Origin of the sequence: Pseudomonas sp. R3-57, assembly GCF_051132065.1 — a bacterium.
GTDB lineage: Bacteria > Pseudomonadota > Gammaproteobacteria > Pseudomonadales > Pseudomonadaceae > Aquipseudomonas.
The window spans coordinates 1,140,538-1,197,258 of sequence record NZ_CP071655.1; the positions used below are offsets into that span (position 1 = coordinate 1,140,538).

Sequence of the window (56,721 nt, forward strand, 5' to 3'; positions counted from 1 at the left end):
GCAGACCCGTGCAGGCGCTCGCAAAGTGTTGACCTTCGCTCTGAGCAATATTCAGGCGGATTTCTACGCCAGCGACTTGAGCACCGATGCCCGCGGTTGCCCGGCGTTCAATCTGCACACGCCGCAAGGTAGCGAGCGAGTGCAGCTGAACCTGCTCGGCACCCATAACGTCGCCAATGCCATGGCCGCCGCCGCTGCCGCTCACGCCCTGGGCGTGTCGCTGTTCGGCATCGCCACCGGACTTGGCGCGGTGCAACCGGTCAAGGGCCGCACCGTCGCGCAACTGGCGAAAAACGGCATGCGCGTGATCGACGACACTTACAACGCAAACCCCACCTCGATGTGCGCCGCCGTTGATATACTCGCCGGCTTTTCCGGCCGCACCGTCCTGGTGCTCGGGGATATCGGCGAGTTGGGCGAGTGGGCGGAGCAGGGGCACCGCGACGTGGGCGAGTACGCCCGAGGCAAGGTTTCCGCGCTTTACGCTGTCGGGCCGAACATGGTCCACGCCGTGAACGCTTTCGGTGAACAGGCGCATCACTTCGGCACGCAGGCCGAACTGATCCAGGCCCTCGACGCCGAGCAGGACACAAACACCACCATTTTGATCAAGGGTTCGCGCAGTGCAGCGATGGAAAACATCGTTGCGGCTTTGTGCGGGTCCAGTCTGGAGAAACATTAATGCTGCTGCTGCTAGCGGAGTATCTGCAACAGTTCTACAAAGGCTTCGCGGTCTTTCAGTACCTGACCCTGCGCGGGATTCTCGGTGTGCTGACCGCGCTGGTCTTGTCGCTGTGCTATGGCCCGTGGATGATCCGTACCCTGCAGAACCGTCAGATCGGCCAGTCCGTGCGCAACGACGGCCCGCAATCGCACCTGTCCAAATCCGGTACGCCGACCATGGGCGGCGCGTTGATCCTGTCTTCGATTGGCGTCAGCACCTTGCTCTGGGCCGACCTCAGCAACCGTTATGTCTGGGTGGTGTTGCTGGTGACCCTGCTGTTCGGCGCCATCGGCTGGGTCGACGATTACCGCAAGGTCATCGAGAAGAACTCGCGTGGCCTGCCGAGCCGCTGGAAATATTTCTGGCAATCGGTGTTCGGTCTCGGTGCGGCGATCTTCCTTTATATGACCGCGTCCACCCCGGTGGAAACCACGCTGATCCTGCCGATGCTCAAGGACTACAGCATTCCGCTGGGCGCAGGTTTCATCGTGCTGACCTATTTCGTGATCGTCGGCTCGAGCAACGCGGTCAACCTGACTGACGGCCTCGACGGTCTGGCGATCATGCCGACGGTGATGGTCGGCGGCGGTCTGGGGATTTTCTGCTACCTGTCGGGTAACGTGAAATTCGCTGAATACCTGCTGATCCCTTACGTGCCGGGCGCGGGCGAACTGATCGTGTTCTGCGGTGCGCTGATCGGCGCCGGCCTCGGCTTCCTGTGGTTCAACACCTATCCGGCGCAAGTGTTCATGGGCGACGTTGGCGCCCTGGCACTCGGCGCGGCACTGGGCACCATTGCGGTAATCGTCCGTCAGGAAATCGTCCTGTTCATCATGGGCGGCGTGTTCGTGATGGAAACCCTGTCAGTGGTCATTCAGGTTGCGTCCTTTAAGCTCACCGGTCGCCGTGTGTTCCGCATGGCACCGATCCATCACCATTTTGAACTCAAGGGCTGGCCCGAGCCGCGCGTGATCGTCCGTTTCTGGATCATCACCGTGATTCTCGTGCTGATTGGCCTTGCCACCCTGAAGCTGAGGTAGAACGAGTGTCTCTGATCGCTTCTGACCACTTCCGCATCGTTGTCGGCCTCGGCAAGAGCGGCATGTCCCTGGTTCGCTTCCTGGCGAACCGGGGCGTGGCGTTTGCCGTCGCCGACACGCGGGACAATCCACCGGAACTGGCCACGCTCAAGCGTGACTATCCGCACGTGGAAGTGCGTTGTGGCGAGCTGGACGTGGAATTCCTCTGCCGTGCCGACGAGCTCTACGTGAGCCCCGGCCTGGCGCTGGCGACTCCGGCCCTGCAAGCCGCTGCGGCGCGTGGCGTGAAAATGTCCGGCGACATCGAGTTGTTCGCGCGTAACGCGCGTTCGCCGATCGTCGCGATCACCGGTTCCAATGCGAAAAGCACCGTCACCACACTGGTCGGCGAGATGGCCGCTGCGGCCGGCAAACGCGTCGCCGTCGGGGGCAACCTCGGCACGCCGGCGCTGGATCTGCTCAGCGACGACATCGAGCTGTACGTGATGGAGCTGTCGAGTTTCCAACTCGAAACCACCGACCAGCTCAACGCTGAAGTCGCCACCGTACTGAACATCAGCGAAGACCACATGGATCGCTACAGCGGTCTGCCGGCGTATCACCTGGCCAAGCACCGGATCTTCCGGGGCGCGAAGCAGTTCGTGGTCAACCGTCAGGATGCGCTGAGCCGTCCGTTGATCGGCGAGGGCCAGCCGTGCTGGACCTTCGGTCTGAACAAGCCGGACTTCAAGGCGTTCGGTCTGCGGGAAGAGGGCGGGGAGAAATACCTGGCGTTCGAATTCCAGAATCTGCTGCCGGTGCGTGAACTGAAAGTGCGCGGCGCGCATAACCAGTCCAACGCCCTTGCGGCGCTGGCGCTCGGTCATGCGGTCGGTCTGCCGTTCGACGCCATGCTGTCGGCCCTGCGCAACTTCACCGGCCTCGAACATCGTTGCCAGTGGGTGCGTGACCTGGATGGCGTTGCCTACTACAACGATTCCAAAGCCACCAACGTCGGCGCCGCACTGGCCGCGATTGAAGGTCTGGGCGCGGACATCGAAGGCAAGGTCATCCTGATCGCTGGCGGCGATGGCAAGGGTGCCGAGTTCAATGACCTGCGTGATCCGGTGGCGGCCAACTGCCGCGCCGTGGTCCTGATGGGCCGCGACTCGGACAAGATCGGCGAAGCGCTCGGCGATGCCGTGCCCTTGATCCGCGCGACCTCGCTGGTCGATGCCGTCGCGCAATGCCGCGCCGCCGCGCAACCGGGCGATGTGGTGCTGCTGTCGCCAGCCTGCGCCAGTTTCGACATGTTCAAAAATTACGAAGACCGTGGTCACCAGTTCGTCCGCGCTGTGGAGGAACTGGCATGAACCTGAGAAATATCATCAAACCGTACCCATCGCCGTTGATCACCGGGCGTGGCATCGACCTCGATTTCCCGATGCTCGCCGGGTGCCTGGCGCTGCTCGGGCTCGGTTTGATCATGATTGCTTCGGCGTCCACCGAAGTGGCGGCGGCGCAGTCGGGCAGTCCGCTGTATTACATGATTCGCCACCTTATTTATGTGGTGCTGGGCCTGGGCGCGTGCATCGTCACCATGATGATCCCGATCGCCACCTGGCAACGCCTCGGCTGGATGATGCTGATCGGCGCGTTCGGTTTGCTGGTGATGGTGATCATCCCCGGCATCGGCCGCGAAGTGAACGGTTCGATGCGCTGGATCGGTTTCAGCTTCTTCAACGTGCAGCCCTCGGAAATCGCCAAGGTGTTTGTGGTGATCTACCTCGCCGGTTATCTGGTGCGTCGCCAGAAAGAAGTGCGCGAGAGCTGGATGGGCTTTTTCAAGCCGTTCATCGTGCTGCTGCCGATGGCCGGTCTGCTGCTGATGGAACCGGACTTCGGCGCCACCGTAGTGATGATGGGCGCGGCGGCGGCGATGCTGTTTTTGGGCGGGGTCGGGTTGTTCCGCTTCTCGCTGATGGTGGTGCTGGCAGTCGGGGCCGTGGTCTTGCTGATTCAGATGCAGCCCTACCGGATGGCGCGTCTGACCAACTTCGCCGACCCGTGGGCTGACCAGTTCGGCGCCGGTTATCAGCTCTCGCAAGCATTGATCGCATTCGGTCGCGGTGAGTGGCTGGGCGTAGGCCTGGGCAACAGCGTGCAGAAACAGTTCTACCTGCCGGAAGCACACACCGACTTCGTGTTCTCGGTACTCGCCGAAGAACTCGGCGCGGTCGGTTCGCTGTGCACCGTCGCGCTGTTCGTATTCGTGTGTGTTCGCGGCATGTACATCGGCTTGTGGGCCGAGAAGGCCAAGCAGTTCTTCGCCGCTTATGTGGCTTACGGTCTGTCGTTCCTGTGGATTGGTCAGTTCCTTATCAACATCGGTGTGAACGTCGGCCTGCTGCCGACCAAGGGTCTGACCTTGCCGTTCCTCAGCTATGGCGGCAGTTCGCTGGTGATCTGCTGCGCCTGTCTGGGCTTGTTGCTGCGCATCGAATGGGAGAGTCGAACCCACCTGGGCAGCGAAGAGATGGAATTCCATGAAAGCGACTTCGCCGAGGAGCCGACTCATGGGCGCTAACGTATTGATCATGGCCGGCGGTACCGGCGGCCACGTGTTCCCGGCGCTGGCCTGTGCCCGCGAGTTTCAGGCGCGCGGCTACACCGTGCACTGGCTCGGCACGCCACGCGGCATCGAAAACGAACTGGTCCCGGCGGCCGGTCTTGAGTTGCACCGGATCAACGCCAGCGGCCTGCGCGGCAAGGGCAAGCTGTCGCTGCTCAAGGCACCGTTGATGTTGCTGAAATCGGTGTGGCAGGCGCGGGCGATCATGCGTCGCCTGAAGCCGGTGTGTGTGGTCGGCTTCGGTGGTTATGTGACCGGCCCCGGCGGCCTCGCCGCGAAACTGGCCGGGGTGCCGGTGATCGTTCACGAGCAGAACGCCGTGGCCGGCACCGCCAATCGGTTGCTGGTGCCGTTCGCCGCCCGAGTGTGTGAAGCGTTCCCCGACACCTTTACTCTGTCGGACAGCCGCCGTACCACCGGTAATCCGGTGCGCAGCGAGCTATTCCTCGATACCTCGCGTCCGGCGCTGGCCGGACGCAAAGCGCGTTTGCTGATCCTCGGCGGAAGCCTGGGCGCAGAACCGTTGAACAAATTGCTGCCTGAAGCCCTGGCCCAAGTCGCTGCCGACCTGCGCCCGGAAGTGTTTCATCAGGCCGGCAAGAATCACGATGCAGTGACTGCCGAGCGTTACCACGCCGTGGGTGTGGAAGCGCAGGTGCAGCCGTTCATCAAAGACATGGCTCAAGCCTATGGCTGGGCTGACCTGGTGGTATGCCGCGCAGGCGCGTTGACCATCAGTGAGCTGGCTGCCGCCGGTCTGCCCTCGATGCTGGTGCCTTTGCCCCACGCGATCGACGATCACCAGACCCGCAACGCCGATTATTTGGCCCGCGAAGGCGCTGCCTTCCTGATGCCGCAAAGAACGACTGGCGCCGCGGATCTTGCCGCGCGCCTGACAGAGGTCTTGATGCAACCGCAACGACTCGAAGCAATGGCCCAAGCGGCCCGCCGTCTGGCCAAACCCGATGCCACCCGTAGCGTGGTCGATACCTGTCTGGAGGTGGCCCATGGTTGAGAATCAGAAAGCCATGCCACAACCGGAAATGCGCCGCATCCGCCGTATCCACTTCGTCGGTATCGGCGGCGTGGGCATGTGCGGTATCGCCGAAGTGTTGTTGAACCTGGGCTATCAAGTCTCCGGTTCCGACCTGAAAGCCTCACCGGTCACCGAGCGCCTGGAATCCTTCGGCGCGCAGATTTTCATTGGTCACCGTGCCGAGAACGCTGCGGCCGCTGATGTGCTGGTAGTGTCGAGCGCGGTGAACACCTCCAACCCGGAAGTGGCGACTGCGCTTGAGCGTCGTATCCCGGTGGTGCCGCGTGCGGAAATGCTCGCCGAGCTGATGCGCTATCGCCACGGCATCGCCGTCGCCGGTACCCACGGCAAAACCACGACGACCAGCCTGATCGCTTCGGTGTTTGCTGCCGGTGGCCTCGATCCGACCTTCGTGATCGGTGGTCGTCTGAACGCGGCGGGCACCAATGCCCAGCTCGGCACCAGCCGTTACCTGATCGCCGAAGCCGACGAGAGCGATGCGAGCTTCCTGCATCTGCAACCGCTGGTGGCCGTGGTCACCAACATCGACGCCGACCATATGGCGACCTATGACGGCGACTTCAACAAACTGAAGAAAACCTTCGTCGAGTTCCTCCACAACCTGCCGTTCTATGGGCTGGCGGTGATGTGCCTGGACGATCCGGTGGTGCGCGAAATCCTGCCGCTGGTCAAACGTCCGACCGTGACCTACGGCTTCAGCGAAGACGCCGACGTGCGCGCGATCAATGTGCGCCAGCAAGGCATGCAGACCTTCTTCACCGTGCTGCGCCCGGATCGCGAGCCGCTGGAGGTGTCGGTGAACATGCCCGGCAACCACAACGTGCTCAACTCGCTGGCGACCATCTGCATCGCCACCGACGAGGGCGTCAGCGATGAAGCCATCGTTCAGGGCCTCTCGGGTTTCCAGGGCGTGGGTCGACGTTTCCAGGTCTACGGCGAACTGCCGGTCGACGGCGGCAACGTGATGCTGGTCGATGACTACGGCCATCACCCGACCGAAGTCGCGGCGGTGATCAAAGCCGTGCGCGGTGGCTGGCCGGAGCGCCGTCTGGTGATGGTCTACCAGCCACACCGTTACAGCCGCACCCGCGATCTGTACGACGACTTCGTCAATGTACTGGCCGACGCCAACGTGCTGCTGCTGATGGAAGTCTATCCGGCCGGCGAAGAGCCGATCCCCGGTGCCGACAGCCGCAAGCTGTGCAACAGCATCCGTCAGCGCGGCCAGCTCGACCCGATCTACATCGAGCGTGGCGTCGATCTGGCGCCGCTGGTCAAGCCGCTGCTGCGTGCCGGCGACATCCTGCTGTGCCAGGGCGCGGGTGATATCGGCGGTCTCGCGCCGAAGCTGTTGAAAAGTGAATTGTTCGCTGGCGCCGTGGCGGCGTCGGTCGAGGGGAAGTTGAAATGACTGCTGCCTACGCCAAGCTGTTTTCCACCATCGCGCCGAAAGACTTCGGCCGCGTCGCCGTGCTCTTCGGCGGCCTGAGTGCCGAGCGTGAGGTTTCGTTGAAATCCGGTAACGCCGTGCTCGAAGCGCTGCGAAGCGCCGGCGTGGACGCGTTCGGCATCGATGTCGGCGAAGACTTCCTGCAGCGTCTGCTCAACGAAAAGATCGACCGTGCGTTCATCATTCTCCACGGTCGTGGCGGTGAAGACGGCAGCATGCAGGGTTTGCTCGAGTGCGCGGGCATTCCCTACACCGGCAGTGGCATTCTGGCCTCGGCACTGGCCATGGACAAACTGCGCACCAAGCAGGTCTGGCACAGCCTCGGCATTCCGACGCCGCGTCACGCCGTGCTGTGCAGCGAAGCCGATTGTATTTCGGCGGCGACGGAACTGGGCTTCCCTTTGATCGTCAAACCGGCGCATGAAGGTTCAAGTATCGGGATGGCCAAAGTGAGTTCTGCGTCCGAGTTGATCGACGCATGGAAAGCGGCCAGTACCTACGATTCACAAGTGTTGGTCGAGCATTGGATTCAAGGTCCGGAGTTCACCATCGCCACTCTGCGTGACCAGGTGTTGCCTCCTATCGCCCTGGGTACACCGCACTCGTTCTACGACTACGACGCCAAGTACATCGCCAACGATACCCAGTACCGCATTCCGTGCGGGCTGGATGCCGCCAAGGAGCAGGAACTCATGGATCTCACGGCCAAGGCCTGTGAGGCGCTGGGTATTGCCGGTTGGGGCCGGGCGGATGTGATGCAGGATGCCGACGGGCAGTTCTGGTTCCTCGAAGTGAATACCGCACCGGGCATGACCGATCACAGTCTGGTGCCGATGGCGGCGCGTGCCGCCGGTCTGGATTTCCAGCAACTGGTACTGGCCATTCTGGCGGCCAGCGTTGAAGACGCCGGCAATAAAGAGGCGCGAGGTTAAGACCATGCAAGGCGCTCATCTGCGACATCAGCCCCCCGCACCCGGCCGCAAGCCGGTGCCGCGTGGCGCCAGCCGAATGGTGGCGAAAGAGCCGATGTCCGCGCGCCTGCCGAAAGCCAATTTCGGCTTTCTGAAAAGCCTGTTCTGGCCGGTGCTGCTGGTGGCGCTGGGCTTCGGTACGTACGAAGGCGCGCAGCGTCTGCTGCCGTACGCCGACCGGCCGATCAGCAAGATCGCGGTGCAGGGCGACCTGAGCTACATCAGCCAGCAGGCGGTGCAGCAGCGCATCGCGCCATTCGTGGCGTCGAGCTTCTTCACCATCGACCTGGCCGGGATGCGCACCGAGCTTGAGCAGATGCCGTGGATCGCCCACGCCGAAGTGCGCCGCGTGTGGCCGGATCAAGTGGTGATCCGCCTCGAAGAGCAACTGCCGGTCGCGCGTTGGGGCGACGAATCGTTACTGAACAACCAGGGCCAGGCGTTCACGCCCAAGGAGCTGGCGAACTACGAACACCTGCCGCAACTGTTCGGCCCACAACGGGCGCAGCAGCAAGTGATGCAGCAGTACCAGGTATTGAGCCAGATGTTGCGCCCGCTGGGTTTTTCGATTGCACGCCTGGAATTGCGTGAACGCGGCAGCTGGTTCCTGACCACCGGTGCCGGCAGTTCCGGCCCCGGCATCGAGTTGCTGCTGGGACGCGGCAATCTGGTGGAAAAGATGCGCCGCTTCATCGCCATCTATGACAAGACGCTGAAAGAGCAGATTACGAACATTGCGCGCATCGATCTGCGCTACGCCAACGGCCTCGCTGTTGGCTGGCGGGAACCCGTAGCGCCGACGACAGCCCAACCCGCTGTCGCAAAGAATTAAGAAGAGGCAGGACCCATGGCAAACGTGCAAAGCGGCAAAATGATCGTCGGTCTCGATATCGGCACCTCCAAGGTGGTGGCGCTGGTCGGCGAGGTTTCCGATGACGGCTCGCTGGAAATCGTCGGGATCGGTACCCATCCGTCCCGTGGCCTGAAGAAAGGCGTGGTGGTCAACATCGAGTCCACCGTGCAGTCGATTCAGCGCGCGATCGAAGAAGCCCAGCTGATGGCCGGCTGCCGCATTCACTCGGCATTTGTCGGCGTGGCCGGCAATCACATCCGCAGCCTGAATTCCCACGGCATCGTCGCGATCCGTGATCGCGAAGTCAGCTCGGCGGACCTCGAGCGTGTACTGGATGCCGCTCAGGCCGTGGCGATCCCGGCTGACCAGCGCGTGCTGCACACCCTGCCGCAGGATTACGTGATCGATAACCAGGAAGGCGTGCGCGAGCCACTGGGCATGTCCGGCGTGCGTCTGGAGGCCAAGGTTCATGTGGTCACTTGCGCCGTCAACGCCGCGCAGAACATTGAAAAATGCGTGCGTCGCTGCGGTCTGGAAATCGACGACATCATCCTCGAGCAACTGGCCTCGGCCTACTCGGTATTGACCGACGACGAGAAAGAACTGGGCGTGTGCCTGGTCGACATCGGCGGCGGCACCACTGACATTGCGATCTTCACCGAAGGCGCGATCCGGCATACCGCGGTGATCCCGATTGCCGGTGATCAGGTGACCAACGACATCGCCATGGCGTTGCGCACCCCGACCCAGTACGCCGAAGAGATCAAGATCCGTTACGCCTGCGCCCTGGCCAAACTGGCCGGTGCCGGCGAAACCATCAAGGTGCCAAGCGTAGGCGACCGTCCACCGCGCGAACTGTCGCGTCAGGCCCTGGCCGAAGTGGTCGAGCCGCGTTACGACGAACTGTTCACGCTGATCCAGGCCGAGCTGCGCCGCAGCGGCTACGAAGACCTGATCCCGGCCGGCATCGTCCTGACTGGCGGCACCTCGAAGATGGAAGGCGCCACTGAACTGGCCGAGGAAATCTTCCACATGCCGGTACGCCTCGGTGTACCACATGGCGTCAAAGGCCTGGATGACGTGGTGCGCAACCCGATCTATTCCACTGGCGTTGGTTTGTTGATGTACGGCCTGCAAAAGCAGTCCGACGGGGTTTCGTTCTCGGGTATCGGCAGCCGCGACAGCTACAGCAACGAAGAGCCGCAGGCGCCGTTGCTGGACCGCTTGAAGAAGTGGGTTCAGGGCAACTTTTAAAAGCAGCTTGAAGCGACAAGCTTCAAGCGGCAAGCAACTGCAGTAGATACACCGCAACAAACAGCAGTAGGCGAAAAAACTAGAGAATGTAAGGAGAGGGAAAATGTTCGAACTCGTAGACAACATCCCCGCAAGCCCGGTAATCAAGGTTATCGGTGTCGGCGGTGGCGGCGGCAACGCTGTCAATCACATGGTCAAGAGCAACATCGAAGGCGTTGAGTTCATCTGCGCCAACACCGATGCTCAGGCGCTGAAAAACATCGGCGCGCGGACCATTCTGCAACTGGGCACCGGCGTGACCAAAGGTCTGGGCGCGGGCGCCAACCCTGAAGTCGGTCGTCAGGCCGCTCTGGAAGACCGTGAGCGCATTGCCGAAGTGCTGCAGGGCACCAACATGGTGTTCATCACCACTGGCATGGGCGGCGGTACCGGTACCGGTGCAGCGCCGATCATTGCCGAAGTGGCCAAGGAAATGGGCATCCTGACCGTTGCGGTCGTGACCCGTCCGTTCCCGTTCGAAGGTCGCAAGCGTATGCAGATCGCCGATGAAGGCATCCGCATGCTCTCGGAAAGCGTTGACTCGCTGATCACCATTCCGAACGAAAAACTGCTGACCATCCTCGGTAAAGACGCAAGCCTCTTGTCGGCTTTCGCCAAGGCAGACGATGTACTGGCCGGTGCCGTTCGCGGTATCTCCGACATCATCAAGCGTCCGGGCATGATCAACGTCGACTTCGCCGACGTACGTACCGTGATGAGCGAAATGGGCATGGCGATGATGGGCACTGGCTGCGCCAGCGGTCCGAACCGTGCACGTGAAGCGACTGAAGCGGCAATCCGCAACCCGCTGCTCGAAGACGTCAACCTGCAGGGCGCACGCGGCATCCTGGTGAACATCACCGCCGGTCCTGACCTGTCGCTGGGTGAGTACTCCGACGTGGGTAGCATCATCGAAGCCTTCGCTTCCGAGCACGCGATGGTCAAGGTCGGTACCGTTATCGATCCGGACATGCGCGACGAGCTGCACGTCACCGTGGTTGCCACCGGTCTGGGCGCGAAAATCGAGAAACCTGTGAAGGTCATCGACAACACTGTGCACACCTCGATGGCTTCGGCGCAGGTGCAACAACCGGCTCCGGCCCGTCAGGAAGCGCCAGCGGTGAACTACCGTGATCTGGACCGTCCAACCGTCATGCGCAACCAGGCTCAGGCCGGTGCTGCGGCTGCCGCGAAGATGAATCCGCAAGATGACCTGGACTACCTGGACATCCCGGCATTCCTGCGTCGTCAGGCCGATTGATGGAATGTATCAGGCCTATGAAGGTGATTGGTGTTCAGCAAAGGCATGGTCTGCTATCATCGCCAGCCTTTGTTGATACCAGTTCGCAATTTGCGCTGAAGCGGCCCAAGCCATGATTAAACAACGCACACTGAAAAATATTATCCGTGCCACAGGTGTAGGCCTGCACTCCGGTGAGAAGGTCTATCTGACCCTCAAGCCTGCGCCTGTCGACACTGGCATTGTGTTTTGTCGCGCTGACCTCGACCCTGTGGTGCAGATTCCTGCCCGCGCGGAAAACGTCGGTGAAACCACTATGTCGACGACGCTGATCAATGGCGACGTCAAAGTGGACACGGTAGAGCACTTGCTCTCGGCCATGGCTGGCCTGGGCATCGATAACGCCTACGTCGAGCTCTCCGCGTCCGAAGTCCCGATCATGGATGGCAGCGCTGGACCCTTCGTATTCCTGATTCAATCGGCAGGCCTGGAAGAACAGGACGCCGCCAAGAAATTCATCCGCATCCTGCGTGAAGTGACAGTGGAAGACGGCGACAAGCGCGCCACTTTCGTGCCTTTCGAAGGGTTCAAGGTGAGCTTCGAGATCGATTTCGATCACCCGGTTTTCCGGGACCGCACCCAGAGTGCAAGCGTGGACTTTTCCAGCACTTCGTTCGTAAAAGAAGTCAGCCGCGCGCGTACCTTTGGTTTCATGAGTGACATCGAGTACCTGCGCAAGCACAACCTCGCACTCGGCGGCAGCGTTGAAAACGCAATCGTGGTCGACGCCGATGGCGTGTTGAACGAAGACGGTCTTCGCTATGAAGACGAATTCGTCAAACACAAGATCCTCGATGCAATTGGCGACCTGTACCTGCTGGGCAACAGCCTGATTGGTGAGTTCAAAGGCTTCAAGTCCGGTCATGCACTGAACAACCAGCTGCTGCGCAAGTTGATTGAGCAGACAGACGCTTGGGAAGTGGTGACGTTCGAAGACGCCAGCACCGCACCGATCTCTTACATGCGCCCGGTTGCGGCCGTGTAAGTAAAAAACCTCTCTAGTTTTTTGAAGGCCATCCCTGGATGGCCTTTTTTTATGCCCTTGGTTTTTGTGTTGCCAGCACTGGCCTCATCGCTGGCAAGCCAGCTCCCACAGGTTTACGGGTGAGGCAAAAATTTGCAGCACACCTCAAATCCTTGTGGGAGCTGGCTTGCCAGCGATGGGGCCATCACCTCCACCGCACGGCTTCAGGTTGATACCACCACCCGATTACGCCCCCCTTCCTTGGCCTGATACAACGCCTTGTCCGCCGCAAACAGCAACTGCTCCAGCGTCATCTCGCTGGCCGTCGTCCAGGTCGCGATACCGATGCTCACCGTCATCGCCCGCTCAGCCCCGTCCACCAGCGGTAATTGCTCAACTGCCTGGCGAATTTTCTCGGCAATCCGTTGCGCGCCCTGGCTGTCGGTCTCGGCCAGAATTACGGAAAACTCCTCGCCGCCATAACGCGCCACCAGATCCGCCGGGCGGCGCACGTTTTCGCCAATCACCTGCGCCAGGGTTTTCAGTGCCTGATCCCCGGCCTGATGCCCATGGCGGTCATTGAACGCCTTGAAGTGATCGGCATCGATCATCATCACCGACAGCGGCTGGCCTGAACGCTGGGCGCGAAACCATTCATGACGCAAGGTCTGATCGAGCATGCGTCGGTTGGCCACGCCGGTCAGGTCGTCAGTGGCCGCCAGTTGCGCCAGCTCGCGTTCGGCACGCTGGCGCAAGCGCAGCTCGCGGGCGAGCAGCCAGGTCAGCCAGAGCAACCCCACGCACAAAATCCCCGTCGCGCCACTGATCAGCAGCGCGGTGCGCCGCCAGGTGCCGAACACTTCGTCGCTGGACAGCGCGACCATCACCGTCAGCGGCAGATTGCCGACCCGAGAATAGGTATACAGACGTTGCTGCTGATCCATGCTCGAGGTGCTGGTGAAACTGCCGTTACCGTCCTTGTCGCTGAGGATTTTCACCACATTGGGACGGTTGCCGAAGCTTTTGCCGATCGAGTCGCTTTGCAGATAGGGCTTCTGCGCGAGCAGCACGCCGTCACTGTTGATGATGTTCAACGTGCTGTCTTTGCCAATGTCGAGGCTGTTAAACAACTGATCGAAGTAATCGAGCTTCAGCGACGCCACGGCCACGCCGGCAAACTCGCCGGTTTGCGTGGAAATCCGGCGGCTGAAACTGATCGTCCACTGATTGGCTTCATCGCAGTCGCAACGGGTCTGAAACGGTCGGCTGATGAACATGCCGATGTCGCGGTTGAGGGCGTGGGCGAGGAAATAATCGCGGTCGGCAAAATTGCCCGGCTTCGGCTCGACCCGCGAAGAGTCAGCGACGACATTGCCAAGCGTGTCGAGCAGCAGGATATCGCCCTTGTAACGCGCCGTGGTCGAGCGGTCGAACAGCGCCAGATGCCGGATCTGCGGCGAGACGTTCTGCAGGTCGTCCCGTTGCGCGGCGGCGATCAGGCCTTGCAGCGTGAGGTCATACAGTTCGACCGTGCGCAGCACATCGGCGTCGATCAGTTGCGCAATGGTCGTGGCGCTGCGGGTAGCGGATTCCTGGGCGCTGGCGTGCTCGCGGATGAGCAGGAACGTGACGATGCACACGATCGCGATCACGCTGAGCAGACTGCCGCAGATCAGCAGCCGCTCGGGGCGTTTGGATTTGCCCGCAATGGAGGGAGTATGGCTCACGATCATGGTGGACTGTCGGTTGGGATGATCTTCTTAGCGTAGTTAAACACACACCACAAAACCCTGTGGAGAGAGCAATCCAAAACGAAAAAAGGCCGCTGAAAATCAGCGGCCTGCAATGACGACGGTTGAACGGGAAGAGCCAAACAACCGCGTCGAGGGAAACGGTGGCGCGGTGCGCGACTCAACTGTCGCCTTCGCCCACTGGCGTCGGCGAGGTGGCAGCTTGCGTGGCTTGCGTGGCGTCTTGGGTCTTGGCCATCACTTCGGCCTGATGCTGATCGAATGCTTGCGCGCGGGCGATATTATGCGCCACGAATGTTTGCGATTCTTCAGCCATCGCCATCGGCGACAGGAACAATGAGGACAGAACGAACGCGCTGGCAATACCCATACTGTTGGACATCTTGAAAACCTTCTCGCTTGGCGAGTGCTGTTTGGTGCGGGCACGATAAGGTTGCCGAGTGATGGGAAACAGCGTGGTTTTCATAAATGACTGTTGCGTAGGAGGTAAAAGTCCAGGATTGCGGTGTAGCCAAGAGCAACCCCCTCACCCCAGCCCTCTCCCCCAAGGGGGCGAAGGGAAAGGGAGCCGATCGGGGGCTTTTCAGAACTTTAGTTCGACTCAGGAATTTCAAGTAGACGTATCCTCAACATCAAACTCGGTCAGTCCCCTCTCCCTCCGGGAGAGGGCTAGGCGGGCGGCGTTCCGATGAGGGGCTTTTAGATCGGCAGATGCATTCCAAAGGTATTAACCCCCCGATCACTGCGCACAAACACATCCCCACCATGCATCAACGCAATCGCCTTGACGATCGCCAGCCCCAAGCCATGGTTATTGCCACTGTTACGGCGCGACGCATCGACCCGGTAAAATCGCTCAAACAGACGTGGCAGATGTTCACTGGCAATCGGCAATCCGGGATTCGCCACACCGATGCTTACCTGATGTTCCTCGACCTCGATGCACACCTCGATCACCTCACCCGGTTCGGTATGCTGCACCGCGTTGCTCAGCAGATTGATCAATGCCCGACGTAAATGCGCGACTTCGATCTGCACCTGCGCGTCGCCGCTGACCCGCACTTGCACCTGCGCGTCTTCGAGAATGAAATCCAGATAGTCCAGCGTCGTTGCCACTTCATCGGCCAACGACGTAGAGGTGAGTCGGGTCGCCTTGTTGCCCTGATCGGCACTGGCCAGAAACAGCATGTCGTTGATGATCGAGCGCAGTCGTTCGAGTTCTTCCAGATTCGATTGCAGCACTTCGAAGTAATGCTCTGCAGAGCGCCCGCGGGTCAACGCCACTTGCGTCTGGCCGATCAGGTTGGTCAGGGGTGAACGCAGTTCATGGGCGACGTCGGCGTTGAATGATTCCAGGCGCGAATAGGCCAGTTCGACGCGCTCCAGCGTCGAGTTGAACGACTCGACAAACTGCGCAAGCTCCGGCGGCAGTGGCGACAGGCGCAGGCGTCCGGCGCGCAGTGGCGGCGCCAGACGCTGGGCTTCCTGAGACAGCTTGATCAGCGGCTGCAAGCCAATCCGCGCTACCCAATAACCCAGCGCCGACGCCAGCAGCACGCCGACGATCGCCAGGCTGACCAAGGCAATCAGCAACTGGTGTTGGGTCTGGTGGAACGTCTCGGTGTCGATGCCAATCATGAAGCGCAGCGGCGGGCGCTGGTCCTTGGCCGGGAACTGGCTGACCAGCACTTTCAGCGGCGCGGGCTGATCGGGCAATTGCAGGTCACGCATGCCCAGCGGGCCGTTGGCGACCGCGCGGATCTGTGGCGTGAGGTTGCCGTATTCGTATTGCGGGTTGCCGCTGCTGATCCAGAAACTGATGCGCTTGTCTTCCTCGCCGAGCAGCTTGAGCTTGTTGTTGATCTTCACCCAGTGCTCCGGCGTGCCGTAACGCCCGACGGTGGATTCGAGCACGCTGTAACGCGCATCGAGTTCGGCTTCGGGAAGCAGGCCAAGGCCTTTGTCGACCTGCTGATACAGCGCGCCGCCGATCAACACAAACACCACCAGCGCCACCAGCGTGAACATCCCGCTGAGGCGCAGTGCGATGGAGTTACTGGACACCACGGCTCTCCAGCACATAACCCATGCCACGGATGGTGTGCAGCAGTTTTTCTTCGAACGGCCCGTCAAGTTTGGCGCGCAGACGTTTGATCGCGACTTCGACGACGTTGGCGTCACTGTCGAAATTGATGTCCCAGACCATCTCGGCAATTGCGGTTTTCGAGAGGATTTCACCCTGGCGGCGGGCGAGCACGCTGAGCAGCGAGAACTCCTTGGCCGTCAGGTCCAGACGGGTGCCGGCGCGGGTGGCTTTGCGGCTGATCAGATCGATCCACAGGTCGGCGATGCTCACTTGCACCGGTTCGTGGCCGCCACTGCGGCGGGTCAGCGCTTGCAGACGCGCGACCAGCTCAAGGAAGGAAAACGGTTTGCCGAGGTAGTCGTCGGCACCGTCGCGCAGGCCTTTGATACGATCCTCGACGCGCTCGCGGGCGGTGAGCATGATCACCGGGGTCTGCTTGCGCGCACGCAAGGCACGCAGCACGCCGAAGCCATCGAGGCCCGGCAACATCACGTCGAGGACGATCACCGCATAATCGCTTTCCAGCGCCAGGTGCAGGCCTTCGATGCCGTCGCGGGCCAGGTCCACGGTATAGCCTTGTTCAGTGAGGCCGCGATGCAGATAGTCCGCGGTTTTTTCCTCGTCTTCGATAATCAGAACGCGCATGACCGCCTCAGTCTGTGGTCGCCAATGCCGTTGCCGGCACAGGTCGGGGCCGGTGAAACAGCCGCTCGAGCCATAAGTATATGACCGGTGTAGTGAACAGCGTCAGCATCTGGCTGACCAGCAAACCGCCGACCACTGCGATACCCAGCGGCTGGCGCAGCTCGGCGCCGGTGCCGTAGCCGAGCATCAGCGGCAGGGCGCCGAGCAGGGCGGCGAGGGTAGTCATGATGATCGGCCGGAACCGCGTGATGCACGCCTCGAAAATCGCCTCTTGCGGCGACAGGCCGCGCTGGCGTTGCGCTTCGAGCGCGAAGTCAATCATCAGGATGCCGTTTTTCTTGACGATACCGATCAGCAACACCAGCCCGATCAACGCCATGATCGAAAAGTCCTGGCCGCAGATCCACAGCATGATCACCGCGCCCAGACCCGCCGCCGGCAATGTCGAAATGATCGTCAGCGGATGCACGAAGCTCTCGTAAAGCACGCCGAGAATGATGTACACCGCCACCAGCGCCGCAAGAATCAGCCACGGCTGACTGGCCAGCGAACTCTGGAACGCCTGCGCCGCGCCCTGGAAATTGCCGCTGATCGCGGTGGGCATGCCGATTTCGGCTTTGGCCTGATTGAGCAGAATCACCGCATCACCTAGCGCCACACCGGGCGCGAGGTTGAACGACAGATTTGCCGCCGGGAACATGCCGTCGTGGGCAATCGACAGCGGGCCAATGGTCGGCGCATCGAAGCGGGCCAGCGCCGACAGCGGCACCATCTCGCCACTCAGCGGCGAACGCAGGTAGAAATAATTCAGGCTTTCGGCTTTGCCGCGCTGTTTGGTGTCCAGCTCGAGGATCACGTTGTACTGGTTGACCTGGGTCTGGAATTCATTGATCTGCCGTTGGCCGAAGGCGTCGTACAGCGCTTCGTCGACGTCGCTGGCGGTCAGGCCGAAACGCGCGGCGGCGCTGCGGTGGATGCTGATATGGGTGATGCTGCCGCCCAGTTGCAGGTCATTGGAAATGTCGCGGAACGCCGGGTTGCTGCGCAGTTTTTCGGTCAGGCGATGCGTCCACGTCGCGAGGGTCGCGCCGTCGTTGCTCTTGAGCACGTATTGGTACTGCGCACGGCTCGGGCCGGAGCTGAGGTTGATGTCCTGGCCGGCGCGCAGATACAGAACGATGCCAGGGACTTTCATCAATTGCGGGCGGATGCGGTCGATGAACTGGCTGGCGCTGACGTCGCGATCGCCGCGTTTCTTCAGGGCGATCCAGAAGCGCCCGTTGGCGATGGTCTGGTTGCTGCCGGAAACCCCGACCGAATGGGAAAATGCTTGCACCGCTGGGTCGGCGGCAACGATTTCCGCCATCGCCAAGTGTTTTTTCACCATGTCACCGTAGGAGATATCTGCAGCCGCTTCGGTGGTGCCGAGGACGAAACCGGTGTCCTGCACCGGAAAGAAACCTTTCGGGATAAAGATGTAACCGCCGATCGCCAGTGCCAGCGACAGAGCGAACACGCCGATCATCAACTTCTGATGGTCGAGGGCGCGGCGCAGGCCGCGTTCATACCAGCCGAGCAAGCGTTCGCTGAACCCCGGTTTATCGTGGGCATGGTGCGTCGGTTTGCGCATGAACAGCGCCGCCAGCGTCGGCGCCAGCGTCAGCGACACCACCACGGAAATCATGATGGTCGAGGTCGCGGTCAGGGCGAATTCCTTGAACAACCGTCCGACCACACCGCCCATGAACAGCAGCGGAATGAACGCCGCCACCAGCGAAAAACTGATCGAGACTACGGTGAAACCGATCTCGCCCGCACCTTTGATCGCCGCTTCGCGCATGTCGTCGCCGGCCTCCAGATGCCGGTGGATGTTTTCCACCACCACAATCGCATCGTCGACCACGAAGCCGACTGCGACGACGATCGCCACCAATGTCAGGTTGTTCAGGCTGAAACCGAGCAGGTACATCAGGGCGAAACTCGCCACCAGCGAAACGCCGAGCACCGCCGAGACGATCAGCGTCGCCGACAACTGGCGCAGGAACAACGCCATCACCGCGACCACCAGCAGGATCGCGATCAACAAGGTGATCTCGACTTCGTGCAGCGAGGCGCGGATGGTCTGGGTGCGGTCGATCAGGGTTTTCACCTGCACCGAGGCCGGCAGCATGGCTTCGAGGCCGGGCAGGGCGGCTTGAATGCGGTCGACGGTCTCGACGATGTTGGCGCCGGGCTGGCGCGAGATCACCAGATTCACCCCCGGCCTGTCACCCGCCCAGGCCTGCACGTAGGCATCTTCGGCACCGTTGACCACTTTGGCGACATCGCGCAGGTGCACCGGCGCGCCGTCCTTGTAGGAAACGATGAGCTGGCTGTAGTCCTCAGGATGGAACAACTGGTCGTTGGTCGACAACGTCGAGATGCTCGATTCGCCGTACAGCGCACCCTTGGCGAGGTTGAGGCTGGTCTGCTGGATTGCCAGACGAATGTCGGCGAGGGTCAGGCCAATCGCCGCCAGTTTGTCCGCCGAAGCCTGCACGCGAATCGCCGGGCGTTGCTGACCGGTAATGTTGATTTGGCCTACGCCATCGATCTGACTGATCTGACGCGCCAGCAGGGTTTCCACCAGGTCGCTGAGTTCGGTGCCGGGCATTTGCGTCGAGCTGACGCTGAGAATCAGCACCGGGCTGTCGGCCGGGTTGACCTTCTTCCAGGTCGGCAGCGTCGGCATGTCCTTGGGCAACTTGCCGGCGGCGGTGTTGATCGCCGCTTGCACTTCCTGAGCAGCGGTGTCGATGCTTTTGTCGAGGGTGAATTGCAGGGTCAGCAGGGTCGAGCCCAGCGCACTGCTTGAGGTCATCTGGGTCATGCCGGGGATGGCGCTGAATTGCACCTCCAGCGGCGTGGCCACTGATGACGCCATGGTGTCGGGGCTGGCGCCGGGCAACTGCGCCGACACCTGGATGGTCGGAAATTCCGCCTCCGGCAGTGGCGCAATCGGCAAGCGCGGGAAGGCAATCACGCCCACCAGTACCAGCGCGATGGTCAGCAGAATGGTCGCGACCGGGTGATCGATGCACCAGGTCGAAACGCCTTTGTGCGCCTTCATCGGCCCGGCTCCGCTTGCACCACTTGCGGCGGCTCGCTCATGACTTGCACGGTCGAGCCGGGCTTGAGCCGCGACTGGCCATCGGTGACCAGCACATCGCCGGCGTTCACGCCTTTGATGATGTCCTGGCCGCTGCCCTGATAAACCATCTGCACCTGCACGGCTTCAACCTTGTCGCCGTTGACCCGGTAAACGAAGTGTTGATCGAGGCCGCGCTGTACGACCGTGGGCGGAACCACCAGCGCAGCCTTGTCGAGGGCGGTCTGAATTTTCACCGTGACCAGCAGGCCGGGCCAGAGCTTCTGGCTGGCGTTGGCGAATTCGGCCTTGGCGCGGATGGTGCCGGTGTTGGCGTTGATCTGGTTGTCGATCAGGGTCAGGAGACCTTCGCCGAGCAGGTTAGCGGTTTCGCCATCGGTGTCGGCGCCGATGTAGGCCTTGACCGGCGCGCGCTGCGGATCGTTGATCAGGCTTTGCAGGGTCGGCAGCATTTGCTGGGGCAGGGAAAACTCGACAGCGATCGGGTCGATCTGGGTCACGGTAAACAGGCCGGCGGTGTCGGTCATGCGCAGGAAGTTGCCTTCATCGACCGTACGAATGCCGACGCGGCCGGTGACCGGGGAGCGGATCAGCGTGTAGGAAAGTTGTACCTGCGCCGCGTCGATCGAGGCCTGATTGCCTTGGGCGGTGGCCTTGAGCTGATTGACCAGTGCTTGCTGCTGGTCGTAGGTCTGTTTCGACACGCCGTCATCGACGCTGAGCAGTTTGTAGCGTTTGAGGTTGACCAGGGCGACTTGCAGTTGCGCCTGGCTTTCGCCCAGTTGCGCGCGGGCCTGATCGAGGCTGGCGCGGATCGAGCGGTCGTCGATGGTCGCCAGCGGGTCGCCTGCTTTGACCAACTGGCCCTCCTTGACGAGGATTTTGGTGAGGATGCCGTCGATCTGTGGGCGCACCACTACGCTGTGCAGGGAGAGGACCGAGCCGATGCCGCTGGTGTAGCGGGGGACGTCTTTGGCGCTGACCGTTACCACTCGCACCGGGATGGCGGTGGGGGCGGCGAGTTTGGCCGGGGCGGGTTTGAGTGCAAACCAGAGGCCTGTGGCTGCCAGCAGGATCAGCAGGGTGGCGAGCAGGGCTTTGTTTTTTTCGATTCGCATGCGGTGTGGCGCCGAGGGGTTTGGAGTTTGGGCAGGTTGGAGCTTTATATACGGGTTTGGGGGTCAGGAGGGTGACGGCTGGCTGACAGCGCTGTCAGTTTCGTTTGGGTGTTTATCCGTTGCTGCGGTAGCGGCCGCTGGCGGTTTCGCCTGACGGCGACTTACTTTTTTACAAGCGCCAAAAAAAGTAAGCAAAAAACGCTAGCTCCTACGTTCGGCCCTCGCAGGCTCGGGTCCCTTCGCTCCGGGATCGATCCGGGCGCAGCGGCTACGGTTTGCTGCGCTGCACCTACGTCCGCTGTGTCTGGCTGCGCCAGACGGTCGCTGCGCTCCCACGCCCGGATCAATCCCTCCACTCAGCCTTCCGATGTCGCTGGTTAGGCAAGATCAAGATCAAAGGCACTCGAGCTAACGCTCATTGTTGAGTGGTTAGAAGCGGGTGGTTGGTTTGGGATTGGTGGTGGATTCGCCCCTCATCGGAACGCCGCCCGCCCAGCCCTCTCCCCCAGGAGAGGGAGCCGACCTGCTTTGGCTTTGAAAATCTCATACGACTCGGTATCGCGAGTCGGCGTAGTTCTCGCATCCCCCACGATCAGTCCCCTCTCCCTCCGGGAGAGGGCTAGGGTGAGGGGGGTGTTACGAAGCGCTGAAGACCTTCAGCGGCAAAGGCATCGTCACGTATCGGCAAACCGTTCGGCGTTTGACGCAATTCTCCAGGTGCCGAGTCAGGGCGTGCAGGTATACTGCGCGCCTTCGCGGCTCACTGATCGGGCCCGACTTGCTGCTTTGCGGAGCTTTTATGACTTCCCCGACCCTGCCGCCGGTTGACGACGCTGTGAGCGCTGTCCCGGTTGAATTGGCCGACGCCAACGACACCAAAGCCGAAATCCCGGCGTTCAAATTCCCGTTCAAACCGGGTGACCTGGCCGCTGCCAAAGGCTCTAATCAGCCTTGGTACAAGAACGGCGCCAAGAACGGCCACACCAAAACCCCGGGCATGGCGCCGCCGGGTACGCGTCGGTCGATGGGCAAGCGCTGAGGTTTATTCACGCCTTGCTTCATGAATTCGGCGGCAGCGGCAGGTTGGCGATTGAAGGTGCTTGCTCTGCCGTCATCGCCAGCAGGCTGGCTCCCACATGGGGGCCGCGTCGTTACGCAAATCCCCTGTGGGAGCTAGCCTGGTAGCGATTGGGCCATTGGCCTCAGTGCAAAATCCGGATCAAGCCGCCCGCAGCGATATAAACGCATAGGTCTGCGCCGGCTCAGCCACCACGCGTGCCCCGGCCGCGGCGACTTGCCCGGCAACATCCTCTCCTGACAGATGAAATAGCCACTCACTCGGCGCGGCCGTCGAGGTCTGCTCGCTGACCTGATCGATCATCGCTGCAAACGCACTCATATTCGGCAGATACGCAGTAAACCCGTCGCCCTTCAGCGCCGTGGTGCGAATCCCGAGCATTGCGCAGATTGCATCCTTGCTTTGGATGTCATCGCGATCGGCCTGACGCGAGCGCTGGATCAACTCGATCAATTCCTGATCGACCAATTCGCCCCCGGCAATCAACAACGGTCCCTGCTCCCAGGATTCTGGTGGGCAGTCCTTGGCCGCCGGATTCAGGGGGATGTGCGGATTGATTTCCGCCGGATAGATGCGGCACACCAACGGCCGCCGCTCATAGATTCGGCAGAGCTTGTCTTCGTCAAGATTCCGGCAGGGACCGACGTTGTAGGCGGCGAAGGTTATCGCCACATGGGCATCGGTGCTGCCGCTGCGGACCCGCACTGAACGGCGTTCGGCGTGCTCACGTTGCTGCATTGGCAGCCCGAGGCCGTTGCCAAGGAAGGCTTCGACCAGCACGATCACCTGACCGCCGTCCGCCGCCCACATACGGGCTTCGGCGAGGGTCAGCGGGACATGGTGGTCGGTGCAGCATTTACCGCAGCCTACGCAGGAAAACGTCGTATTCATTGTGCGATCTGTCTTCAATCAGGGTGTGAACCGGCGGCGGAAAACCACCGTACAGGCCTGCGTCGAAGCAAGTTGTGCGCCACTCAGCGGCTTTTGGCGGTCGGGCGGATCGAGTCCCACTCGGTGACGAACGCGGTTTTCGCGGATTTGCTGTACAGGCACAGCTCGGTGCCTTGCTGGCCTTTCATGTGTTTTTGCGGGTACTGGCCCTGCAGTAGCACGGCGGTGTAGCCGACGCGGTCGTCGAATTGCGCCGGAGTGCCGACCGGTTTGGCGTTTTTCAGGCCGCTGGCCTTGGTGCAAATGGCGAGCACGGTTTTGTCGTAGGCAGCCCAGGCGTCTGGGCTGGAGGCGTGGGCCTGGGAAGCGAGGGCGGTGAGGCAGAGCAGGCTGGCGGTGACGGCTTTCATGGGAGGCATCCTTGTTATTGGCCAAGGTTGGAGTATGCCTGAGGGTTAGAAGTTGCCAGTGCCGGCTTCATCGCGAGCAGGCTCACCCCTACAGTCTGGAATGCATTCCGAAATTGGGAGCGAGCCTGCTCGCGAAGGCGGTGGGTCAGTCCGGCACCAATTCCCGGCGAACCACATACATCCCGGCACTCTCATACAGCCGCTGCGCCCGCAGATTGTCTTCCAGCACTTTGAGGTCAACAAACCTTTCGCGTCGCTGCTGAAACACCGTGAACGCATTAAGCAGCAGCGCCCGACCCAATCCACGCCCCTGTAAGCGCGGATGCACTACCAGATTCTTGATGTACGAACTGGTCCAGCACTGCGCCACACCCACCACGCCGTCGGCATCGCTGGCGACAAAGCACAGCGCCGGATCGTATTCGGGGTCGCGTTCGAACCGTTGCTGCCAAACCTCAAGCGCCGGCACCCGGCCACCGCCCTCGCGGTAACCGAGCTGCATCAGCGCGTGCACGGCGGCTGCGGATTGCGGTTGGTAAGTGCTGACCTCAACACCGTCCGGCCAGCGGATGTCCGGCAGATCTGCGCGCAGATCGCGGCGCATCAGAAAGCAGAATGTTTCAGTCAAAACTCAATGACCTTGCGCCGCAACGTGTTTGGCCGCTTCGATCAGGCAATGGGTCAGCTCCGGCGAGGAGAATTTGGTCAGCACGCCGTTGGCCCCGGCCAGTCGCGCTTTCTCGCTGTTCATCGCGCTGTCGAGCGAGGTGTGCAGCAGCACATACAAATGCGCAAAGTCAGGTGTTTCCCGCAGCGTGCGGGTGAAGGCGTAGCCGTCCATCTCGGACATTTCGATGTCGGAGACAATCAGGTTGATCTGTTGCGCGGTGCCTTGCAGGTCGAGCAGGCAGTCGATGGCCTCCTTGGCGCTGCGTGCGGTGTGGCATTGCAGGCCGAGGTTGCGCAGGGTGTGCACCGATTGCTGCAGCGCCACCTGACTGTCGTCGACCACCAGAATCCGCGCGTTGCCGAGCACTTCGGCGTCTTCCATGGTCAGGTCGGTCGGGGCCATTTCGATCTGCGCCGGGGCGATGCTGTGGATAACTTTTTCGATATCCAGCACCTGCACCAAAGTGCCGTCGACCGAGGTCACCCCGGTGATGTAAGCGCGCGAACCGCCGGAGCCGAACGGCGGCGGTTTGATGTCGGTGGTCAGGCAATGAACGATCTTGCTCACCGCCTGAACGTGCAGACCCTGCTTCGAACGGCTGACATCGGTGACGATCAGGCAGCCACCGTTCGGGTCTTCCAGCGGTCGCTCACCGATGGCCCGGCTCAGATCGATCACTGACAGCGAGGCGCCGCGCAGGGTGGCGATGCCTTTGACGTGCGGGTGCGACTCCGGCAGTTTGGTCAGCGGCGGGCAGGGAATGATTTCGCTGACTTTCAGCAGGTTGATCGCCATCAGCTTGCCGCTGCGCAAGGTAAACAGAAGAAGCGAAAGTGAATCTGCGCGGGCTTTTGTCGAGGACATTTGGACCTTCTGTGGAAAAAGGTGATGGGCGAGGGTGGAATCGCCAGAAACCATTGATGCCGGGTTATCGGCTTGAATGGGGTGGGCTTTAGATTTGTCGTCACAGATCAAAAGCCCCTCATCGGAACGCCGCCCGCAAGCCCTCTCCCGGAGGGAGAGGGAGCCGACCGTGGGATTTAGAATAATTACGTCGACCTGATCCTGCTGCACTGAATCCATAATCGACGCGGTTTTTCAGGTCGATGTATAACGCAAGACACCTCGGTCAGTTCCCTCTCCCTCCGGGAGAGGGCTGGGGTGAGGGTGTGCTTTTAGCTCTTCATCCCCAACCGCTTGGCCATCCGCCCAAGGTTCGCCCGATCAACCCCCAACTCCCGCGCCGCACTCGCCCAATTATCCTGATTACGCGCCAGCGCCGCGCTGATCAACTGGCGCTGAAACTGCTCGGTCGCACGGCGCAGATCGCCGCTGATCAAAGGCAATTCCCGCACACTGGCCTCCCTCTCAATCGGGTTATCCACAACCTCGCGCGGCAAATCCAGATCCGCCGCACTCAGGCTGAGAATCTTCGGCCGCACCTTGCAGTTGCCCAGCGCCTTCAGCGCGCTGCGGCCGATCAGATGTTCGAGCTCGCGGACATTGCCCGGCCAGGTGTAGGCGAGCAGCGCTTCCTGGGCGTCGCTGTTCAGGCGCAGGCTGTTGAGGCCCATGCGCGAGCGGTTCTGCTCAAGGAAGAAACCGCTGAGCAGCAGCACGTCGCGCCCGCGATCGCGCAGCGCCGGGACCTTCAGCGGGTAGACGCTAAGACGATGATAGAAGTCGGCACGGTAGCGGCCGCTGCGTACTTCTTCGGCGAGGTCGCGGTTGGTTGCGGCGATCAGGCGCACGTCGACCTGATGCTCCTTGTCCGACCCCAGGCGCTGCAACTGCCCGCTCTGCAACACGCGCAGCAATTTCGCCTGCACGGTCAGTGACAGCTCACCGACCTCATCGAGAAACAGCGTGCCGCCATTGGCCAGTTCGAACTTGCCGCGACGGTCGCTGGTGGCGCCGGTGAAGGCGCCGCGGACGTGGCCGAACAGCTCGCTTTCGACCAGCGTGTCCGGCAGCGCGGCGCAGTTGAGGCTGATGACCGGTTTGTCGGCACGCGCCGAGGCGGCGTGAATCGCTTGGGCAACCAGCTCTTTGCCGACCCCGGTTTCGCCAGTGATCAACACGGTCAGGTCGCTGCCGCCGACCAGATTGATTTCCTCGACCAGGCGTTTATGCGCTTTGCTTTGGCCGATCATTTCTCGCTGCTGTTGGCCGCTGGCCTGACGATAGACCTCGGCGCGCTGATGCTCGTCTTCGGCGCGATTGGCCAGTCGTTCGATGCGTTCGGCGGCGTTGACCGTGGCCGCGGCGAGGCTGGCGAAGGCTTGCAGAGCGTCCAGTTCGATCGGCTCGAAACGTTCAGGATCGAGCGCGTCGAGGGTGATCAGGCCCCAGAGCTTTTCATCGACGAATAAAGGGCAGCCGAGACAGTCGTGAACTTCCAGATGATCGTCGAGGCCGTCGACCAGACCGTCATAGGGGTCGGGCAGTTCGCTGTCGGCAGCGAAACGCGTCGGCCCGGCGCCGGCCAGCAGAATTTCGAAGCGCGGATGTTCGCTGACCTTGAAGCGGCGCCCGAGGGTGTCGGTGCTCAAGCCGTCGACGGCCAGCGGCACCAGCGATTCACCGTCCAGCCGCAAAAGCGCGGCGGCGTCGCAGGGCAACAGGGCGCGCATGGCTTCAAGCAGGCGCCGATAGCGCTCACCCTCGGGCAGTTCGCGCGACAGATCGGCAACCAGAGGGAGCAGGGCGGTGAGCAGAGATTTGGCAGTCATTAGTCAAATAGACCTCATGTAGTCACTAAGACTATAAGGCGTCATAGGTCTTTGTGACCACATTAAAAATAACCAATTGATTTATATGAATAAATTAATTGGCACGAAAGCTGATACTCCACCAGCAATCTTTTAAATAAAGCTCAGGAGTCACCCTCATGCTTAGTGCCCAGGACCGTGCCATCGTCAAATCCACCGTACCCCTGCTGGAAAGCGGTGGTGAAGCGCTGATCACTCACTTCTACCGCATGATGCTGTCCGAGTACCCCGAGGTGCGCCCGTTGTTCAATCAGGCCCACCAGGCCAGCGGCGACCAGCCGCGGGCATTGGCCAACGGTGTATTGATGTACGCCCGCCACATCGATCAGCTCGATCAACTGGGCGATCTGGTGGCGAAAATCATCAACAAGCATGTCGCTCTGCAGATTCTCCCGGAGCACTACCCAATCGTCGGCACCTGCCTGCTGCGTGCGATTTCCGAAGTGCTCGGCGATGAAATCGCCACGCCAGAAGTGATGAGTGCCTGGGGCGCAGCGTACGGCCAGTTGGCTGACATTCTGATCGGCGCTGAAACCGCCATCTACGACCAGAAGGAACAAGCCGTCGGCGGCTGGCGCGGGGCGCGTGAGTTCATCGTTGCGGCCAAGGTCGAGGAGAGCGCCGAGATCACCTCGTTCTATTTCGAACCCGCCGATAAAGGCCCGATTCTCGCCGCAGAACCCGGTCAGTACATCGGCATGAAGCTGATCCTCGACGGTGAAGAAATCCGCCGCAATTACTCGCTGTCGGCGCTGGCGAACAACGGCCAGTACCGCATCAGCGTCAAACGCGAGCCGGGCGGGCGTGCTTCCAATCACTTGCACGATCAGTTGCAGGTCGGGGCGAGCATTCAGCTGTTCCCGCCATCGGGTGAGTTCACCTTGTCGGCCAGCGACAAACCGCTGGTGCTGATCAGCGGCGGTGTCGGCATCACCCCGACGCTGGCGATGCTCGAAGCGGCGCTGCAAACCGAACGGCCGGTGCATTTCATCCACTGCGCGCGCAATGGCAGCGTGCACGCGTTCCGCAACTGGATCGACGAGCTCGCCGCGCGCCATCCGCAGCTCAAGCGGTTTTACTGCTACGCGGAGGATGACGGCATCAGCCCGGCGGCGGACAAGGTCGGGATGTTGAGTCAGGAACAGCTTGGCGAGTGGTTGCCTGCGCAACGTGACGTCGACGCTTACTTCTTGGGGCCGAAAGGTTTCATGGGGGCGATCAAGCGTCATCTGAAAGCGCTGGGTGTGCCGGAGAAGCAGAGCCGTTATGAGTTCTTCGGGCCGGCTTCTGCTCTGGAATGATCTGAAACCGGGTCGCCCCCATCGCCAGCAGGCTGGCTCCCACAGGTTATGCGTTCGGCGCAGGCCAATGTGGGAGCCAGCCTGCTGGCGATTCGCTTCTGCAGCAGCCGAAATCCTTGAGGTTAATGGTTCCTTAACCGCTCTATCGTTTATTGCCCCGGTGTAGACTTGCGGCGACCTTCAGCCGCAAGCCAGCTGAACCATGGACAAACAAGGGAAAGGCAATGAGCGAGGAAACGATTCGATTGGGCCGTGAGCGGCGCTTTCTGGTGCTGTTGGGCGTTATCTGCCTGGCGCTGATCGGTGGTGCCCTGTACATGCAGGTCGTGCTCGGCGAAGCGCCGTGCCCGCTGTGCATTCTGCAGCGTTATGCGTTGCTGCTGATCGCGCTGTTCGCGTTCATCGGCGCGGCCATGCGCAGCCGTCGCAGCATCACCGTGTTCGAAGCGCTGGTGGTGCTTTGCGCGCTTGCCGGCGCCGCGGTCGCCGGGCATCACGTGTACACGCAGTTCTACCCGGCCGTCAGCTGTGGCGTCGATGTGCTGCAACCGATTGTCGATGATCTGCCGCTGGCGAAGATCTTTCCGCTGGGCTTCCAGGTTGACGGCTTCTGCTCCACTCCATATCCGCCAATCCTCGGCCTGTCGCTGGCGCAGTGGGCGCTGGTGGCGTTCGTGCTGGTGGTGATTCTGGTGCCGTTGCTGACTTCGCGTAATCGAAAAGCACTGCGCTGAGTCAACTTTTCGCAAGCGTGGCCGATACACAAAACGCCCCGATTGGCGGTTCAGCCAATCGGGGCGTTGCACGTTTCAGAGTGGGGCTGAACTCATCCTGACGGGCGGCAATCGTGGGTGTGACAAGTGTGCGACATGTTGTCACACAGGGGGTGTCATAGAGGTGCCCGCAGGCTCCGATTGTCGCGTTGTTACAAAAAAGGATTGGTCGGTCTGACGGTTTTTTTGCTTTAGGACGTGAGTGCCAGAGCAGGCAGTTTTAACAGCTTCAGGCAGATGGCCAGAAGCCTTGGGTTATCGGGCTTTGCGTCGTTCTGCTGTATGGAAAAAACCTTCGGAGCTGTCTGAACTGACGCGGGTGTGCTTACCGGTTTTGCGCTGTTTGTTGAGAATGTCTTTCAACAACAAGCGGCACTTTTGCAAAAATGGCGAGTGATTGTTGCTGTAAAAGATAAAAATTATTTCGGGATAAGACATGGTGTATAGGGCGCTACCTATCTACAATCGCCCGCACTGAATTCCCGGCGCTGTTCAGCCTTTATTAAGGAACTGATCAGAAGGTCGGGTGTCGAGCGAGCCGCGAGGCTTTCGAGACACCCAGGTGTCGGTGCCTTTCCAACTTTCCGCACCAAATGGAATTGGTCTGTAACAAGGCCTTTGACCACGAATTCGAATAAGAACTGAACGCTGTCCCAAGGTTTTGTCGAGCGTCTGACGCGCGACGGGCGGCCCTTATTCAATCCAAAGAAAATGCCAACCCTTGGCAGGGTGAAGTGTTGGCGATCAAAACCCAACTGCATTGCGCAAGCTGCTTTAGAGGTCGTGAGATGAGTAAAAACAGGTACCCCAGATTACTAGGCCTAGTGCCGCTGCTCGGCACGTTGCTGCTGGGAGGCTGCAACATGACCTTGCTCAATCCAACGGGCCAGGTTGGCCTGGAACAGCGAAACCTGATCATCACCGCGACCTTGCTGATGCTGTTGGTCGTGGTGCCGGTTATCGTCATGACCTTCCTGTTCGCCTGGAAATACCGCGCGTCGAACAAGAACGCGGTCTACACCCCGAAATGGTCGCACTCGACCAAGATCGAAGTGGCGGTCTGGACCATTCCGGTCCTGATCATCATCGCTCTGGGTTACATCACCTACATTTCCACCCACGAACTGGACCCGTATCGTCCGATCCAGTCCGACGTCAAGCCTGTGACCATCGAAGTGGTCGCACTGGACTGGAAGTGGCTGTTCATCTACCCGGAACAAGGCATCGCCACGGTCAACAAGATCGTGTTCCCGGCGCACACGCCAATCAACTTCAAGATCACCTCTGACGCTGTGATGAACTCGTTCTTCATCCCGGGTCTGGGCGGCCAGATCTACGCGATGGCGGGCATGCAGACCAAGCTGCACCTGATCGCCGACCGCAACGCTGAAATGGACGGGATCTCCGCCAACTACAGCGGCGCCGGTTTCACCGGTATGAAATTCAAGGCTATCTCCACCACTCAGGAAGATTTCGACGCCTGGGTAAGTGAAGTCAAGAAGTCACCTAAACAGCTTGATCAAGCTGAGTACGCGGCCCTTGCCAAACCGAGCCAGAACAACCCAGTCGAGCTCTACTCGTCGGTCACGCCGAACCAGTTCCAGATCATCGTCGACAAGTACGAAGGTATGAAGCCGGGCAAGCCGCTGAAGCACGAGAAGAAAGAGAAAGAAGTGGCGGCCACGGATATTGACGCGGGTTCGCATTCAGCTGCCGGGGCAGAGGAGTAAACGATGTTTGGTAAATTAAGTTGGGAAGCAGTCCCATTCCACGAGCCGATCGTGATGGTGACCATCGCCATGATCGCCCTCGGTGGTCTGGCGCTGTTCGCTGCGATCACTTACTTCAAGAAGTGGACGTACCTGTGGACCGAGTGGCTGACTTCGGTCGACCACAAGAAAATCGGCGTGATGTACATCATCGTCGCCATGGTCATGCTGCTGCGCGGTTTTGCCGACGCGATCATGATGCGTACCCAGTTGGCCATGGCCACCGAGGGTTCGCCTGGCTACCTGCCACCTGAACACTATGACCAGATCTTCACCGCTCACGGTGTGATCATGATCATCTTCATGGCGATGCCATTCTTCACCGGCCTGATGAACCTTGCAGTGCCGCTGCAGATCGGCGCGCGTGACGTGGCGTTCCCGTTCCTGAACTCCCTGAGCTTCTGGCTGCTGGTGTCCGGCGTTGTGCTGATCAACCTGTCGCTGGGCGTCGGCGAATTCGCCAAGACCGGTTGGGTTGCCTATCCACCGCTGTCGGGTCTGCAATACAGCCCAGGCGTGGGGATGGACTATTACATCTGGGCGCTACAGCTATCCGGATTGGGTACGACGCTAACGGGGGTCAACTTCCTCGCGACCGTACTGAAAATGCGTACCCCAGGCATGAAGCTGATGGACATGCCGATCTTCACCTGGACCTGCACCTGGGCCAACGTTCTGATCGTGGCTTCGTTCCCGATCCTGACCGCGACCCTGGCACTGCTGACGCTTGACCGTTACATGGATTTCCACATTTTCACCAATGAACTTGGTGGCAATCCAATGATGTACGTCAACCTGTTCTGGGCGTGGGGCCACCCTGAGGTTTACATCCTGATCCTGCCGGCCTTCGGCATCTTCTCGGAAGTGATCTCGGCCTTCACCGGCAAGAAGCTGTTCGGCCACCACTCGATGATCTACGCCTCGGGCGCGATCTCGGTACTGGGCTTCATGGTTTGGCTGCACCACTTCTTCACCATGGGTTCGGGTGCCAGCGTCAACGCCTTCTTCGGTCTGGCGACGATGCTGATTTCCATCCCGACGGGTGTGAAACTGTTCAACTGGCTGTTCACCATCTACCAGGGCCGTCTGCGTTTCACCAGCCAGGTGATGTGGACTCTGGGTTTCATGGTGACCTTCGCCATCGGCGGCATGACCGGCGTACTGCTGGCCATCCCGGGTGCTGACTTCGTGCTGCACAACAGCCTGTTCGTGATCGCGCACTTCCACAACGTGATCATCGGCGGTGCGGTATTCGGTTACATCGCTGGCTTCGCGTTCTACTTCCCGAAAGCGTTCGGCTTCAAGCTGCACGAAGGCTGGGGTAAAGCAGCGTTCTGGTTCTGGATCTCGGGCTTCTTCGTCGCGTTCATGCCGCTCTATGCACTGGGCTTCATGGGCATGACCCGTCGTCTGAACGCCACCACCAACCCTGAGTGGGTACCGTACCTGTACGTGGCCATGTTCGGTGCGGTGATGATCGCTGTCGGTATCGCCTGCCAGCTGATCCAGCTCTATGTGAGCGTGCGTGACCGCAACAAGCCAGAGAACGTTTGCGATCACGGTGACCCGTGGAATGCGCACACGCTGGAATGGTCGACCTCGTCGCCACCACCGTTCTACAACTTTGCTGTGCTGCCTAAGGCTGACTGCATCGACCCGTTCACTGAAGCCAAGGAAAACGGTACTGCGTACCAGCGTCCGGCCAGGTACGAGCCGATCCACATGCCGAACAACACCGCCACTGGCGTGGTGATGGGCGCACTGTTGACCGTCTTCGGTTTCGCGATGATCTGGCACATCTGGTGGTTGGCGATCGCCAGCCTGGTGGGCACCGTCGTTTACTTCGTGATCCACGCTGCGCGTGACGACCAGGGCTATATGGTTCCGGTTGAAACGATCGAGCGTATCGAAGCCGAGCAGCACAAGCGTCTGGTCGCGGCAGGGAAAATCCCGGCCGGTGCCACCCGTGTTGAAACCTCGTTGGAACAGGCTTAAACCATGTCGAACTTAGTGACCAATGTTGGACACGCCCATGGTGACCATGGGCACGATGACCATCACCACGACTCGGGCGAGATGACCGTATACGGTTTCTGGCTCTACCTGATGACCGACTGCATTCTGTTTGCGTCGATCTTCGCGGTGTACGCAGTACTGGTAAACAACGTTGCCGGTGGCCCGTCGGGCCACGACATCTTCGAACTGCCTTACGTGCTGGGCGAAACCGCTCTGCTGTTGTTCAGTTCGATCACCTACGGCTTCGCCATGCTGGCGTTGTACAAAGGCAAGAAGCAGGCGGTCCTGGGCTGGTTGTTCATGACCTTCCTGCTCGGCGCAGGCTTCATCGCCATGGAGATCAACGAGTTCCACCTGCTGATCTCCGAGGGCTTCGGTCCTAGCCGTTCGGGCTTCCTGTCGGCGTTCTTCACCCTGGTCGGTACTCACGGTCTGCACGTTTCGGCCGGTCTGATCTGGATGGGCGTCATGATGTACCAGGTCAACAAGCACGGCCTGACGGCGACCAACAAGACCCGTCTGAGCTGCCTGAGCCTGTTCTGGCACTTCCTGGACGTGGTGTGGATCTGCGTATTCACCGTTGTTTACCTGATGGGGACTCTGTAATGGCTAATGCACACTCCCATGACAGCCATGATGCTGGCCACGGCAGCGTAAAGTCTTACGCCATCGGCTTCATCCTGTCGGTGATCCTGACTGTCATCCCGTTCGGCCTGGTGATGTACCCGAGCCTGCCGAAGGCGACGACGCTGGCAATCGTTCTGTTGTTCGCAGTGATCCAGGTGATCGTTCACCTGTATTACTTCCTGCACCTGGACCGTTCCATTGCTCAGCGCAACAACGTGATCGCCTTCGTCTTTACGGCGATCGTAATCGTGCTGCTGGTTGGCCTGTCGCTGTGGATCATGTTCAGCATCCACACGTACATGATGGCGAAGTGAGGTAGACCCGATGTCGCTCAAGCACTTTATCCAAATCACCAAACCGGGGATCATTTTCGGTAACGTGCTTTCTGTGGCAGGCGGGTTCTTCCTGGCCTCGAAAGGGCATGTCGATCTGGCGGTGTTTCTGGCCGCCATGATCGGTACTTCCCTGGTCGTGGCCTCCGGTTGCGTGTTCAACAACTGTATCGACCGCGACATCGACCTGAAGATGGAACGCACCAAGAACCGTGTGCTGGTCCAGGGCTTGATCTCCCTGAAACTGGCACTGGTTTACGCGACCATTCTGGGTGTTCTCGGCGTTGCCTTGTTGTACAAGGTGGCCAACCCGTTGGCTGCCTTGTTCGCAGTAATCGGCTTCATCATCTACGTCGGCTTCTACAGCCTGTACCTCAAGCGCAAGTCGGTTCACGGCACGCTGGTGGGCAGTCTGTCGGGCGCCATGCCGCCAGTGATCGGTTACGTCGCCGTGACCAACAGCTTCGACATGGCCGCGCTGACCCTGCTGGTGATGTTCAGCCTGTGGCAGATGCCGCATTCCTACGCCATCGCGATTTTCCGCTTCAACGATTACCTGGCTGCCTCGATTCCGGTGCTGCCAGTGAAGCGCGGCATTCAAGTGGCGAAGAAGCACATCCTGCTCTACATCCTGGCGTTCCTCGTAGCGACCCTGATGCTGACCTTCAGCGGCTACGCCGGCATGAGCTACCTCGCCGTCGCCGCGGCCATGGGCATGTACTGGCTGTACATGGCCTGGACCGGCTACAAGGCAGTGGATGACACGGTCTGGGCACGCAAGCTGTTCGTGTTCTCGATCTTCACCATCACCGCGCTGAGCGTCATGATGTCCCTGGACTTCAAGGTGCCAAGCGAGCTGCTGCTGACGTACGCGCCGTAAGGTTTGCAGGCTTCACGAAAAACCCCGCACATTGAGAGATGTGCGGGGTTTTTTGTTGGCTGAAATATGCTCGTTCAGGGTGCTGCCATTCGCGAGCAGGCTCGCTCCCACAGTTTGCGGTTGCGGCCATTCGGTAAAAGACCTAGATTCGGATCCAACCTCGACAGTAGTAGCTCCAAGCCATCCTCCGGTGCTCGACTGTTTCAACCCGTGCATTGATCAAAAGGCTGGGCGCAATGACCGAACGGATGACCTGCGATGAGCGCTTTATCGCCCTGGCCGAAGAACTGAACTACGACATTTATGGCGAGAACACCGCCGGTGGCAATTACGCGCCGCTGATTCGGCATCACGATGAGTTGTACATCAGCGGGATGGTGCCGCGGGTCAATGGCAAGATTCTGTATCCGGGCCGGGTCGGGCTGGAATTGACCCTCAAGGACGCGCAAGCCGCCGCGAGCATCAGCGCCATGCGTTGCCTGGCGCTGATCGTCGATGCGGTGGGGTCGCTGGACAAGATTCGCGCGTTGCTGCGGGTGACGGTGTATGTGAAGTCGACGGCTGATTTCGTTGACCTCAGCGAAGTGGCCAACGGCGCTTCGGATGTGTTCAGCCATGTGCTGGGCGATGCCGGGCGGCATACGCGCACGACTATTGGCGTGTATCAGTTGCCGAAGAATGCGGCGATTGAAGTGGACATGATTGCGGCGGTGCATGCTTCGGCTTGAGATCTGCGGTGGCTGTTTCCCTCACCCTAGCCCTCTCCCAAAGGGAGAGGGGACTGACCTAGTCGTTTTCTGAAACTACGGCGACCTGAATATTGAGTGAACCGCAATCTTGAAAACAGCCCGCCCAGCCCTCTCCTGGGGGAGAGGGCTGGGCGGGCGGCGTTCCGATGAGGGGCTACAATCCAAGTAACACCACCAAATCCCCAGCCGAAAAAAAAGCCCCGCCTGATCACTCAGCACGGGGCTTCTTCACAAGCACTCAGCAGCTTACTGCGCCGCGATGCTGTACCCATCAAACGCCGTCTTCTGCTGCAGCGCAGTAATGATGTTCTTACGGTTCACAGCCTGTTCCGTCCCGGCATTATCCAGGAAGGTTTCGCTTTCCAGCTCCGCCTCATCGCCTTCACCGACGAAGCTGAAACCAAGGAATTCCAGCGCTTCACGATCCACATTCAGACGCGAACGCGGCGTGCGCAGCGGCAGGGTCACGCTGGCGCCGTCCTTGCTGATGGTGAAGATTTCGACTTCTTTCTTCTTCGCAGCCTTGCCCTTGCCGCCGCCCGGATTGCTGATCGCCTGATGGGTCTGGTTCAGCACTTTCAGCGCGAGGCCGTAGACGATTTCCTGAAACGCCGGGTCGTCCTTGAAACTGGACAGAATGCGCCCGATCGAGAACTTGCTGCTCAGGTCTTCCAGCGCGGCGAGGTCCGCGGCCTCGGCGTCTTTCAGCGCTTTGAGTTCGCCCATCAGTTCGTAAGCCTTGTCGTCATCGAAGCTATCGTGAGCCTGACGAATGGCGGCGCGAAGTTCGCGGATCTGGTCACTCTCGCGGGTCGACTGAAACGCGTCGAGGACCATCTCGCTGATGATTTTGGCTTGTGGCAGGTGTTGTGAAAGATTGATGGAGTTTTCGTATTCCGCTTTGGACGACTGGGTGACTACGGATTCAGCGGTGTTGAAATCGGACATTGAAATTTCACTACTTTTAACTTGAATGGAGACGAACAAGCCCAGGGCTTTTTCAGGCCGACTAATTTAGGGGAGCGGGGCGGCGTTGTCACGGAGCAACGGGCTGGTGGTCGGGTTTTTTCCCTGCGTCGCTATTTACCGTCGAACGCATCCACGGGTTTACCCCACGTGCGCATCGCAAATTCGACGAACCTTCTCAGTTTCGGCAAACGATAACGATCCGGCGCGTACAGCAAATGCATCGGCCGACTCGGTGGCGGGTAATCGGCGACGACCTTGACCAGTCTGCCTTCACGCAGATCCTGTTCGACCAGTGCATCGGGCAGCATCATGATCCCCATGCCATTGCGCGCGGCCTGGTGCAAACCGGCGGAGCTGTTGATCAGCAGCGGGCCGCTGACGTCGACCAGGACTTCGCCCTCCGGGCCGCTGAGGCGCCAGCGCTTTTCCACCGATTGCCAGTCATCCCCGGCAGGGTAGGCGAAGGACAGGCAGTCGTGTTGCTGCAAATCCTGAGGGGTGTGCGGCATGCCGCGTCTCGCGATGTAATCGGGCGAGGCGCAGACCGTCAGGGTGTAGTCGATCAAGGGGCGGGCGATCAGGTTGGAAGACTCATCGAAACTGCCTAGGCGGAATGCGACATCGAGGCCATTCTCCAGCAGGTCCGGGCGGCCGTTGGTCAGCACCACGTCGAGTTTCACTTGCGGATACAGCAGGGCGTATTCGCTGAGCGCCGGGGTCAGGCGTTCGACGCCAAAGGTCAGCGGCGCGGCAATGCGCAGCAAGCCGCGTGGCTCGTCGAGGGCCTGCTCGGCCAAGCGTTCAGAGTCGGCGACCAGACCGAGCACGTCCAGGCATCGTTGGTAATAAACGCTGCCGAACTCGGTGAGCCGCTGGCGGCGGGTGGTGCGCTGCAGCAATTGCACGCCGAGCCGTTGCTCCAGCGCGCGCAGGTGGTTGCCGACCATGGTGGTCGACATGTCGCACTGCAAAGCGGCCGCGGTCATGCTGCCGCCCTCGACAACTTTGACGTACACGCTCATCGACTGGAACAAATCCATTATCAAGCCCGGCTTTCAAATGATTGAAGTTTTGCCGAGTTTATCCAGTTTCGCTGGCTAACCATACTGCCAGCACACCGACCCGAACTGGAGTTTCATGTCATGACCGCCGCGCTGATGAACACCTACCAACCACTGGCCCTCAGCTTCACCAAGGGCCTGGGTACACGACTGTGGGATCAGGCCGGTCGTGAATATCTGGATGCGGTGGCCGGGGTGGCGGTGACCAACGTCGGCCACTCGCATCCGCGCATCGTCGCGGCGATCAGCGAACAGGCGGGATTGCTGCTGCACACCTCCAACCTGTACAGCATCGACTGGCAGCAACAGTTGGCCAGACGGCTGACCCGATTGGCGGGCATGGAGCGCGCGTTCTTCAACAACTCTGGTGCCGAGGCCAATGAAACGGCGCTGAAACTCGCGCGTTTGTATGGCTGGCGCAAGGGTGTCGAACAGCCGCTGGTGGTGGTCATGGCCAACGCGTTTCATGGCCGCACCCTCGGCACTTTGTCGGCCAGCGATGGCCCGGCGGTGCGCCTGGGCTTCAACGAACTGCCGGGGGATTTCGTCAAAGTGCCGTTCGGCGATCTCGCCGCGCTGGAGCAGGTGCAGCGCCTACACGGCGAGCGCATCGTGGCGATTCTGGTCGAGCCGATTCAGGGCGAAAGCGGCGTGCAGGTCGCGCCGCCCGGTTACCTCAAAGCCCTGCGCGAACAATGCAATCGCCACGCGTGGCTGCTGATGCTCGACGAAATCCAGACCGGCATGGGCCGCACCGGGCAGTGGTTCGCCTTTCAACACGAAGGCATCGTTCCCGACGTCATGACCCTGGCCAAAGGCCTCGGCAATGGCGTGCCGATCGGCGCTTGCCTGGCACGCGGCCGCGCGGCCGACCTGTTCACCCCGGGCAGCCACGGCAGCACCTTCGGCGGCAACCCACTGGCCTGCCGGGTCGCCTGCACTGTGCTGGACATCATCGAAGAGCAAGGTTTGCTGGACAACGCGCGGGTACAAGGCGAGCGCCTGTTGAACTGGTTACGCGCAGAACTGGCCGATAACCCCAATGTGCTGGCGATTCGCGGACAGGGACTGATGATCGGCATAGAGCTGAAACAACCGGTGCGCGACCTGACCCTGATTGCCGCACGGGATCACGGCTTGTTGATCAACGTCACCCGCGGCAAGACGATACGGCTGCTGCCACCGTTGACGATTGATGAGCGGGAGGTGGGGATGGTTGTCAGAGGGGTGGGGCGAGCACTGGCCTCTAGCCAATCTTCGTAATCACGGCATCGCAACAGCTGGAGCACTTACTGCTTCAGCTGTTTTCATCATTGCGCAGTAATCTGCCAAGGAAATCATTACCACAGGATCGGCACTTCGCCTGATAACGAGCAGGGGAGCGCGGTTGTTGATGACCTGATCCATGGATTTTGCAAGGCACGTTCGGACTTTGCTGTAGGCGATGATTTGCATCAGACAGACCTTTGGTGGGTAGAGCACAATTCGGCAGGATTCATGGTGCTCAGTATCACCCAGGTATTCAGGAGACGTTTCCGAGAGGTTTGTAATCCTGATCGCCAGTACTTGTCAGCAACTGAGCTGCTGTCGAATGGAACCTCACCGGCCATCCCTTAATCCGGCTCATCCCCCAACTCCGGCGCCAACATCCGCGTCTTCACCGCCCCATTCGAGTTGTGCTGAATGATCTCTCGCGGCTGCCCCTGTTCATTGAAAAACACCTGTCCGATCCCCGCCGAATTCCACAGCCGTTCCCCGGCCTCGGCATGCTCCGGCGTGTACGGCACGATGCGCATCTGTCGACGTTTGGTGAACCAGTTCAACGGTGAGCGCGGTGAGTAGAGCCAGCGGTTGAGGCGGTCGAACCATTCCAGCAGGGTCGGTGGGAATTCGTTTTTGATGCCGCTGCTGGTGATCTGCCAGATACGCGGGCCGGCCTTGCGATGGCGGATCAGCACTTCGTAGACGAAGGAATAATGCACGTCGCCGGACAGCACCACGTAGTTACCCGGTGTGCGCGAGTGGCGGAAAATGTTCAGGATCACCTGCGCGGCGCCGCGATGGGCCATCCAGTTTTCCGCATCGACCAACAGCGGATAACCGCACCAGCTGAAGACTTTTTGCACAGTCTCGATCAGCTTGACGCCAAAGATCGGCGCTGGGGAAACGATGATCGCCGACGGATGATCGAGCAGTTCCTGCTGCAGTTCGCTGAGCGCTTCCCAATCGAGCAAACCCGAAGGTTGCTTGAGCGCCATTTCACTGCGCCAGCGTCGCGTGCGCGTGTCGATCACCACCAGCGCCGGGCTGCTCGGCAGGACGAAATGCCACTGCTGAAAGCGCAGCAACTGATCGATCAAATCATCCTGCACCGGTTGGTCCAGGTAACCGTCATCACCGCTGGCGCTCAACTGTCGGGTCTTGACCAATACGTCTTTGAACACATCGGGATTGTTGCCCCAGCCTTGGCACAACAGGTAAGCGATCAGCGCATTGCCGATGATGCGTTTGGAAAACGGATGGCCGTAGGCGGTTTCCTCCCACTGCGCGGACAGGTTCCAGTCATCGGTGATGTCGTGGTCGTCGAAAATCATCAGGCTCGGCAGATGCGCCAGTGCCCGGGCGACGTTGCCCAGGCCAGCCTTGAAGGCATCGATGCGCGTTTGTTCGAGGCGGTAGCGCTTCAGGCGCGGCGGCGTCAGCGTCGGTGCCTGCGGGTTGATCAGCGACCACGGCGTCGACGACCACACCAGCAGATACATCGCCATGACTTCGGCGAAAGTCACCAAGTGATTGTCAGCGCTGCTGCTGGTGAAAATCGGCTTACGCGCACCGCCGAAAAATCGCTCGCGCAACGTCTCGTTGCTCTCCAGCGCCGGTAACAAATCCGCACGGTGATAGTAGCTGGCCGGGTGTTCGTAGAGCTTGGCGCTGTCACTGACCACCGCGCCTTCGAGGTGTTCGTCGAACAGGCCGAGCCGTTCGATCAACGCATGAATCGCCCGCAGCATCGGCCCGGCGACATCATCGGCGTAGACCTGATCGCCGCTCATCATAAGCAGCGCCGGGCGTTGTTGCGGATCGGCTTCCTCAGCCAGCAACTGGTCAACGCAAAGCAGGCCATCGATTGCCGGATGATGCGGCTTGCGACAGGAACCATGCAGCAACTGATCGATCCGCGAGCGCAGAACGAAGTTCGGACTCGTCGCCTCGCCATACAGCAGATGCGGCGCCCAGTCGGCAACACCTGAGGCGTTATCAATCAGCAGGTCATAGTCGATACGCGTATCGCAGGGCAGGGCGCTGTCGAGCGCAACATCAATGAGGTGAACAAACGCATGACGGCCTACGGGAATAACCGTGCATTTCCCGCCATCGAGGGGAATGTCTCCTACACCTTGCAGGCGCAAGGTCAGCGTGAGTTCACGACTGCCGACCAGCCACATGACCAGCCGCGTGGGCTGCAGACGGCGCAACAGCGGACCGGCCAGAACCGGCGGCAGCAAAGAGGGATCAGTCAGGTGTCGAGACATCGAAGGGCAAAGCTCAGGGCGCACAGGCTGGCGATGATAACGCAGCCGGCGCCTTGAGCGCTTAAGCGAGGCTTAAGAGTCGGCTTTTTGCACCTTCAACGCCAGCAAGCGCCATTCCCCAGCCGTCGCGTCAACCCGTGGCTGCTCTTGCACAGAGCAATCGAAACGGTAGGTGACATCGTCGCCATTCATGTTGCGCGCGGTGACGCTGTTGCTGAAGGTGTAGACCTGATTCTTGAAGCGATGGCTGACCAGCGCTTTGCTGTCGGCAAAACGCGCCGAAGCGGGATAGCGCAGGGTGCTGGTCACGAACGGGCTGCACATCACATAGGCGATCATCGACTTGTCGGCCTGTTCGTCGCCGCGCAATTTCTTGTTCAGCGCGGCCAGGGCCATGCGACCTTCATAGTCGCTTTGATTGAGCACGGTCTGCACCGCCATGGTTTTTGGTGCCCGGCTGGCGTAGTTCGGCAACAACGCCGAGTCGGCAGGGGACGGCGCGTCGTCCGGCTCGATGGCCGCAAAAGCCGGCGCATCTTTCAGCTCGGTGGCGGGCGTGACTGCCTCGGCTTCAGGCAACACAGAGGTCGGCTCGACGTTTTGCGCCACGACACTCTCGGGCTGCTGGTCTTTATACGCAGAAGGAAACAGCGACAGCGTGATCGACAACACCACCAACCCGACAATGAAACCGCCCGCCGCGCCAACAATGTTGCTGTAGAAAATATTCCAGCTACCGCGGTTCTTCACCACCCAGCGCCACATCAAACCCCAGACCGCGACAAACGCCAGAAAACGCAGAAACTCCATTTGATCCTTTCCCTTGAACCTTCATAACCTGAAAACGGCACTCATCGACGGTGTGTGCCAAAGATGGCCGGCAAGATAACAAAATAGACGCGCCGTCCGGTTACGCTTGCGGAAAATAATTAGCCGCCAGAAACACCAGCGTGACCATCCCCGCAGCGAAGCCACAAACGCCTGCAAGCAGTTGTCGGGCAACCGGATGCTGTGGCTGCCGCCGCTTGGCCATCCACAACCAAACCCCCGCCAGGACGCCTGCGCTGGTCATGAAAGTCACCAGGCTGCCATGCAGTCCGGGCGTTGCCATGGTCGTGCCGAACAGCCCGTCATAAATCAGCGTGAAGACGATGCCTGCCACTACAGCGCTGCCAGCCCCGGCAAGGTTGGCCAACAGCAGATTCCAGTTCCCACGCTGGCGCACGACCCAAAACCACATGGCAGCCATGACCCCTGCACACAACAAAGCATCCATCGAATTTTCCTTCTTTCCACGAGACCGAGACGACGACTGGAAGCGTCAGTAGAGAGTGGACGGCAAGATAGCAAAATAGTAGCGTCGCGCCATGCCTTCTCTGTCATGGACTGCGCATCGCTGACCAGAAGAAATACCGGGATGTTTTCTTAAGCAATGCCCGCGCGGCATTCAAAGAATGTCGCGCAAATACCCCTTGATCGCGAGCAGCGGCTGCCCCAACTGCTCCAGCGACTGCGCCTGACTCAACTGCGCCGACAACTTGCTCAACTCTCGCCCCAACGGCTTCTCGACACCGCCCAACGCATCCATCGCCAGGCTCAGGCATTCGTTCATCTTGAACTGAATCGCCTGCACATCGCCGCGCTTGACCAACAGCTCGAAAATGTCTTTCTGGTAATCGCCCATGACCATGTCATCACGCAAAATCGGGCTCAGGCCTTCCTCCTCGTAGGCGAGTTTGAGGGAGAAGAGGGCGATGGTTTCCAGCGAGGTTTCCATGGGGTCGACCTTTTGAGTATCTCGTCGGCAGGCGAGCGGCACTTTCCGCCAGACGAAAAAAAAGGCCTTGCAAAGCAAGACCTTTCTTAATTTTGGTGCCCCGAGGGAGACTCGAACTCCCACTCCTTTCGAAAACGGATTTTGAATCCGCCGCGTCTACCAATTCCGCCATCAGGGCTCAATGGCGGCGAAGTATAGAGAGGTCATTACCGTTGGTCAATCACGTTTCATGGTCAATTTTTGATATTTCCGCTAGACTTTCCGGCCCTGCTAGACGAACCCCATCATGCGCGTTGCTGACTTTACTTTCGAGCTTCCTGATTCGCTGATCGCCCGCCATCCTTTGGCCGAGCGTCGCGGTAGTCGCCTGCTGACCCTCGATGGGCCGAGCGGCGCCCTGGCACACCGTCAATTCACTGATTTGCTTGAGCATTTACGCCCGGGCGATTTGATGGTGTTCAACAATACCCGGGTGATTCCGGCGCGGCTGTTCGGGCAGAAAGCGTCCGGCGGCAAGCTGGAAATTCTGGTTGAGCGCGTGCTCGACAGCCACCGCGTGCTGGCGCATGTGCGCTCGAGCAAGTCGCCGAAGCCGGGTTCGAAGATCCTTATCGACGGCGGTGGCGAAGCCGAGATGCTGGCGCGCCACGATGCGTTGTTCGAGCTGGGCTTCGCTGAAGAAGTGCTGCCGCTGCTCGATCGTGTCGGGCACATGCCGTTGCCTCCTTATATAGACCGCCCGGATGAGGGCTCGGATCGCGAGCGTTATCAGACCGTGTACGCCGAGCGTCTGGGCGCGGTGGCGGCGCCGACGGCGGGGCTGCATTTCGATCGGCCGTTGTTGGAAGCGATTGCGGCCAAGGGCGTCGAGACGGCGTTCGTCACACTGCACGTCGGTGCGGGGACGTTCCAGCCAGTGCGCGTCGACAAGATCGAAGATCACCACATGCATACTGAATGGCTGGAAGTCGGCCAGGACGTGGTCGATGCCGTAGCGGCATGCCGTGCGCGCGGTGGTCGAGTGGTGGCGGTCGGCACGACCAGTGTGCGTTCGCTGGAGAGTGCGGCGCGTGATGGTGTACTCAAGCCGTTCAGTGGCGACACCGACATCTTTATCTACCCGGGCCGGCCGTTTCATGTGGTCGATGCCCTGGTGACCAATTTCCATTTGCCGGAATCCACGCTGTTGATGCTGGTTTCGGCATTTGCCGGTTACCCGGAAACCATGGCTGCCTACAAAGCCGCGGTCGACAACGGTTACCGCTTTTTCAGCTACGGTGATGCGATGTTCATCACCCGCAATCCCGCTCCAACTGCCCCTGAACAATCAGGCCCAGAGGAAACAGAATGAGTCGCGAATGTCGAATGTCCTTTGAGCTGCTGGCCACCGATGGCAAGGCTCGCCGTGGTCGCCTGACCTTCCCCCGTGGCACCGTCGAGACCCCGGCGTTCATGCCGGTCGGCACCTACGGCACGGTCAAGGGCATGTTGCCGCGTGACATCGTCGCCACGGGCGCGGAGATCATTCTGGGCAACACTTTCCACCTGTGGCTGCGTCCCGGCACGCAGGTGATCAAGGAGCACGGCGACCTGCATGATTTCATGCAATGGAAAGGCCCGATCCTGACGGACTCCGGCGGCTTCCAGGTGTTCAGCCTCGGTGCGATGCGCAAGATCAAGGAGGAGGGCGTGACCTTCGCCTCGCCGGTCGATGGCGCGAAAGTGTTCATGGGCCCGGAAGAGTCGATGCAGGTGCAGCGCGATCTCGGCTCCGACATCGTGATGATCTTCGACGAATGCACGCCGTACCCGGCCGATGAAGATGTCGCGCGGGTGTCGATGGAACTGTCGTTGCGCTGGGCGCAGCGTTCGAAGAATGCCCATGGCGACAACACGGCGGCGCTGTTCGGCATCGTCCAGGGCGGCATGCATGAAAACCTGCGCATGCGCTCGCTCGAAGGCCTCGACAAGATCGGCTTCGACGGCCTCGCCATTGGCGGCCTGTCGGTGGGTGAACCGAAGCACGAAATGATCAAGGTGCTCGATTACCTGCCGGGCCAGATGCCCGCTGACAAACCTCGTTACCTTATGGGCGTTGGCAAACCGGAAGATCTGGTTGAGGGTGTGCGCCGCGGTGTGGACATGTTCGATTGCGTGATGCCAACCCGTAATGCCCGCAATGGGCATCTGTTCATTGATACTGGCGTGCTGAAGATCCGTAACGCGTTCCATCGCCATGATGAATCGCCGCTGGATCCGACCTGCGATTGCTATACCTGCCAGAACTTCTCGCGCGCTTATCTGCATCACCTGGACAAGTGCGGCGAAATGCTCGGCAGCATGCTCAATACCATCCATAACTTGCGCCATTATCAGGTGCTGATGGCTGGTTTGCGCGAGGCTATTCAACAGGGTACATTGGCCGCCTTTGTCGATGCCTTCTACGCCAAACGCGGGCTTCCCGTTCCGCCTTTGGACTGAGTTTTCTGACCCCAAGATTCAACATTTGCAACTGGAGTGCTAAATGAGCTTTTTTATCTCTAACGCCATGGCTGACGCAGCTGCACCGGCTGCTGCAAGCCCAATGGGCGGCGGCTTCGAGTGGATTTTCCTGGTCGGCTTCCTGGTCATCTTCTACCTGATGATCTGGCGTCCACAGGCCAAGCGCGCCAAAGAGCAGAAGAACCTGCTGAGCAGCCTGCAGAAAGGCGACGAAGTCGTGACCACTGGCGGCATCGCCGGCAAGATCACCAAGGTTGCCGATGACTTCGTGGTTCTGGAAGTCTCCGACACCGTTGAAATGAAGTTCCAGAAAGGCGCCATCGCCGCCACGCTGCCAAAAGGCACGCTGAAAGCGATCTAAGAGCAACAACTTCTACTCAATCGACGGGGCGCGCAAGGCGCCCCGCGTTCATAACGGGCGGCGTGATGCTGAACAAATACCCTCTGTGGAAATACATTCTGATCCTGGCGGTGCTGGCGATCGGTCTGATTTATTCCGCTCCCAATCTTTACCCCGATGACCCGGCCATTCAGATCAGCGGCGCCAGCACGGCCCTGCAGGTCAATCAGGCCGATCTGGATCGCGTCAGCACGGCGCTGAAAGAATCCGGCATCAACGTCAAGGCAGCCACGCTGACCTCGGGCGGCAAGGGCGGTCTGATCCGTCTGGGCAAGGCTGAAGATCAGCTGCCGGCCAAGGACGTTGTGCGCAAGGCATTGGGTGATGACTACGTCGTTGCGCTGAACCTGGCACAGACCACTCCGCAATGGCTGCGCAATCTGGGCGCGCACCCGATGAAGCTGGGTCTGGACTTGTCCGGTGGTGTGCACTTCCTGCTTGAAGTGGACATGGACAAAGCCCTCGATGCACGCCTGAAAGTCTACGAAGGCGACGTCAAGAGCCTGCTGCGCAAAGAGAAGCTGCGCTATCGCAGCCTGCCGCAACTGGGCGGTGCCATTCAGCTGGGCTTCGCTGACGAAGACAGCCGCGAACAGGCTCGCAGCCTGATCCGCAAGAACTTCAACGATTTCGACATTGTTCCGGCCGACCTCAACGGTCAACCGGTGCTGCGTCTGGCGATGACCCCGGCCAAGCTGGCGGAAATCCGTGAATACTCCATCAAGCAGAACCTGACCACGGTACGTAACCGAGTCAACGAGCTGGGTGTTGCCGAACCGATCGTTCAGCGTCAGGGCGCCAACCGCATCGTGGTTGAGCTGCCAGGCGTGCAGGACACTGCCGAAGCCAAGCGTATTCTCGGCAAGACGGCCAACCTCGAGTTCCGTCTGGCCGCTGAGCCGGGCGCTTCAAAAGCCACTTCCGAGTCGTTTGAATTCCGTGAAGGCAATCGTCCGCCGGCGCAGATCGAACGCGGCCTGATCATCACCGGTGACCAGGTCACCGACGCCAAGGCCGGTTTCGGCGAGCACGGCACGCCAGAAGTGAACATCCGTCTGGATGGCCACGGTGGCGAGCTGATGAGCCGCGCGACCCGTTCTAACGTGGGTCGCAGCATGGCGGTGATCTTCATCGAGCAGCGCCCGGTGACGACTTACACCAAGCAGGTCGTCAACGGCGTCGAGAAAGACGTGCCGGTGCAGACCTTCAAGGAAGAGAAGAAGATCATCAGCCTGGCGACCATTCAGTCGCCGCTGGGTGCGCAGTTCCGTATCACCGGCCTGAACGGCCAGGGCGAATCGTCCGAGCTGGCGCTGCTGCTGCGTGCCGGTGGTCTGGCGGCGCCGATGTACTTCGCCGAAGAGCGCACAATCGGTCCGAGCCTGGGTGCTGACAACATCACCAAAGGTATCGACGCGTCGCTGTGGGGCATGCTGTTCGTGTCGCTGTTCATCATCGCCATCTACCGCTTCTTCGGCGTTATCGCCACCGTCGCGCTGGCGGTGAACATGGTGTTGTTGCTGGCGCTGATGTCGCTGCTGGGTGCCACGCTGACCCTGCCGGGCATCGCCGGTATCGTGTTGACCATGGGTATGGCGGTCGACGCCAACGTGCTGATCTTCTCGCGGATCCGTGAAGAGATCGCCGCCGGCATGACCGTGCAGCGCGCAATCAACGAAGGCTTCGGCCGGGCATTCACCGCGATTCTCGACGCCAACCTGACCACCTTGCTGGTCGGCGGCATTCTCTTCGCTATGGGCACCGGCCCGGTGAAGGGTTTCGCAGTGACCATGTCCCTCGGGATCTTTACCTCGATGTTCACGGCCATCATGGTGACCCGCGCAATGGTCAACCTGATCTTTGGCGGGCGTGACTTCAAGAAGTTGTGGATTTAAGGGGCTGCCATGTTACGTACTATCAACTTCATGGGCGTTCGCAACTTCGCGTTCGGCGTCACGGTTTTTCTGACCCTGCTGGCGGTATTCAGCGTTGTCACCAAAGGCATGAACTGGGGCCTGGACTTCACCGGCGGTACGCTCATCGAGCTGACCTACGAGCGTCCGGCCGATGTCACCAAGGTCCGCGAGCAGTTGGCGACTTCGGGTTACCACGAAGCCGTCGTGCAGAACTTCGGCGCCACGACTGACCTGTTGGTGCGCATGCCGGGTGAAGACCCGCAGCTCGGCCATCAGGTCGCGGAAGCGCTGCAGAAAGTCGGCGGCGACAACCCGGCGACGGTCAAGCGTGTCGAGTTCGTCGGCCCGCAGGTCGGTGAAGAACTGCGCGACCAGGGCGGCCTCGGCATGCTCCTGGCGCTCGGCGGCATCCTGATCTACCTGGCTTTCCGCTTTCAGTGGAAGTTCGCGGTCGGCGCCATCGTGTCGCTGATCCACGACGTGATCGTCACCATCGGTATCCTGTCGTTCTTCCAGATCACCTTCGACCTGACGGTGCTGGCGGCGGTACTGGCGATCATCGGTTACTCGCTAAACGACACCATCGTCGTGTTCGACCGGGTGCGCGAGAACTTCCGTGTCCTGCGCAAGGCGTCGCTGATCGAGAACATCAACATCTCGACCACCCAGACCCTGCTGCGCACCATGGCGACGTCGATCTCGACCTTGCTGGCGATCGCGGCGCTGCTGATCTTCGGCGGCGACAACCTGTTCGGCTTCTCCATCGCGCTGTTCATCGGCGTGCTGGCAGGTACGTACTCGTCGATCTACATCGCCAACGTGGTGCTGATCTGGCTGAACCTGACCACCGAGGATCTGATTCCTCCGGCCAATACCGAGCAGGAAGTCGACGACCGTCCATAACGGCCCTCGAAATCCCGGCTGTCAGGCCACGAAAGGCGCGAGTTGAACTCGCGCCTTTTTTTGTGCTCCAAGGCTGGGAGAAGCGCGGGCGCGTCCCGCATGTGATGGTCAGGAGGTTCATGTGAACAAGTCGTTGCTGGTTGGTGCGGTATTGGGTGCTGTCGGTGTTACAGCCGGGGGTGCTGTTGCCACCTACAGCCTGGTTAAAAGCGGCCCTGAGTATGCGCAAGTGCTAGCCGTTGAGCCGGTCAAGACACAGATCAAGACTCCACGTGAAGTATGCAAGGATGTAACGGTGACCCGTCAGGCGCCGGTAAAAGATCAACACCAGATCGCTGGGACCGTGGTCGGCGCGCTGGCCGGTGGTTTGCTGGGTAACCAGATTGGCGGCGGCACCGGCAAGAAAATTGCCACGGTGGCCGGTGCGGTCGGTGGCGGTTACGCGGGCAACAAGGTGCAGGAGGGCATGCAGGAGCGTGACACCTACACCACCACGCAAACCCGCTGCAACACGGTCAATGACATCAGCGACAAGGTCGTCGGTTACGACGTGCGTTACTCGCTCGATGGTAAGGAAGGCAAAGTGCGGATGGACCGCGATCCGGGCAATCAGATTCCGGTCGACAAGGAAGGCAAGCTGATCCTGTCGCAGAACGAGCCGGGTCAGTAAGGTTTTACGGTTTTAAAAGAAGCACCCTGCGGGGTGCTTTTTTTGTGCCTGGGATTTAAGCATCACCACAATCCCTTGTAGGAGTGAGCCTGCTCGCGATAGCTATTTATCGTTCAAAACAGGTGGTGGCTGAAACACCGCTATCGCGAGCAGGCTCGCTCCTACATTGGGTTTGTGGTGTGTCAGGCAATTTGTGGGCATAAAAAAAGCACCCCGAAGGGTGCTTTTTGCGTTTCGCCGTCAGCTTAGCGCTTCAGCGAAGCCGGCAGGTGCGGCTGGATCGCCGTCAGGACTGCCTTGAAGCATTTAGTGTTGCCGGCAACGATGTGGCCTTTCTCAAGGAAGTCGTGACCGCCGGTGAAGTCGCTCACCAGGCCGCCGGCTTCTTGAATCAGCAGGGCGCCTGCTGCCATGTCCCACTCGGACAGACCCGACTCCCAGAACGCATCGAAACGACCGGCAGCCACGTAGGCCAGGTCCAGGCTCGCTGCGCCAGCGCGGCGGATGCCGGCAGTCTGGCCGACCAGGGAGCGGAACATGCCCAGGTAGTTGTCGAGGTTGTCCATCTGGTCGTTGCGGAACGGGAAGCCGGTACCCAGCAGGGCGCCGTCGAGGCTGGTGCGGCCGCTGACGCGCAGGCGACGACCGTTCAGTTGTGCGCCGCGACCACGGCTGGCGGTGAATTCTTCCTGGCGCACCGGGTCCAGAACCACGGCGTGTTCCAGGCGACCACGGTATTTGCAGGCGATGCTGACCGCGAAGTGCGGAATGCCACGCAGGAAGTTGGTGGTGCCGTCCAGCGGATCGATGATCCACAGGTACTCTTCGCCTTCGATGCCGGTGCCGGCGTGCAGGCCCGTCTCTTCACCCTGGATCGAGTGATTCGGGTAAGCCTTGCGCAGGGCATCGATGATTTTCTGTTCAGCGGCGCGATCAACCTCGGATACATAATCCTTGGCGTCTTTTTCGTCGACCTTGATGGTATCCAGGCGCTCGATGGAGCGGAAGATCAGTTCACTGGCGCTGCGGGCGGCGCGCAGCGCGATATTCAGCATGGGCTGCATGGATGTGTCACCTAAGGTTGTTAAAGAAAGCCGCGCATTCTATCAGAACTTTTCTTCAGGTGAAGGACGCTGTTCGCTTTCATAGCTTAACGGTAGGCTGTTCTGTAAGATTTGCCCCCCTTTCCAATGTCCGAGAGCGCCTCCCTTGCTGCAGAACATTCGTGTCGTCCTGGTCAATACCAGTCACCCCGGCAACATCGGCGGGGCCGCGCGCGCCATGAAAAACATGGGTCTGTCGCGTCTGGTGCTGGTCGAGCCACGCCAGTTTCCGCACCATGAAGCCGATGCCCGCGCATCCGGTGCCGGAGACATCCTTGAAAACGCGCAAGTCGTCGCCACTTTGGAAGACGCCTTGGTCGGCTGCAATCTGGTCCTCGGGACCAGTGCGCGGGATCGGCGTATCCCATGGCCGCTGCTCGATCCGCGTGAATGCGGAACCAAGGTTATCGAAGAAGCCGGGCAGGGCGCCGAAATCGCTTTGGTGTTCGGTCGTGAAGATTCCGGCCTGACCAACGAAGAGCTGCAGCGATGTCACTTCCACGTGCACATCCCTTCCGACCCGACGTTCAGTTCGCTGAACCTCGGGGCGGCGGTGCAGGTGTTGAGCTACGAAGTGCGCATGGCCTGGCTGGCCTCGCAGGGTCAGCCGAGCAAGGTCGAGAAAGAAGAAGTCGCGTCGGTGAAAAGCGCCGAACTGGCGACCATGGATGAGCTGGAGCGCTTTTATGAGCACCTGGAGCAGACGCTGGTCGCGATCGAATTTCTCGATCCGGAAAAGCCTCGGCACTTGATGGCGCGCCTGCGCCGGTTGTACGGACGCAGCTCGGTCAGCCGGGCGGAAATGAATATTTTGCGGGGCATTCTCACGGAAACCCAGAAAGCGGCCCGTGGTGAGCTTCTTAAGCGGAAGGACTGAATGATGTTTGAGCGTTTGCGTGAAGATATCCAGAGCGTATTCCATCGAGACCCGGCGGCGCGTAACGCTTTTGAAGTCCTGACCTGCTACCCCGGCATGCATGCGATCTGGATTCATCGTCTGGCCGGCATGCTCTGGCGCAACGATCTGAAGTGGCTGGCGCGACTGGTGTCGAACTTTGGCCGCTGGCTGACCGGCATCGAGATTCATCCGGGCGCGAAGGTCGGGCGGCGTTTCTTCATCGATCACGGCATGGGCATCGTTATCGGTGAGACCGCCGAGATCGGCGACGACGTGACCATTTATCAGGGCGTGACCCTCGGCGGCACCAGCTGGAACAAGGGCAAGCGCCATCCGACGCTGGGTGATGGTGTGGTGGTCGGTGCGGGCGCCAAAGTGCTGGGTCCTTTTACGGTCGGTGCTGGCGCCAAGGTCGGTTCCAATGCAGTGGTGACCAAGGAGGTACCGCCGGGTGCCACTGTGGTGGGGATTCCAGGGCGCATCATCGTCAAGTCCGATGAAGAGCAGGACGCCAAGCGCAAGGCCATGGCCGAGAAGATCGGTTTCGATGCTTATGGCGTCAGCGAAGACATGCCCGACCCGGTGGCGCGCGCCATTGGCCAGTTGCTCGATCACCTGCAAGCGGTCGACGGGCGTCTGGAAGGCATGTGCGGCGCGTTGAAGGATCTGGGTAGCAATTACTGTGCGAAAGATCTGCCTGAGCTGCGTGAAGAAGACTTCGCCTGTGTGAAGGGCAAGGATCAGAGTCAAGTCAGTTAAATCGCGGTGCTGCTATCGCGAGCAGGCTCACTCCTACATTTTGAAATGCGTTCCCCTGTAGGAGTGAGCCTGCTCGCGATGAACGATTACACGGTTGCGCTGGCTGTACGCCGCGGGCCTTTGCTATAGTGCGCGCGCTCTTTTGCGGGTAAACCCGACTAAAGCACTAGGTCTTATAGTTGACTTAAATGCTCGGGAATCGCATACTCCCGCCCATTCTGAACTCCGTGGTAACTGTCCATGCGACTGACTACAAAAGGCCGATACGCCGTGACCGCCATGCTTGACCTGGCGTTGCACGCGCAGCACGGGCCGGTGTCCCTGGCCGATATCTCCGAGCGCCAAGGCATCTCCCTGTCCTACCTCGAACAGCTGTTCGCCAAACTGCGTCGCAGCAACCTGGTTTCCAGTGTTCGCGGTCCGGGTGGTGGCTACCAGTTGTCCCGCGACATGCAGGGCATCCAGGTCGCCCAGGTGATCGATGCGGTGAACGAATCGGTTGACGCCACAAAGTGCCAGGGCCAGGGCGATTGCCATTCCGGCGACACCTGCCTGACCCACCATCTGTGGTGCGACCTGAGCCTGCAGATTCACGAATTTCTAAGTGGTATCAGCTTGGCTGATCTTGTGACTCGCCGTGAGGTGCAAGAAGTAGCCCAGCGTCAGGACCAGCGCCGTTGCAACAGCAAGGCGCCACGCCTGGACAAGATTGAAGCGTCCGCCGTCGAATGACCGCCAGAGAGCCAACGGCACGCCAGCCCTGATTTAGGAGATAGTCCATGAAATTGCCGATTTACCTTGATTACTCTGCGACCACCCCGGTTGATCCGCGTGTTGCGCAAAAAATGAGTGAATGCCTGCTGGTTGACGGAAACTTCGGCAACCCGGCGTCGCGCTCTCACGTATTCGGCTGGAAGGCTGAAGAGTCGGTCGAAAACGCCCGTCGTCAGGTGGCCGATCTGGTCAATGCCGATCCGCGCGAAATCGTCTGGACCTCCGGTGCTACCGAGTCCGACAACCTGGCAATCAAGGGTGCGGCACATTTCTACGCCTCCAAGGGCAAGCACCTGATCACCAGCAAGATCGAACACAAGGCCGTACTCGACACCATGCGCCAACTGGAGCGTGAAGGTTTCGAAGTGACCTACCTGGAGCCGACCGAAGACGGTCTGATCACTCCGGCGATGATCGATGCGGCACTGCGCGAAGACACGATTCTGGTGTCGGTGATGCACGTGAACAACGAAATCGGCACTGTGAACGACATCGCTGCAATCGGCGAACTGCTGCGCTCCAAGGGCGTGCTGTTCCACGTCGACGCCGCTCAGTCCACTGGCAAGGTCGACATCGACCTGCAGAAACTGAAAGTCGACATGATGTCGTTCTCCGCCCACAAGACCTATGGTCCTAAAGGCATCGGCGCGCTGTACGTCAGCCGCAAGCCACGTGTGCGCATCGAAGCGACCATGCACGGCGGCGGTCACGAGCGTGGCATGCGTTCCGGCACCCTGGCGACCCACCAGATCGTCGGCATGGGCGAAGCGTTCCGTGTGGCAAAAGAAGACATGGCCGCTGAAAACGTACGCATCAAAGCCTTGAGCGACCGTTTCTACAAGCAGGTCGAGCATCTGGAAGAGTTGTACGTCAACGGCAGCCTGAGCGCGCGCGTTCCGCACAACCTGAACCTGAGCTTCAACTACGTTGAAGGCGAGTCGCTGATCATGGCACTCAAGGATCTGGCGGTTTCGTCCGGTTCGGCGTGCACCTCGGCGTCGCTGGAGCCTTCGTACGTATTGCGCGCCCTGGGCCGCAACGACGAACTGGCACACAGCTCGATCCGCTTTACCTTCGGCCGCTTCACCACCGAAGAAGAAATCGACTACGCCGCGCAGAAAGTCTGCGAGGCCGTTACCAAGCTGCGCGCTCTGTCGCCGCTGTGGGACATGTACAAAGATGGCGTCGATATCTCGAAAATCGAGTGGGCGGCACACTAACCAAAGAAGCCGCCGGATACAGGTCCTGTAGCGACGCGGCGGTTCACGCAGCGCAGTTGCAGGGGCTCAAGAGCGGCCCTGATGAGTGAGGATTGAGAATCATGGCTTACAGCGAAAAGGTCATCGACCACTACGAAAACCCGCGCAACGTCGGCAAGATGAACGCGGAAGACCCTGATGTCGGCACCGGCATGGTCGGCGCACCGGCGTGCGGCGACGTGATGCGTCTGCAAATCAAGGTCAACGACCAGGGCGTTATCGAAGACGCCAAGTTCAAGACCTACGGCTGCGGTTCGGCTATCGCTTCCAGCTCCCTCGCCACCGAGTGGATGAAGGGCAAGACCCTGGACGAAGCCGAAACCATCAAGAACACTCAGCTGGCCGAAGAACTGGCCTTGCCGCCAGTGAAAATCCACTGCTCGGTACTGGCTGAAGACGCTATCAAAGCGGCTGTTCGCGATTACAAGCAGAAGAAAGGCTTGATCTGATCCGCGTTACGGTAAGGAGTTTTCATGGCAATCCAGATGACAGAAGCGGCAGCTAAGCATGTGCAGCGTTCCCTTGCGGGGCGCGGCAAGGGCGAGGGTATCCGCCTGGGTGTGCGCACCACGGGCTGTTCCGGCCTCGCCTATGTACTGGAATTCGTCGACGAAGTCGGTGAAGACGATCAGGTTTTCGAAAGTCATGGTCAGAAAGTGATCATCGACCCGAAAAGCCTGACCTACCTGGACGGCACCGAGCTCGATTTCGTCAAGGAAGGGTTGAACGAAGGCTTCAAGTTCAACAACCCCAACGTACGCGGTGAATGTGGCTGCGGCGAAAGCTTCAACATCTGAGGCTTGTCGTGGGTATTCCTTGTCATTTCGCTTTATTCGAGCTGCAACCGAGCTTCCGCCTGGATCTCGAGCAGTTGGCCACGCGCTATCGCGAGCTGGCGCGCGGGGTTCACCCTGACCGCTTTGCCGACGCTTCCGAGCGCGAGCAGCGTTCGGCGCTCGAGCAGTCGGCACGGCTCAACGACGCCTACCAGACGCTCAAGAGCCCGGCCCAGCGTGCGCGCTACCTGCTGAAGATCAGCGGGAATGAAGTGCCGATGGAAGTCACCGTCCACGATCCCGAGTTTCTTTTGCAGCAGATGCAATGGCGCGAAGAGCTCGAAGACCTGCAGGACAGTGCCGATCTCGATGGTGTCGCGGTATTCAAGCGTCGCCTCAAGGCCGCTCAGGAACAGCTCAATGAAAGCTTCGCAGCCTGTTGGGATGACGCAGCGCAACGCGAACAGGCCGAACGCCTGATGCGGCGCATGCAGTTCCTCGACAAGCTCACCTACGAAGTGCGCCAGCTAGAAGAGCGCCTCGACGATTAACCCAGTGCTGCCCTGATTGCACGCCTGATAGACAGACAAGACCTGATTACCATGGCTCTACTGCAGATCGCCGAACCCGGCCAAAGTCCTCAACCGCACCAGCGTCGTCTGGCTGTCGGCATCGACCTGGGCACTACCAATTCGCTCGTCGCTGCGCTGCGCAGCGGTGTCTCCGAACCGCTGGCCGACGCCAACGGGCAGGTCATCCTGCCTTCCGCCGTGCGTTATCACGCCGATCGCGTCGAAGTCGGCGAATCGGCCAAGCTGGCCGCAGCCGCGGATCCTTTGAATACCGTGCTGTCGGTCAAGCGCTTGATGGGTCGTGGTCTGTCCGACGTCAAGCAATTGGGCGAGCAACTGCCGTACCGCTTCGTCGGCGGCGAGTCGCACATGCCGTTTATCGACACCGTGCAGGGCCCGAAAAGCCCGGTCGAAGTTTCTGCCGATATCCTCAAGGTCCTGCGTCAGCGCGCTGAAGCGACCTTGGGCGGTGAGCTGGTGGGCGCGGTGATAACCGTTCCTGCCTACTTCGATGATGCTCAGCGCCAGGCTACCAAGGACGCGGCAAAACTCGCCGGTCTGAACGTGCTGCGTCTGCTCAACGAGCCGACCGCCGCTGCTGTCGCGTACGGTCTCGACCAGCACGCCGAAGGTCTGGTCGCTATCTACGACCTGGGCGGCGGTACCTTCGATATTTCAATTCTGCGCCTGACCGGCGGTGTGTTCGAGGTTCTGGCCACTGGCGGCGACAGCGCGCTGGGCGGCGATGACTTCGATCACGCCATTGCCGGCTGGATCATCGAGAGCGCCGGCCTGTCCGCCGATCTCGATCCGGGTGCACAACGCAATCTGCTGCAAACCGCTTGTGCGGCCAAAGAAGCCCTGACCGATGCGGCCAGTGTGGAAGTGGCCTATGGCGACTGGAAAGCCCAGCTGACTCGCCAGGCCTTCGATGCGTTGATCGAGCCGATGGTCGCGCGCAGCCTGAAGGCCTGCCGCCGCGCCGTTCGCGATTCCGGTATCGAGCTGGAAGACGTGCATGCCGTGGTCATGGTGGGCGGTTCGACCCGTGTGCCGCGTGTTCGCGAAGCGGTCGCCGAAGCCTTTGGTCGCCAGCCGCTGACCGAAATCGACCCGGATCAAGTGGTGGCCATCGGGGCTGCGATCCAGGCTGACACCTTGGCCGGCAACAAGCGCGATGGCGGCGAACTGCTGCTGCTCGATGTGATTCCGTTGTCCCTGGGCCTGGAAACCATGGGCGGCCTGATGGAGAAGGTGATTCCGCGCAACACCACCATCCCCGTCGCTCGCGCGCAAGATTTCACCACCTACAAAGACGGCCAGTCGGCCATGGCGATCCACGTGCTGCAGGGTGAGCGCGAGCTGATCAGCGACTGCCGTTCGCTGGCGCGCTTCGAATTGCGTGGCATTCCAGCGATGGTCGCCGGTGCAGCGAAGATTCGTGTGACCTTCCAGGTCGATGCTGACGGTCTGCTCAGCGTCTCCGCCCGTGAGCTGGGTTCGGGCGTCGAGGCGAGCATTCAGGTCAAGCCGTCCTACGGTCTGACCGACGGCGAAATCGCCAAAATGCT

54 protein-coding genes and 1 tRNA gene (2 of these 55 cut by a window edge) are annotated in these 56,721 nt (G+C 60.4%); 35 read left to right on the forward strand and 20 right to left on the reverse strand.

From position 1 onward, the window contains the following. The 11 genes from J3P93_RS05335 to lpxC form a co-directional block, all read left to right on the forward strand. On the forward strand, positions 1-682 hold the 3' portion of the coding sequence (locus J3P93_RS05335) for a UDP-N-acetylmuramoyl-tripeptide--D-alanyl-D-alanine ligase (RefSeq protein ID WP_434595649.1). 686 nt of this gene lie to the left of the window's left edge; only the last 682 of its 1,368 coding nucleotides appear in the window; its start codon lies off the left edge, out of view; the stop codon is at positions 680-682. Then, positions 682-1,764 (forward strand): phospho-N-acetylmuramoyl-pentapeptide-transferase, encoded by a 1,083-nt coding sequence (mraY, locus tag J3P93_RS05340; RefSeq protein WP_007956769.1) that lies wholly within the window; start codon positions 682-684, stop codon positions 1,762-1,764. Before J3P93_RS05335 ends, mraY begins: the two co-directional genes overlap by 1 nt. Before the next feature lie 5 nt (positions 1,765-1,769). Then, positions 1,770-3,116 (forward strand): UDP-N-acetylmuramoyl-L-alanine--D-glutamate ligase, encoded by a 1,347-nt coding sequence (murD, locus tag J3P93_RS05345; protein WP_434595651.1) that lies wholly within the window; start codon positions 1,770-1,772, stop codon positions 3,114-3,116. Next, positions 3,113-4,330, forward strand: coding sequence for a putative lipid II flippase FtsW (ftsW, locus tag J3P93_RS05350; protein ID WP_090286119.1), 1,218 nt, complete (start codon positions 3,113-3,115; stop codon positions 4,328-4,330). Before murD ends, ftsW begins: the two co-directional genes overlap by 4 nt. Next, the gene (gene murG, locus J3P93_RS05355) at positions 4,320-5,390 is read left to right on the forward strand and encodes an undecaprenyldiphospho-muramoylpentapeptide beta-N-acetylglucosaminyltransferase (RefSeq protein WP_208939831.1); all 1,071 of its coding nucleotides are present in this window, start codon (positions 4,320-4,322) and stop codon (positions 5,388-5,390) included. The genes ftsW and murG overlap by 11 nt, the downstream gene beginning before the upstream one ends. After that, positions 5,383-6,843 carry a UDP-N-acetylmuramate--L-alanine ligase gene (gene murC / locus J3P93_RS05360; protein ID WP_090286114.1) on the forward strand — a complete coding sequence of 487 codons (1,461 nt, stop codon included), beginning with the start codon at positions 5,383-5,385 and terminating at the stop codon, positions 6,841-6,843. Before murG ends, murC begins: the two co-directional genes overlap by 8 nt. After that, complete coding sequence (locus J3P93_RS05365) at positions 6,840-7,814, forward strand: D-alanine--D-alanine ligase (protein ID WP_434595654.1); 975 nt, start codon at positions 6,840-6,842, stop codon at positions 7,812-7,814. The genes murC and J3P93_RS05365 overlap by 4 nt, the downstream gene beginning before the upstream one ends. 4 nt (positions 7,815-7,818) lie before the next feature. Then, positions 7,819-8,685, forward strand: coding sequence for a cell division protein FtsQ/DivIB (locus J3P93_RS05370; protein ID WP_073473459.1), 867 nt, complete (start codon positions 7,819-7,821; stop codon positions 8,683-8,685). Positions 8,686-8,700: 15 nt separating this feature from the next. Further along, positions 8,701-9,960: a cell division protein FtsA gene (gene ftsA / locus J3P93_RS05375; RefSeq protein ID WP_007916987.1), complete on the forward strand. Its 1,260-nt coding sequence runs from the start codon at positions 8,701-8,703 to the stop codon at positions 9,958-9,960. A 103-nt stretch (positions 9,961-10,063) separates the two neighbouring features. Further along, complete coding sequence (gene ftsZ / locus J3P93_RS05380) at positions 10,064-11,260, forward strand: cell division protein FtsZ (RefSeq protein ID WP_016986475.1); 1,197 nt, start codon at positions 10,064-10,066, stop codon at positions 11,258-11,260. Between the two features lie 112 nt (positions 11,261-11,372). Continuing rightward, the gene (gene lpxC, locus J3P93_RS05385; RefSeq protein ID WP_007916984.1) at positions 11,373-12,284 is read left to right on the forward strand and encodes a UDP-3-O-acyl-N-acetylglucosamine deacetylase; all 912 of its coding nucleotides are present in this window, start codon (positions 11,373-11,375) and stop codon (positions 12,282-12,284) included. A 203-nt stretch (positions 12,285-12,487) separates the two neighbouring features. Here lpxC and J3P93_RS05390 read toward each other — a convergent pair whose 3' ends face one another. From J3P93_RS05390 to J3P93_RS05415, 6 genes are all read right to left on the reverse strand, one after another. Continuing rightward, positions 12,488-13,996 (reverse strand): sensor domain-containing diguanylate cyclase, encoded by a 1,509-nt coding sequence (locus tag J3P93_RS05390; RefSeq protein WP_434595658.1) that lies wholly within the window; start codon positions 13,994-13,996, stop codon positions 12,488-12,490. A gap of 178 nt (positions 13,997-14,174) precedes the next feature. Next, entirely contained in the window at positions 14,175-14,396 is a 222-nt protein-coding gene (locus tag J3P93_RS05395) for a hypothetical protein (protein ID WP_434595660.1), read from the reverse strand. A gap of 317 nt (positions 14,397-14,713) precedes the next feature. Further along, positions 14,714-16,078 (reverse strand): heavy metal sensor histidine kinase, encoded by a 1,365-nt coding sequence (locus tag J3P93_RS05400; protein WP_434595662.1) that lies wholly within the window; start codon positions 16,076-16,078, stop codon positions 14,714-14,716. Then, complete coding sequence (locus J3P93_RS05405) at positions 16,068-16,745, reverse strand: heavy metal response regulator transcription factor (protein ID WP_123365697.1); 678 nt, start codon at positions 16,743-16,745, stop codon at positions 16,068-16,070. Before J3P93_RS05405 ends, J3P93_RS05400 begins: the two co-directional genes overlap by 11 nt. 7 nt (positions 16,746-16,752) lie before the next feature. Next, positions 16,753-19,854 (reverse strand): multidrug efflux RND transporter permease subunit, encoded by a 3,102-nt coding sequence (locus tag J3P93_RS05410; protein ID WP_434595664.1) that lies wholly within the window; start codon positions 19,852-19,854, stop codon positions 16,753-16,755. Further along, the gene (locus J3P93_RS05415; protein WP_434595666.1) at positions 19,851-21,011 is read right to left on the reverse strand and encodes an efflux RND transporter periplasmic adaptor subunit; all 1,161 of its coding nucleotides are present in this window, start codon (positions 21,009-21,011) and stop codon (positions 19,851-19,853) included. Before J3P93_RS05415 ends, J3P93_RS05410 begins: the two co-directional genes overlap by 4 nt. A gap of 799 nt (positions 21,012-21,810) precedes the next feature. Between J3P93_RS05415 and J3P93_RS05420 the strand changes: the two genes are divergently transcribed. Beyond that, positions 21,811-22,050 carry a hypothetical protein gene (locus J3P93_RS05420; protein ID WP_093098509.1) on the forward strand — a complete coding sequence of 80 codons (240 nt, stop codon included), beginning with the start codon at positions 21,811-21,813 and terminating at the stop codon, positions 22,048-22,050. A gap of 180 nt (positions 22,051-22,230) precedes the next feature. Here the strand turns inward: J3P93_RS05420 and J3P93_RS05425 are convergent, their stop codons facing one another. The 5 genes from J3P93_RS05425 to norR form a co-directional block, all read right to left on the reverse strand. Then, positions 22,231-22,980: a YkgJ family cysteine cluster protein gene (locus J3P93_RS05425; RefSeq protein ID WP_434595668.1), complete on the reverse strand. Its 750-nt coding sequence runs from the start codon at positions 22,978-22,980 to the stop codon at positions 22,231-22,233. Positions 22,981-23,063: 83 nt separating this feature from the next. Then, positions 23,064-23,390, reverse strand: coding sequence for a hypothetical protein (locus J3P93_RS05430; RefSeq protein WP_434595670.1), 327 nt, complete (start codon positions 23,388-23,390; stop codon positions 23,064-23,066). A 145-nt stretch (positions 23,391-23,535) separates the two neighbouring features. Next, positions 23,536-23,994 carry a GNAT family N-acetyltransferase gene (locus tag J3P93_RS05435; RefSeq protein ID WP_434598294.1) on the reverse strand — a complete coding sequence of 153 codons (459 nt, stop codon included), beginning with the start codon at positions 23,992-23,994 and terminating at the stop codon, positions 23,536-23,538. A gap of 27 nt (positions 23,995-24,021) precedes the next feature. Further along, on the reverse strand, positions 24,022-24,924 hold the full coding sequence (locus J3P93_RS05440) for a chemotaxis protein CheV (protein ID WP_090286091.1): 903 nt from the start codon (positions 24,922-24,924) through the stop codon (positions 24,022-24,024). A gap of 311 nt (positions 24,925-25,235) precedes the next feature. Continuing rightward, positions 25,236-26,792 (reverse strand): nitric oxide reductase transcriptional regulator NorR, encoded by a 1,557-nt coding sequence (norR, locus tag J3P93_RS05445; RefSeq protein ID WP_434595672.1) that lies wholly within the window; start codon positions 26,790-26,792, stop codon positions 25,236-25,238. Between the two features lie 158 nt (positions 26,793-26,950). On the opposite strand from norR, the gene hmpA reads away from it, so the two are divergent. The 8 genes from hmpA to J3P93_RS05485 all read left to right on the forward strand — a co-directional run bounded on the left by hmpA (position 26,951) and on the right by J3P93_RS05485 (position 35,257). After that, a complete protein-coding gene (gene hmpA / locus J3P93_RS05450) occupies positions 26,951-28,132 on the forward strand; it encodes an NO-inducible flavohemoprotein (RefSeq protein ID WP_434595674.1) in 1,182 nt (393 codons plus the stop codon). 224 nt (positions 28,133-28,356) lie between these two features. Further along, positions 28,357-28,866 (forward strand): disulfide bond formation protein B, encoded by a 510-nt coding sequence (locus tag J3P93_RS05455; RefSeq protein ID WP_093098526.1) that lies wholly within the window; start codon positions 28,357-28,359, stop codon positions 28,864-28,866. 827 nt (positions 28,867-29,693) lie between these two features. After that, positions 29,694-30,635, forward strand: a complete 942-nt coding sequence (gene cyoA, locus J3P93_RS05460; protein WP_090286083.1) for a ubiquinol oxidase subunit II — start codon at positions 29,694-29,696, stop codon at positions 30,633-30,635. 3 nt (positions 30,636-30,638) lie between these two features. Beyond that, positions 30,639-32,669, forward strand: coding sequence for a cytochrome o ubiquinol oxidase subunit I (gene cyoB, locus J3P93_RS05465; protein WP_434595676.1), 2,031 nt, complete (start codon positions 30,639-30,641; stop codon positions 32,667-32,669). Positions 32,670-32,672: 3 nt separating this feature from the next. Then, positions 32,673-33,296: a cytochrome o ubiquinol oxidase subunit III gene (cyoC, locus tag J3P93_RS05470; RefSeq protein ID WP_090286077.1), complete on the forward strand. Its 624-nt coding sequence runs from the start codon at positions 32,673-32,675 to the stop codon at positions 33,294-33,296. Next, entirely contained in the window at positions 33,296-33,631 is a 336-nt protein-coding gene (gene cyoD, locus J3P93_RS05475) for a cytochrome o ubiquinol oxidase subunit IV (RefSeq protein ID WP_007916940.1), read from the forward strand. The genes cyoC and cyoD overlap by 1 nt, the downstream gene beginning before the upstream one ends. A gap of 10 nt (positions 33,632-33,641) precedes the next feature. Next, positions 33,642-34,529, forward strand: coding sequence for a heme o synthase (cyoE, locus tag J3P93_RS05480; RefSeq protein WP_090286075.1), 888 nt, complete (start codon positions 33,642-33,644; stop codon positions 34,527-34,529). Between the two features lie 236 nt (positions 34,530-34,765). Next, positions 34,766-35,257 (forward strand): RidA family protein, encoded by a 492-nt coding sequence (locus J3P93_RS05485; RefSeq protein ID WP_090286073.1) that lies wholly within the window; start codon positions 34,766-34,768, stop codon positions 35,255-35,257. Positions 35,258-35,524: 267 nt separating this feature from the next. Here J3P93_RS05485 and J3P93_RS05490 read toward each other — a convergent pair whose 3' ends face one another. Then, positions 35,525-36,226, reverse strand: coding sequence for a hypothetical protein (locus J3P93_RS05490; protein ID WP_434595679.1), 702 nt, complete (start codon positions 36,224-36,226; stop codon positions 35,525-35,527). Positions 36,227-36,357: 131 nt separating this feature from the next. After that, positions 36,358-37,287, reverse strand: coding sequence for a LysR family transcriptional regulator (locus tag J3P93_RS05495; protein WP_434595681.1), 930 nt, complete (start codon positions 37,285-37,287; stop codon positions 36,358-36,360). Positions 37,288-37,389: 102 nt separating this feature from the next. Here J3P93_RS05495 and J3P93_RS05500 point away from each other — a divergent pair, with 102 nt between their 5' ends. Then, positions 37,390-38,571 carry an aspartate aminotransferase family protein gene (locus J3P93_RS05500; RefSeq protein ID WP_434595683.1) on the forward strand — a complete coding sequence of 394 codons (1,182 nt, stop codon included), beginning with the start codon at positions 37,390-37,392 and terminating at the stop codon, positions 38,569-38,571. On the opposite strand, the gene J3P93_RS05505 is transcribed toward J3P93_RS05500, so the two are convergent. The 6 genes from J3P93_RS05505 to J3P93_RS05530 form a co-directional block, all read right to left on the reverse strand. Further along, positions 38,572-38,763, reverse strand: a complete 192-nt coding sequence (locus J3P93_RS05505) for a type II toxin-antitoxin system Phd/YefM family antitoxin (RefSeq protein ID WP_434595685.1) — start codon at positions 38,761-38,763, stop codon at positions 38,572-38,574. A 158-nt stretch (positions 38,764-38,921) separates the two neighbouring features. Then, complete coding sequence (locus J3P93_RS05510; protein WP_434595687.1) at positions 38,922-40,841, reverse strand: alkaline phosphatase D family protein; 1,920 nt, start codon at positions 40,839-40,841, stop codon at positions 38,922-38,924. A gap of 72 nt (positions 40,842-40,913) precedes the next feature. Continuing rightward, positions 40,914-41,651 carry a hypothetical protein gene (locus J3P93_RS05515; protein ID WP_434595689.1) on the reverse strand — a complete coding sequence of 246 codons (738 nt, stop codon included), beginning with the start codon at positions 41,649-41,651 and terminating at the stop codon, positions 40,914-40,916. Between the two features lie 100 nt (positions 41,652-41,751). Continuing rightward, positions 41,752-42,117, reverse strand: a complete 366-nt coding sequence (locus J3P93_RS05520) for a hypothetical protein (protein ID WP_434595691.1) — start codon at positions 42,115-42,117, stop codon at positions 41,752-41,754. A gap of 171 nt (positions 42,118-42,288) precedes the next feature. Then, a complete protein-coding gene (locus tag J3P93_RS05525) occupies positions 42,289-42,618 on the reverse strand; it encodes a hypothetical protein (RefSeq protein WP_203419407.1) in 330 nt (109 codons plus the stop codon). Positions 42,619-42,711: 93 nt separating this feature from the next. Then, positions 42,712-42,796 (reverse strand) — tRNA-Leu (locus J3P93_RS05530). A 108-nt stretch (positions 42,797-42,904) separates the two neighbouring features. Here J3P93_RS05530 and queA point away from each other — a divergent pair. The 6 genes from queA (at position 42,905) to J3P93_RS05560 (ending at position 49,009) form a co-directional block, all read left to right on the forward strand. Continuing rightward, positions 42,905-43,969, forward strand: coding sequence for a tRNA preQ1(34) S-adenosylmethionine ribosyltransferase-isomerase QueA (gene queA / locus J3P93_RS05535; RefSeq protein ID WP_434595693.1), 1,065 nt, complete (start codon positions 42,905-42,907; stop codon positions 43,967-43,969). Between the two features lie 14 nt (positions 43,970-43,983). Continuing rightward, on the forward strand, positions 43,984-45,099 hold the full coding sequence (gene tgt / locus J3P93_RS05540) for a tRNA guanosine(34) transglycosylase Tgt (RefSeq protein ID WP_160768392.1): 1,116 nt from the start codon (positions 43,984-43,986) through the stop codon (positions 45,097-45,099). 43 nt (positions 45,100-45,142) lie between these two features. After that, positions 45,143-45,481 (forward strand): preprotein translocase subunit YajC, encoded by a 339-nt coding sequence (yajC, locus tag J3P93_RS05545; RefSeq protein ID WP_016773317.1) that lies wholly within the window; start codon positions 45,143-45,145, stop codon positions 45,479-45,481. 65 nt (positions 45,482-45,546) lie between these two features. Then, positions 45,547-47,415 carry a protein translocase subunit SecD gene (secD, locus tag J3P93_RS05550; protein WP_093098565.1) on the forward strand — a complete coding sequence of 623 codons (1,869 nt, stop codon included), beginning with the start codon at positions 45,547-45,549 and terminating at the stop codon, positions 47,413-47,415. Between the two features lie 9 nt (positions 47,416-47,424). Further along, a complete protein-coding gene (gene secF / locus J3P93_RS05555) occupies positions 47,425-48,339 on the forward strand; it encodes a protein translocase subunit SecF (protein ID WP_434595696.1) in 915 nt (304 codons plus the stop codon). A 121-nt stretch (positions 48,340-48,460) separates the two neighbouring features. Further along, positions 48,461-49,009, forward strand: coding sequence for a glycine zipper 2TM domain-containing protein (locus J3P93_RS05560; protein ID WP_007956693.1), 549 nt, complete (start codon positions 48,461-48,463; stop codon positions 49,007-49,009). A gap of 245 nt (positions 49,010-49,254) precedes the next feature. Here J3P93_RS05560 and suhB read toward each other — a convergent pair whose 3' ends face one another. Next, positions 49,255-50,073, reverse strand: coding sequence for a type III secretion system regulator SuhB (gene suhB / locus J3P93_RS05565; RefSeq protein ID WP_203419392.1), 819 nt, complete (start codon positions 50,071-50,073; stop codon positions 49,255-49,257). Between the two features lie 145 nt (positions 50,074-50,218). Between suhB and trmJ the strand changes: the two genes are divergently transcribed. The 8 genes from trmJ to hscA form a co-directional block, all read left to right on the forward strand. Continuing rightward, on the forward strand, positions 50,219-50,989 hold the full coding sequence (gene trmJ, locus J3P93_RS05570) for a tRNA (cytosine(32)/uridine(32)-2'-O)-methyltransferase TrmJ (RefSeq protein ID WP_090286037.1): 771 nt from the start codon (positions 50,219-50,221) through the stop codon (positions 50,987-50,989). A 3-nt stretch (positions 50,990-50,992) separates the two neighbouring features. After that, complete coding sequence (gene cysE, locus J3P93_RS05575; protein ID WP_336355386.1) at positions 50,993-51,769, forward strand: serine O-acetyltransferase; 777 nt, start codon at positions 50,993-50,995, stop codon at positions 51,767-51,769. Positions 51,770-52,009: 240 nt separating this feature from the next. Beyond that, the gene (iscR, locus tag J3P93_RS05580) at positions 52,010-52,501 is read left to right on the forward strand and encodes a Fe-S cluster assembly transcriptional regulator IscR (protein ID WP_003227911.1); all 492 of its coding nucleotides are present in this window, start codon (positions 52,010-52,012) and stop codon (positions 52,499-52,501) included. 47 nt (positions 52,502-52,548) lie between these two features. Further along, positions 52,549-53,763, forward strand: coding sequence for an IscS subfamily cysteine desulfurase (locus J3P93_RS05585; protein WP_434595700.1), 1,215 nt, complete (start codon positions 52,549-52,551; stop codon positions 53,761-53,763). 101 nt (positions 53,764-53,864) lie between these two features. Further along, positions 53,865-54,251, forward strand: a complete 387-nt coding sequence (iscU, locus tag J3P93_RS05590; RefSeq protein ID WP_003227907.1) for a Fe-S cluster assembly scaffold IscU — start codon at positions 53,865-53,867, stop codon at positions 54,249-54,251. A gap of 24 nt (positions 54,252-54,275) precedes the next feature. After that, the gene (gene iscA / locus J3P93_RS05595) at positions 54,276-54,599 is read left to right on the forward strand and encodes an iron-sulfur cluster assembly protein IscA (protein WP_030139597.1); all 324 of its coding nucleotides are present in this window, start codon (positions 54,276-54,278) and stop codon (positions 54,597-54,599) included. A gap of 8 nt (positions 54,600-54,607) precedes the next feature. Next, positions 54,608-55,129: a co-chaperone HscB gene (gene hscB / locus J3P93_RS05600; protein ID WP_434595703.1), complete on the forward strand. Its 522-nt coding sequence runs from the start codon at positions 54,608-54,610 to the stop codon at positions 55,127-55,129. A gap of 51 nt (positions 55,130-55,180) precedes the next feature. Further along, a protein-coding gene (gene hscA, locus J3P93_RS05605) for a Fe-S protein assembly chaperone HscA (RefSeq protein ID WP_434595705.1) crosses the window boundary here: on the forward strand, positions 55,181-56,721 show its 5' portion. 325 nt of this gene lie beyond the right edge of the window; the window shows 1,541 of its 1,866 coding nt (coding positions 1-1,541); it begins with the start codon at positions 55,181-55,183; its stop codon lies off the right edge, out of view.

Bases quoted from the DNA above. Each gene is read 5' to 3' on its own strand.
- J3P93_RS05510 (WP_434595687.1), bottom strand. From the start codon at position 40,841: ATGTCTCGACACCTGACTGATCCCTCTTTGCTGCCGCCGGTTCTGGCC.
- J3P93_RS05405 (WP_123365697.1), bottom strand. From the start codon at position 16,745: ATGCGCGTTCTGATTATCGAAGACGAGGAAAAAACCGCGGACTATCTG.
- J3P93_RS05515 (WP_434595689.1), bottom strand. From the start codon at position 41,651: ATGGAGTTTCTGCGTTTTCTGGCGTTTGTCGCGGTCTGGGGTTTGATG.
- cyoC (WP_090286077.1), top strand. From the start codon at position 32,673: ATGTCGAACTTAGTGACCAATGTTGGACACGCCCATGGTGACCATGGG.
- J3P93_RS05410 (WP_434595664.1), bottom strand. From the start codon at position 19,854: ATGAAGGCGCACAAAGGCGTTTCGACCTGGTGCATCGATCACCCGGTC.
- secF (WP_434595696.1), top strand. From the start codon at position 47,425: ATGTTACGTACTATCAACTTCATGGGCGTTCGCAACTTCGCGTTCGGC.
- cyoE (WP_090286075.1), top strand. From the start codon at position 33,642: ATGTCGCTCAAGCACTTTATCCAAATCACCAAACCGGGGATCATTTTC.
- mraY (WP_007956769.1), top strand. From the start codon at position 682: ATGCTGCTGCTGCTAGCGGAGTATCTGCAACAGTTCTACAAAGGCTTC.
- J3P93_RS05390 (WP_434595658.1), bottom strand. From the start codon at position 13,996: ATGATCGTGAGCCATACTCCCTCCATTGCGGGCAAATCCAAACGCCCC.
- suhB (WP_203419392.1), bottom strand. From the start codon at position 50,073: ATGCAGCCCATGCTGAATATCGCGCTGCGCGCCGCCCGCAGCGCCAGT.
- ftsZ (WP_016986475.1), top strand. From the start codon at position 10,064: ATGTTCGAACTCGTAGACAACATCCCCGCAAGCCCGGTAATCAAGGTT.
- J3P93_RS05520 (WP_434595691.1), bottom strand. From the start codon at position 42,117: ATGGATGCTTTGTTGTGTGCAGGGGTCATGGCTGCCATGTGGTTTTGG.
- cyoD (WP_007916940.1), top strand. From the start codon at position 33,296: ATGGCTAATGCACACTCCCATGACAGCCATGATGCTGGCCACGGCAGC.
- iscA (WP_030139597.1), top strand. From the start codon at position 54,276: ATGGCAATCCAGATGACAGAAGCGGCAGCTAAGCATGTGCAGCGTTCC.
- J3P93_RS05525 (WP_203419407.1), bottom strand. From the start codon at position 42,618: ATGGAAACCTCGCTGGAAACCATCGCCCTCTTCTCCCTCAAACTCGCC.
- J3P93_RS05365 (WP_434595654.1), top strand. From the start codon at position 6,840: ATGACTGCTGCCTACGCCAAGCTGTTTTCCACCATCGCGCCGAAAGAC.
- J3P93_RS05495 (WP_434595681.1), bottom strand. From the start codon at position 37,287: ATGGATTTGTTCCAGTCGATGAGCGTGTACGTCAAAGTTGTCGAGGGC.
- tgt (WP_160768392.1), top strand. From the start codon at position 43,984: ATGTCCTTTGAGCTGCTGGCCACCGATGGCAAGGCTCGCCGTGGTCGC.
- J3P93_RS05425 (WP_434595668.1), bottom strand. From the start codon at position 22,980: ATGAATACGACGTTTTCCTGCGTAGGCTGCGGTAAATGCTGCACCGAC.
- secD (WP_093098565.1), top strand. From the start codon at position 45,547: ATGCTGAACAAATACCCTCTGTGGAAATACATTCTGATCCTGGCGGTG.
- cyoA (WP_090286083.1), top strand. From the start codon at position 29,694: ATGAGTAAAAACAGGTACCCCAGATTACTAGGCCTAGTGCCGCTGCTC.
- J3P93_RS05455 (WP_093098526.1), top strand. From the start codon at position 28,357: ATGAGCGAGGAAACGATTCGATTGGGCCGTGAGCGGCGCTTTCTGGTG.
- cysE (WP_336355386.1), top strand. From the start codon at position 50,993: ATGTTTGAGCGTTTGCGTGAAGATATCCAGAGCGTATTCCATCGAGAC.
- iscU (WP_003227907.1), top strand. From the start codon at position 53,865: ATGGCTTACAGCGAAAAGGTCATCGACCACTACGAAAACCCGCGCAAC.
- iscR (WP_003227911.1), top strand. From the start codon at position 52,010: ATGCGACTGACTACAAAAGGCCGATACGCCGTGACCGCCATGCTTGAC.
- J3P93_RS05505 (WP_434595685.1), bottom strand. From the start codon at position 38,763: ATGCAAATCATCGCCTACAGCAAAGTCCGAACGTGCCTTGCAAAATCC.
- J3P93_RS05430 (WP_434595670.1), bottom strand. From the start codon at position 23,390: ATGAAAGCCGTCACCGCCAGCCTGCTCTGCCTCACCGCCCTCGCTTCC.
- J3P93_RS05500 (WP_434595683.1), top strand. From the start codon at position 37,390: ATGACCGCCGCGCTGATGAACACCTACCAACCACTGGCCCTCAGCTTC.
- J3P93_RS05395 (WP_434595660.1), bottom strand. From the start codon at position 14,396: ATGTCCAACAGTATGGGTATTGCCAGCGCGTTCGTTCTGTCCTCATTG.
- J3P93_RS05585 (WP_434595700.1), top strand. From the start codon at position 52,549: ATGAAATTGCCGATTTACCTTGATTACTCTGCGACCACCCCGGTTGAT.
- cyoB (WP_434595676.1), top strand. From the start codon at position 30,639: ATGTTTGGTAAATTAAGTTGGGAAGCAGTCCCATTCCACGAGCCGATC.
- J3P93_RS05420 (WP_093098509.1), top strand. From the start codon at position 21,811: ATGACTTCCCCGACCCTGCCGCCGGTTGACGACGCTGTGAGCGCTGTC.
- ftsW (WP_090286119.1), top strand. From the start codon at position 3,113: ATGAACCTGAGAAATATCATCAAACCGTACCCATCGCCGTTGATCACC.
- hmpA (WP_434595674.1), top strand. From the start codon at position 26,951: ATGCTTAGTGCCCAGGACCGTGCCATCGTCAAATCCACCGTACCCCTG.
- queA (WP_434595693.1), top strand. From the start codon at position 42,905: ATGCGCGTTGCTGACTTTACTTTCGAGCTTCCTGATTCGCTGATCGCC.
- murG (WP_208939831.1), top strand. From the start codon at position 4,320: ATGGGCGCTAACGTATTGATCATGGCCGGCGGTACCGGCGGCCACGTG.
- lpxC (WP_007916984.1), top strand. From the start codon at position 11,373: ATGATTAAACAACGCACACTGAAAAATATTATCCGTGCCACAGGTGTA.
- yajC (WP_016773317.1), top strand. From the start codon at position 45,143: ATGAGCTTTTTTATCTCTAACGCCATGGCTGACGCAGCTGCACCGGCT.
- J3P93_RS05415 (WP_434595666.1), bottom strand. From the start codon at position 21,011: ATGCGAATCGAAAAAAACAAAGCCCTGCTCGCCACCCTGCTGATCCTG.
- J3P93_RS05485 (WP_090286073.1), top strand. From the start codon at position 34,766: ATGACCGAACGGATGACCTGCGATGAGCGCTTTATCGCCCTGGCCGAA.
- ftsA (WP_007916987.1), top strand. From the start codon at position 8,701: ATGGCAAACGTGCAAAGCGGCAAAATGATCGTCGGTCTCGATATCGGC.
- norR (WP_434595672.1), bottom strand. From the start codon at position 26,792: ATGACTGCCAAATCTCTGCTCACCGCCCTGCTCCCTCTGGTTGCCGAT.
- J3P93_RS05370 (WP_073473459.1), top strand. From the start codon at position 7,819: ATGCAAGGCGCTCATCTGCGACATCAGCCCCCCGCACCCGGCCGCAAG.
- J3P93_RS05435 (WP_434598294.1), bottom strand. From the start codon at position 23,994: ATGCGCCGCGATCTGCGCGCAGATCTGCCGGACATCCGCTGGCCGGAC.
- J3P93_RS05440 (WP_090286091.1), bottom strand. From the start codon at position 24,924: ATGTCCTCGACAAAAGCCCGCGCAGATTCACTTTCGCTTCTTCTGTTT.
- murC (WP_090286114.1), top strand. From the start codon at position 5,383: ATGGTTGAGAATCAGAAAGCCATGCCACAACCGGAAATGCGCCGCATC.
- J3P93_RS05490 (WP_434595679.1), bottom strand. From the start codon at position 36,226: ATGTCCGATTTCAACACCGCTGAATCCGTAGTCACCCAGTCGTCCAAA.